Raw genomic sequence first — 54,399 nt, forward strand, 5'->3', positions numbered from 1 at the left:
TCGTCGACCATGTCGCACTTGTTCAGGAACACGATGATGTAGCCCACGCCCACCTGGCGAGCCAGCAGGATGTGCTCACGGGTCTGGGGCATCGGGCCGTCAGCGGCCGAGCACACCAGGATGGCGCCGTCCATCTGGGCGGCGCCGGTGATCATGTTCTTCACGTAGTCGGCGTGGCCGGGGCAGTCGACGTGTGCGTAGTGGCGGTTGGCCGTTTCGTACTCGACGTGCGCGGTGTTGATCGTGATGCCGCGCGCCTTTTCTTCGGGCGCAGCATCGATCTGGTCGTAGGCCTTGGCTTCGCCGCCGAACTTGGCCGACAGCACCGTGGCGATCGCCGCCGTCAGCGTGGTCTTGCCGTGGTCGACGTGACCGATCGTGCCCACGTTCACGTGCGGCTTGGTGCGGGTGAATTTACCTTTTGCCATTTTTCAATCCTTGAAAGAGCATGTCCCGTGTGTTGGTTTTATGTCTGCATCCGATTGCTGGTTCGCCTCGCACGGGAACGTGGCGGCACCGGATCGCAGACAACGAGGGCCACGCACTGCGCGGCCCTGCATTCTTGAAAACTTACTTTGCGCGAGCAGCCACGATGGCTTCGGCAACGTTGCGCGGAGCTTCAGCGTAGTGCTTGAACTCCATCGTGTACGTGGCACGGCCTTGTGACATCGAGCGCAGCGTGGTCGAGTAGCCGAACATTTCCGACAGCGGCACTTCGGCCTTGATGGACTTGCCGCCACCGATCATGTCGTCCATGCCCTGCACCATGCCGCGGCGTGAGGACAGGTCGCCCATCACGTTGCCGGCGTAGTCTTCGGGCGTTTCGACTTCCACGGCCATCATCGGCTCCAGGATCACGGGGCTGGCCTTGCGGGCGCCTTCCTTGAAACCGAAGATCGCGGCCATCTTGAACGCCATTTCGTTCGAGTCCACGTCGTGGTACGAACCGAAGTGCAGCGTGACCTTGACGTCGACGACGGGGTAGCCCGCCAGCACACCTTGCGTCAGCGCTTCGACAACGCCCTTTTCCACCGCGGGGATGTATTCGCGAGGAACCACACCGCCCTTGATGGCGTCGACGAACTCGAAGCCCTTGCCCGCCTCCTGCGGCTCGAGCTTCAGGATCACGTGACCGTACTGGCCCTTGCCGCCCGACTGGCGAACGAACTTGCCTTCGGCTTCTTCGACGGTCTTGCGGATCGTTTCGCGGTAGGCCACTTGCGGCTTGCCGACGTTCGCTTCCACGCCGAATTCGCGCTTCATGCGGTCCACGATGATTTCGAGGTGGAGCTCGCCCATGCCGGCGATGATGGTCTGGCCCGATTCTTCGTCGGTCTTGACGCGGAACGACGGGTCTTCCTGAGCCAGGCGCTGCAGGGCGATGCCCATCTTTTCCTGGTCGGCCTTGGTCTTGGGTTCGACGGCCTGCGAGATCACCGATTCCGGGAACACCATGCGCTCGAGCGTCACGACGGCTGCGGGATCGCACAGGGTTTCGCCCGTGGTCACTTCCTTCAGGCCCACGCAGGCGGCGATGTCGCCGGCGCGGATTTCATTGACTTCTTCGCGGTTGTTCGCGTGCATCTGCACGATACGGCCGATACGTTCCTTCTTGCCGCGCACCGGGTTGTAGACGCTGTCGCCCTTGGTCAGCACGCCGGAGTAGACGCGCACGAAGGTTAGCTGGCCCACGAACGGGTCGGTCATCAGCTTGAATGCCAGGGCCGAGAACTTCTCGTTGTCGTCGGCCTTGCGGGTGACGGGCGCTTCGTCTTCGTCGGTGCCGTTGACGGGCGGAATGTCGGTCGGTGCCGGCATGTATTCGACGACGGCGTCGAGCATCGCCTGCACGCCCTTGTTCTTGAAGGCCGAGCCGCAAAGCATCGGCTGGATTTCGCCGGCGATGGTGCGCTGGCGGATGGCCTTCTTGATTTCTTCCTCGGTCAGCTCGTTGCCTTCGAGGTACTTGTTCATCAGCTCTTCGCTGGCTTCGGCAGCCGCTTCGACGAGCTTTTCGCGGTATTCGTTGCAGACATCGGTCAGGTTCGCGGGGATGTCACCGTAGGTGAAGGTCACGCCCTTGTCTTCGTCCCAGATGATGGCCTTCATCTTCACGAGGTCGACGATGCCCTGGAAGTGCTCTTCGGCACCGATCGGGATCTGGATCACGACGGGGTTGGCCTTCAGGCGGTCGACCATCATCTGGCGCACGCGCAGGAAGTCGGCGCCGGTGCGGTCCATCTTGTTGACGAACGCGAGGCGGGGCACCTTGTACTTGTTGGCCTGGCGCCAGACGGTTTCCGACTGGGGCTGCACGCCGCCGACGGCGTCGTACACCATGACGGCGCCGTCCAGCACGCGCATCGAGCGCTCGACTTCAATGGTGAAGTCCACGTGGCCGGGGGTGTCGATGATGTTGATGCGGTGTTCTTCGAACTTGCCAGCCATGCCCTTCCAGAAGCAGGTGGTGGCAGCCGACGTGATCGTGATGCCACGCTCTTGCTCTTGCTCCATCCAGTCCATCGTGGCGGCACCGTCGTGCACTTCACCGATCTTGTGGTTCACACCGGTGTAGAACAGGATACGTTCGGTCGTCGTGGTCTTGCCAGCGTCAATGTGCGCGGAGATACCGATGTTGCGGTAGCGCTCGATGGGGGTCTTGCGGGACATGATTTACTTTCGGGTTAAATGCGTTGAGCGCTGGTTCTCGAGTACGGACGACATCGCCCGACACTCAAGATCCAACGCCCAAGCTGTGTCTGATTTTTAGAAGCGGAAGTGGCTGAATGCGCGGTTGGCTTCTGCCATGCGGTGCACTTCGTCGCGCTTCTTCATGGCACCGCCACGGCCTTCCGTGGCTTCCATCAGTTCGTTGGCCAGACGCAGGGCCATCGACTTCTCACCGCGCTTGCGGGCAGCTTCCTTGATCCAGCGCATCGACAGGGCGAGGCGACGGACGGGACGGACTTCGACCGGCACCTGGTAGTTCGCACCGCCAACGCGGCGCGACTTCACTTCGACCATCGGCTTCACATTGTTGATGGCAACGGTGAAAGCCTCGAGAGGGTCCTTGTCCGGGTTCTTCTTTTCGATGAAGTCGAGGGCACCGTAGATGATGCGCTCGGCAACAGCCTTCTTGCCGCCTTCCATGATCACGTTCATGAATTTGGACAGCTCGACATTGCCGTACTTGGGATCCGGCAGGATTTCACGTTTGGGGACTTCGCGACGACGTGGCATTTTTCTAACCTCTTTGCTTCAGTTGGCATCGTTTCCGATACCGCGAGAGCCAGTCAGGACTCTCACTTACTCGACCCGGGATTGGGTCACTTCGTTCGACAAGCCCGCCAAGGCCATCGAACACCGCTTGTTTTTTACAACAGGAAGGCTTAAGCCTTCTTGGGACGCTTCGCGCCGTACTTGGAACGCGACTGCTTGCGGTCTTTCACGCCTTGCAGGTCGAGCGAACCGCGCACGATGTGGTAACGCACACCGGGCAAGTCCTTGACACGGCCGCCGCGAACCAGCACGACGCTGTGTTCCTGCAGGTTGTGGCCTTCGCCGCCGATGTAGGAGATGACTTCGAAGCCATTGGTCAGACGGACCTTGGCAACTTTACGAAGCGCCGAGTTGGGCTTCTTTGGCGTCGTGGTGTAGACGCGGGTGCAGACACCGCGACGTTGCGGCGAGTTCTGCATGGCAGGGCTCTTCGAATTGATCTTTTCGACCGTTCGACCCTGACGCACCAGTTGATTGATGGTTGGCATGAATGAATTAGTCCCAAAACGCCCCGGCCTTGGCTGTGAAACCGTCCTTGTCCTTGTCGTGACGCAAGGCAGGGAAGCCGGGAATAACGAAAACGTGAAACCCTTCGGAAATTTCCGAAAAGCCCACGAGTATAGCAAACGAGCATGAAACGGCAAGGTCAGCCGCGGCGGCTGGCCGCCGACGGCCTTGCAATCCCACCGATTTACTTGATCCAGAGCCGCACGGCATCCCAGGCGCGGCCGAATATCCCTGCCTGCTCGACGGGCTCCAGGGCGACCAGCGGCACATCCGCGACCGGCTGGTCGTCCAGGGTGACCTTGAGCGAACCGACGGGCTGGTACTTGGCGAACGGAGCCACCAGCGGATCGGGGCGCGACACCTGGGTCTTGATCTTGGCGGCAGTGCCGGCCGGCACCGCGACCACGATGGCCTCCGGACGGCCCAGCTTCAGGATGTTGGCCTTGCCCTTCCAGACGGCCGGAGTGGCAGCCGGCTGGCCTGCGTCGAACAGGCGGACCGCGTCGTAGGCCGTGTAACCCCAGTTCAGCAGCTTCTGCGACTCGTTGGCGCGCACGGTCTCGCCGGTGGTGCCCAGCACGATCGACAGCAGGCGGCGCCCACCGGTCAGGTTCGGGAAGTCGCGCTTGGCGGTGGCGATCATGCAGTAGCCGGCCGCTTCGGTGTGGCCGGTCTTCAGGCCGTCGACGGTCGGGTCGCGGAACAGCAGCAGGTTTCGGTTGGTGTCGTTGGTCGACGGGGTGCCCGGATAGCGGTACTTCTTGATGGCGTAGTACTTGGCTTCCTCGGGGAAGTCGCGCACCAGGCGGGTCGCCAGGATGCTCAGGTCGCGGGCCGTCGTGGTGTGACCGGGGGCCGTCAGGCCTTCGGGGTTCTTGTAGCTGGTGTTCTTCATGCCCAGGGCCTTGGCCTGGGCGTTCATCATTTCGACGAAGTGCTCCACCGTGCCGCCGACGCCCTCGGCCAGCGCCACCGTGGCGTCGTTGCCGGACTGCACGATCAGGCCCTTGATCAGGTCTTCCACCGGCACCTGCATCTTGGGGTCGATGAACATGCGCGAGCCGGGCATCTTCCATGCGCGCGGGCTGACCGGCATCGTCTGGGTCAGCGTGATCTTCTTGGCGCGCAGCGCGTCGAACACCACGTAGGCCGACATCAGCTTGGTGAGCGAAGCCGGCTCGACCGGGCTGTCGATGTCCTTCTGCGCCAGGATCTGGTTCGCGGTCACGTCGAGCAGCAGGTAGCTGCGCGCGGCAATTTCGGGCGGCGTCGGCACCTGGGCGACGGCGATCAGGCTGACGGATGCAGCGGCGGTAAGGACCAGCGCGCGGAGCGCGCCAAGAAAACGATTCATGGGGAGTTCGGAAAGAGACGAAAACAAGCCTGCGAGGCTTTCACGCGATGTCCGCGCGCAGATGGCGGACCACGAGACTTTTGAGCAGCGGCAATTGTCCGTGAAAGAAATGGCCGCCCCCGGGAACGACTGTGACAGGAAGTGACTGGGGCCGCGCCCAGTCCATCACGGCGGAGAGCGCCACGGTGTCGTCGGCTTCGCCATGAACCACCAGCATGCGCTCGTGCGCCTCGGCCGGCAGCGTGGCCACGGTGTTGCGCGCGGCGGCCGTGCCCACCAGCACGATCTGCCGGATGTCGCGTTCGGCCCAGAGTCTTGCGGCGGCGCCGCTCGCGACGAAAGCACCGAAGGAAAAGCCGGCGATCGCCAACGGACCTTCGGACGCCAGCTGGCCCACGACATTCAGCATGTCGTCCAGCTCACCGCGTCCCTCGTCGTGCACGCCTTCGCTGGCACCCACGCCGCGGAAGTTGAAGCGCACCGTGGTCCAGCCGCAGGCGACGAAAGCGCGCGCCAGCGTCTGCACCACCTTGTTGTCCATCGTGCCGCCGAACAGCGGGTGCGGATGGGCGATCACGGCAATGCCGCGCGCAACACCGGCAGGCTGGTCGCGTTGAACCTCGATCGCGCCGGCGGCGCCCTGGAGGCTGATCTTTTCGGTCTGGGAGTTCATTGGCGCAGGGTACGAGCGGAGAGCCGGTGGAAAAGTTCAGCGTCCGACATCGGGAGGCAGCACCAGCCGCTCGACGACCTGGCCGTTCTTCAGGTGCGACTCGACGATTTCGTCGATGTCCTCGCTGTCGACGAAGGTGTACCAGACGGCTTCGGGGTACACCACGGCCACCGGCCCGCCCGCGCAGCGGTCGAGGCAGCCGGCCTTGTTGACGCGCACCTTGCCAGGCCCTGCGAGCCCCTGCTCCTTGACCTTCGCCTTGCAGCGATCGAAGCCCTCCTGCGCGTTGTGCATGGCGCAGGAGTCTTCGCCGTTCTTGCGCTCGTTGAGGCAGAAGAAGATGTGGCGACCGTAATAGCCGGACGGCTTGGCGGGAGAGGAACTGGGCATCGGCAGATTTTAGTGACCGCCTCCCGGCGTCGTGGCCCGGACGCTCAGACCGTCGCAACGGCGGCAGGCCGGCTCCGCCGCGACAAGGCGGCCACCACATACGCCAGCACGGCGAATGGCCAAGTCCAGCCGAGCCACTGCGCCAGTCCGTGGAAGCGGATGAAGCGCCCCTGCTCCCAAGTGGCCAAGGTCTGGGCGAAGTACGCGCTCTCGGGCGCCTGGTTCAGCAGGCTCAGCTGCAGCACGAGCCCCACCAGCAGCAGTGCCGCGCAGAGGCGGCGCGGCGCGAAAAGCAGCAACACGCCAGCGAACAAGGCCGCGGCGATGCCGACCTGCACCGGCAGGTCCAGCCATGCCCATGCGTGCTCGGGCCCGTAGCTCAATGCCGCCGACAGCGCCGAGGCCGCGACGCCGGTCAGCAGCGTCAGCGGCAGCAGGACCGCGCGCTGGGCCACGGAGCGCGCCACCAGGTAGCCCAGCAGGCACGGCACCAGCGCGCCGAGCATCACGCACAGCAGTTCCACCGCGGGCACCAGCGGTTCGAGCTCGAACTGCCGCAGCGGCAGCCAGTCGATGAAGGGCGTGTCGAGCAGCCATTCGGAGATCGCCACTTCGAGCCGCTCGAACACCTGCCCGAGCCCGAAGGTGACGGCGGCCGGAAACAGCAGCGCGAAAGGCCACAGCGCGAGCAGCACCAGCGCGCCGCGCGACTCCTCGACGAACCACTGCGAACGCGCGCGGCTCCAGTGCGCAACCGCGCCCAGCCGCTCCAGCCCCGCCGCCAGCACCGCGCCGAGAACGGTGCCGGTCGTGTTGAGCCCCAGGTCCACATTGGAAGGGATGCGCGCAGGCAGATAGCTCTGCAGCGTCTCCATGGCGAAGGCGATCGCCGCACCCGCTATGACGGCTCGCAGCACGGCATGCCAGACGGCAGCGGTCCGGCCCGTGCGCAGTGCCGCCAGGGCGCAGAGGAATCCGAAGGGCATGTAGCCCACCACGTTGACGGCGAAGTCGAAACCCGTCCAGTACTTGGGCCAGGGCGCCGACAGGTAGGCCCAGGGCGCGATCCCCTGGTCGCGCCAGTCGGCGAACGGATAAAGGCTGGCATAGACGATCAGCGCCGCATAGGCGAGCGCCAGGGGGAGCGCGGTTGACTTGTGCGGCCTCTCCACCATGTGCACCGGGCTTCAGAACGGCTTGACGACCACCAGGATCACGATACCCAGCAGCAGCAGCACCGGCAGTTCGTTGAACCAGCGGAACCAGCGGTCGTTACGCCGGTTCTCGCCCGCCACGAAGCGGCGCAGCAGCACGCCGCAGCCATGGTGGTAGCCGATGGCCACCAGCACCAGCGCCAGCTTGGCATGCATCCACCCGTTGCCCGGGCCGCGCCCGATGCCATAGCCCAGCCAGAGCCACAGGCCGAAGCCGAGCGCCGGGACTGCCAGAAACGTCGTGAACCGCATCAGCTTGCGCGCCATCAGCAGCAGCCGTTCACGCTCGGCCACCGACTCGGGCGGCACCATCGCCAGATTGACGAAGATCCGGGGCAGGTAGAACAACCCCGCGAACCAGCTCGCAATGAAGACGATGTGAAGAGATTTGACCCAGAGCATGGCGGCAGTTTAGTGGCGCCCTCTCGCCGGCCCCGGGGTTTTGCGGCAGTGCCTCCGCACGGCGGGCAAAAAAAAGCCCGACGTCTTCACGCCGGGCTGGGAAGCCCTTTTGCTGTCACACATCAAGGCACCCGCTCAGGGAGGAAAAGCGGGGAGCGGCAAGCCGCCCGCTTCAGAATTTAACAAAGACGAAACAAGGTTTCAAGCGACTGAGGCACTTTCTTTGACATTTAAGGCAAAAAATTTAGAACCTTGGTTCTACGATTTTCCGTAGTTGTCAGACAACCGCCTCCTTCGAACGGACGCGGCGAAATGTCGCTTCAGGCACAATTTTGGATATATGACGTCATCATCTTCCCCCTTGGCCATGTTCCCCGCCGGGCGGCCGCGGCGCCTGCGCCGCGATGCCTTCACCCGCAACCTCGTGCGGGAGCACGCGCTGACGGCCAACGACCTGATCTACCCGGTGTTCGTGCAGGAAGGCGAAAAACGCCGCGATGCCGTGCCTTCGATGCCCGGCGTGGACCGCCTGAGCCTCGACCTGCTCTTGCCCGTGGCCGAGCAGTGCGTCGCCGCCGGCATCCCGGCGATGGCGCTGTTCCCGGTGATCGACGCCAGCCTCAAGACACCCAACGGCGACGAGGCCTTCAATCCCGACGGGCTGATTCCCCGCGTGGTGGCCACCCTCAAGGCGCGCTTCCCCGAACTGGGCGTGATGACCGATGTCGCGCTCGACCCCTACACCAGCCACGGCCAGGACGGCCTGCTCGACGACACCGGCTACATCCTCAACGATGCGACCGTTGAAGTGCTGGTGAAGCAGGCGCTCACACAATCGCAAGCCGGCGTCGACATTGTGGCGCCCAGCGACATGATGGACGGCCGAATCGGCGCCATCCGCACCGCGCTCGAGGCCCGCGGCGACGTGCACACGCGCATCATGGCCTACAGCGCCAAGTACGCCAGCGCCTTCTACGGCCCCTTCCGCGACGCCGTGGGCTCGGCCGCCACGCTCGGCAAGAGCAACAAGAAGGTCTACCAGATGGACCCCGGCAACAGCGACGAGGCCCTGCGCGAAGTGGCCATCGACATCGCCGAGGGCGCCGACATGGTGATGGTGAAGCCCGGCATGCCCTACCTCGACATCGTGCGCCGCGTGAAGGACCAGTTCCACGTGCCGACCTTCGCCTACCAGGTGAGCGGCGAGTACGCGATGCTCAAGGCGGCCGCCCAGAACGGCTGGCTCGACCACGACGCCGTGGTGCTCGAAAGCCTGCTGGCCTTCAAGCGTGCCGGCGCCGACGGCGTGCTGACGTACTTCGCGCTCGACGCCGCGCGCCTGCTCCAGAAGTAGCGCGCACCGGCATGCGCATCTTCGAAATCAATCGCTCGCAGGTCAGCGAGCACTCCGCACTGACGCCGTTGACCGTGCCGGGCGCGTGCGGCGCAGGCGGCTACCTGTGGATCTCGCTCACGCGCGAGGAATTTCGGACTTCGCTGGCCGAGGTGCAGCAGATCCTGCAGACCTTGTGTCTCACGCAGCTGGTCGACCTGCACGTGGCCGACCTGCTCAACGATCAGCTGCCTTCACACTACGACTACACGTCCCAATACGACGTGCTGGTGTTCCGGCGCCTTGCCAACGGGAACGGGCAGGGCCAGGAGGCCCCGGCGGGTGGCGCGGCGCCGCGCCTGCCCCGCAGCGGCCCGCCCGTGCTGCGCCGCGTCGACACCCGTCCGGTCGGCTTCGCGGCGTTCGACCGCGTGCTGCTGTCGGTGCACCCGGAAGACGGCGCGGTGCGCGACGCCTTCGCCGCGCGGCTGCTGGCGGCCGGCTCGCCCGACGACCGCGGCGCGCCAGCACTCGACGTGCGCGCCACTTCGTCGCGCGTGCCGGCCAGCCCTTCGGACCTGATGCTGCGCGTGATCAACCAGATCGTCGACGGCTACCTCGACCTGCGGCGCGAACTCACCAAGCAGCTCGACCACTGGCAGACCGAGCTGATCGACCCGCGCAGCCGCTTCACCAACTGGGGGGCGCTGATGGAAGCGCGCCAGTCGCTGCACCACCTGGACGAGATCTGCGAGGACCAGCGCGCCGCCATGCAGGACTGGATCGACTCGCTCGAGACCCTGCCCGTGCCCAAGGGCGAGACCGAGCGGCGCGAGCGCGAACTCATCATGATCCGCAGCCGCGACGTGCTCGAGCACATCGAGCGCGTGGTGCACCACGTGCACCGGCTGGAGCAGAACGCCGAAACCGCGGTGCAGATGCACTTCAGCGTGCAGGGCCACCGTGCCAACGACATCATGCGGGTGCTGACGGTGCTCACTGCCGTGTTCCTGCCGCTCAACCTCATCGCGGGTATCTTCGGCATGAACTTCGAGTTCATCCCGCTGGTGCACAAGGCCGACGGTTTCTGGATCGCGATGACGTCGATGCTGGTCATCGCCGTGCTGCTGGTGCTGATCTTCTGGCGCAAGCGCTACCTCGCCCGCACGCGCTGACTCCCCTATATATCAGCGGCAAATGCAAAAGGGCCACGCTTTCGCGTGGCCCTTTTGCATTTGGGCAACCCCGAGGGGCCGCTTCGATTACTTGGCGATAGCGCCCGAACCTTGCTGCGCCTGGAGTGCGTCAGCCGGATTGGCCATCGTCGAGATGACCTTGCTGTTGACGCGCGAACCCGAAGTCACGTTCTGGTCGGGAGCGTAGGCGGTGCGAACGGCTTCGGCTTCGACGATCGCGCGGTCCTTCGACACGGCGACGGTTTCCGCACCGCGCGAACCGCGCACGACGTTCTGGTTCGGAGCCGACGCGGTGCGTGCGGCTTCGGCGTTGACGTCGTCGCGGCTCTTGGTCGAGACGGCAGTGTTCACGCCTTGGTAGGTTTCGGCTTGGGCGCCAACGGCGGCCAGCAGGGTCAGGGCGGCAGCGGCGAGGATTTGCGAGGTCTTCATGTTCAGTTCTCCTAGTGTGTTCGTCGGATGGTTCGTCCACCAGGCTTGCTGGTTCGCTTGCCTGTGCGGCGAGTTTCCGGGCGAACTGCACTGCCAGAACACTCGGATCAGAGACACCGTGTTTCCTCTATTGAAACAATGCGAGCATCAAGGCATGCCGGTAGAAGAAAGCGGCCGGTTCCGGAACGGCCCAGCCGTGGCTGGCAACGTCGACGTGAACCACAGTGTCGCGGGAGCCGGCTAAGAAAAACCCCGGAGAATCGAACCATCGCGTTCCCAAAACGGAAACAATGGGCTTATTCACATGGACAGTCTCGACCTGATCAGAACCTTTCGGGAAGTCGCCTCGCAAGGCAGTTTTTCCCAGGCAGCCAAGAGGCTCGACATGTCGAAGGCCACCGTCAGCAAGTACGTGGCCGAGCTGGAAACCCGCTTCGGCGTGCGTCTTCTCAACCGCTCCACGCGCTCCGTGAGCCTCACCGACGCCGGCCAGCTGCTGCTGGAGCGCAGCACGCCGGTGCTCGAGATGGTCGAGCTCACCCAGTCGGAACTGCAGGACCGCGCCAGCCAGCCCGGCGGCCGGCTGCGCATCTCGGCGCCGCACGGCATGGGCAACGGCGAGTTTCCGAACCTGCTGGCCGACTTCATGCGCTACTACCCCGACGTGACGATCAGCCTGCAGCTGACCAACCGCACCGTCGACCTCGCCGAGGAAGGCATCGACGTCGAACTGCGCAGCGGCCCGGTGGAAGACGCCAACCTCATCGTGCGCAAGCTGCGTCTGATGAACATGGTGGTCTGCGCCTCGCCGATCTACTGGAAGAAGCACGGCAAGCCCGAGCATCCGCGCGACCTGTCTGGCCACGACGCCCTCACCTTCTCGCTGCTGGGCCAGCAGCCGGTGTGGCGCTTCGACGAGAACGGCACGCCGCTCGACGTGCAGGTCAAGAGCCGCATGGACTGCACCGAGGCTGCGCCGCTGATCCGCGTGGCGATGCACGGCTTCGGCGTGATCTACCTGCCGTCGATCCTCGTGCAGTCGCACCTCGACCAGGGCGAACTCGTGCCCGTGCTGCAGGACTACGCGCGCAAGGACATGTGGCTGTCGGCCGCCTACCTGCAGCGGCGCCACAACAGCGCCGCGCTGCGCGCGCTGCTCGACTTCCTGCAGACGCGAGTGGGTCCTGAATCGGCGCAAAGAAGCAAGTAAGGGCGCCGAGGCGCTGCTTCAGCCGACGTGCTTCGCAAAGAACGCCAGCGTGCGTTCCCGCGCGAGCTTTGCCGCGTCGGCGTCGTAGGAGCCGCGCTGGTCGCAGTTGAAGCCGTGGCCGACCGGGTACACGTGCACTTCCACCTCCGGATGCGCCTTCTTGAACGACTCGACGGTGTCCAGCGGAATCCAGTGGTCCTGGTTGCCGAAATGCGCGAGCACCGGCACCTTGGGCTGGCGTGCCGTTTCCTCGGGCGTGGTCATGCCACCGCCGTAGTAGGGTGCCGCTGCCGCCAGGCCCGGCAGCAGCGCCGCTGCGCGCCACACCAGCAGGCCGCCCCAGCAGTAGCCGACGATGCCGACCTTGCCGGCCTTCGACGCGTAGGCGATGGACGCCTCGATGTCCTGCAGCACGCCCGGCGCCGGCAGCGCCTCGACCGCGGTTTTCAGGCCGAAGCCGTTCTTCATGTCGTCGTCCGAATAGCCCAGCTCCACGCCCGGCTTGACGCGGTGGAAGGTCGACGGCGCCACGGCGAGGTAACCCTCCGCCGCGTAGCCGTCAGCCACCGCGCGGATGTGCGAGTTGACGCCGAAGATTTCCTGCACCACGACCACCGCGCCGCGCGGCTTGCCCGCCGGCTCGGCCACGTAGGCGGGGAAGATGAAGCCGTCCTTGGCCTTGAGATCGATGAATTGACCCATGTTGTCTTGCTCCTTGATGGCAAATAGATGAATGAATGAATGAATGAATGAATGAATGAATGAATGCCGGGGGTCAAGGGCGCAGCGCTCGCTCGACAAAGTCGAGGCGGTCCTGGCCCCAGAAGATCTCGCCGTCGATCACGTAGCTCGGCGCGCCGAACACCTGGATGTCGATGGCCTCCTGCGTGTAGGCCTCGTAGCGCTCCTGCACCGCCTGGCTCTGAGACTGCTCGGCGCGCTTGGGCGACAGCCCGCATTCGATGACCAGCGAATCGAGCACCTTCGGATCGCCGATGTTGCGCTCCTGCACCCACACGGCCGCGAACACCGCCGCGCACATGCGCATGGCTGCCTCGGTGCCGTCGTGCATGTCGACCGCGATGATGAGCCGGGCCGCATCGTCGCTGGCCACGGGAAAGAACTTCGGCCTGGTGTTCAGCGGCAGGCCGAGGTGGCGCGAGAAGCGCGCCAGGTCGACCAGCCGGTACGCCTGGCGCTGCGGTGCGCGTTTGCCCAGCGGCAACCCGCCCGACACAGGGAACACGCTGCCCATGTCGATGGGCCGTACGCGCACCGCGGCACCGGCGGCCGCGGCAATCGCCGCGAAGCGGGAATGCCCCAGATAAGTCCATGGGCTCTGTGGCGCAAAGTAGTAGTCGATGGTTCTGTTGGTGCTCATGCGCGTGCCCCCGATGATGTAATCCAAGCCAACGGTTTTAACTGACACGCAGTTTCTCTGCAGGAGGTAGGTTTTGGACCAAGTGCTCTTGATCACGGGCGGCGGGCGCGGCATCGGCGCCGCCACCGCCGTGCTCGCCGCGCAGCGCGGCTACGCGGTGGCCGTCAACTACGCCAGCAACTCTCTGGCCGCCGACGAGGTGGTGCGCACCATCCGCGCGGGCGGCGGCACCGCCATGGCCGTGCAGGCCGACGTGGGCGACGAGGCGCAGGTACTCGCCATGTTCCAGAAGGTCGACGCGAGGTTCGGCCGGCTGACGGCGCTGGTCAACAACGCCGGCGTGGTCGACGTGCAGGCACGCGTCGACGAGATGAGCGTGGCCCGGCTGGAGCGCATGTTCCGCATCAACGTGATCGGCAGCTTCATCTGCGCGCGCGAGGCCGTGCGGCGCATGAGCACGCGCTACGGCGGCGCGGGCGGCGCCATCGTCAACATCTCCAGCGCCGCCGCGCGGCTGGGCTCGCCCGACCAGTACGTCGACTACGCCGCGAGCAAGGGCGCCATCGACACCTTCACCATCGGGCTGGCCAAGGAAGTGGCGGCCGAAGGCATCCGCGTGAACGCAGTGCGCCCCGGACTGATCGATACCGAGATCCACGCCTCGGGCGGCATGCCGGACCGCGCCTTCGATCTCGCGCCCACCGTGCCCATGCAGCGCACCGGCAGCGCAGAGGAAATCGCGGGCGCCATCCTGTGGCTGCTGTCCGCCGAGGCCAGCTACACCACCATGGCCCTGCTCGACGTCGCCGGAGGCCGCTGACCATGAGCACCTCGATGGACCTGATCAAGCCGCTGGTCACGCTGGTGGCCATCGTCAACCCGCTGGCCATCGTGCCGTTCTTCATCCACTACACGCAGGGCTACAGCGATGCGCAGCGCCGCCACACGGTGCGCATGTCGGCCTTCAGCGCTTTCGTGGTGATCGCGGTGAGCGCGCTGCTCGGGCTGCAACTGCTGTCCTTCTTCGGCATCTCGATCGCGAGCTTCCAGGTCGGCGGCGGCCTGCTGCTGCTCATGAGCTCGCTGTCGATGCTGAATGCCAAGCCGGCCGAGAGCAAGACCAACGTCGAGGAGCTGCGCGCCACCGAAGTGAAGGCCTCCATGGGCGCGTCCATCGCGGTGGTGCCGCTCACCATTCCGCTGCTCACCGGGCCGGCCACCATTTCCACCGTGGTCATCTACGCGGACAAGACGCAGCACCTGTGGGAACTCGCGGTGCTGGTCGGCTACGGCGTGGTGGTCGCGCTGGCCACCGCGGTGGCCTTCTCGCTCGCGCAACCCATTGCGCGCGTGCTCGGCAAGACGGGCATCAACATCATGACGCGGCTCATGGGGCTGATCCTCGCTGCGCTCGCGGTAGAGGTGATGGCCGATGGGCTGGGGAAGCTGTTTCCGATCCTGCAGCGCGTGGGCTGATTCATTCAGCCCAGCATCTTCTCGATGATCCGCCAGTGCGCGGGTTCGACCGGCGTGATCGACAGCCGGTTGCCCTTGCGCAGCACGACCAGGTCGGCCAGCTCGGGCCTGGCGCGCAGCTCGGGCAGCGAGAGCAGCCGCGTCTTGCGCAGCGCCTGCACATCCACCAGCAGCCAGCGCGGATCGTCCTTCTTCGAGGCCGCGTCGTAGTAGGGCGACTTCGGATCGAACTGCGTCGGGTCGGGCTTGATGCCCGAGGCCACGCGCGCAATGCCCGCGATGCCGGGCTCCGGGCAGCTCGAGTGATAGAACAACACGCCGTCGCCGACCTTCATGCCATCGCGCATGAAGTTGCGTGCCTGATAGTTGCGCACGCCGGTCCAGGCCACGGTGGCGCCGGGCGCGGCGAGCGCATCGTCGATCGAGACCTCGTCGGGCTCGGATTTCATCAACCAGTACTGTGGCATTGCGGGGTCTTCACCAGAGAAGTTCGCCGCGAATATAAACCCCGGCCAACCTGCGCACCTTCATCGCGGAACACCGCGGAACCGGCTTTGCCGGGCCGCAGGTGTTGCCCCCGGCGAGGGGGTGTGCGCAGCGACACGAAGTGCGCGAAGCATGGGGGAGCGCCGGGTCATGGTGTCACATAGTCGGACACGACCACCCACTTGCCATCCTTGATCTGCGACAGGCGCGACAGATCGTTGCCCAGGCGCTTGGTGGCGGTGTAGCTGCTCTTCGGGCTGCCGAACATGTCGGGCTCGAAGGTCATGCTGTCCATCGCCTTGATGAAGCTGTCGGTCGTGAGGTTCGGCCCGGCCTTGGTCGCCGCCTTGATGAACGAATCGATGATCACGTAGCCGTACACCGAGAACACGGTCGGGTCTTCGTTGAACTTGGTCTTGTACTTGTTGGCCCAGAAGCGCAGCGGCTGCGACTGCTCGTCGGTGTACGGGTTCTGCACCGTCATGGTGGCGTAGATGCCGTCCATCGCCTTGCCGCCCAGCTTGTGGATCAGGTCGGTGTAGGCCGCGCTCGAGCCCAGGAAGGTCGGGTTGAAACCCGTCTTGCGCGACTCGCCCACGGTGCCGATGGTCTCGCGGATGATGGTGCCGAGCACCACGAGGTCGCAGTTGGCGGCCTTCATCTTGGCGACCTGCGAGCTGAAGTCGGTGGCGCCGCGCTTGAACGAGGTCTTCTCGGCCAGCTCCATGCCGGCGGTCTTCAGGCCCGCCTCGGCGCCGCGCAGCACCTCGAGGCCGAACTCGTCGTCCTGGTAGATGGTGCAGACCTTCTTGGCGCCCTTCTCCTTGATCATCTTGGGCAGGGCCAGGCGGATCTGGTCGTAGTAGGTGGCTGCGAACGAATACTTCAGCCGATTGAGCGGCTCGTACATTTCGCGCGCTGCGGTGATCGGCATGAAGTTGACGATGTTCTTCTCGAACTGCACCGGCATCGCCGCCATGTTCTGCGCCGTGCCGATGTGGCCGGCCATGATGAATATCTTTTCCTGGTTCACCAGCTTCTGCGCCGCCAGCACGGCCTTCTTCGGGTCGTAACCCGAGTCTTCGACGAAGAGCTTGAGCTTGCGCCCATTGAGGCTGCCCTGCTCGTTGAGTTCGTCCACGCGCAGCTGCATGCCGTTGCGCGCCTGCTTGCCGAAGCCCGCGAGCGGACCCGACAGGTCCTGGATCGTGCCGATGCGGATCTCGTCCTTGCTCACGCCCTGCTGCTGAGCGGATGCGAGCGTCGCGACCAGGCCCAGCACGGCCAGCGTCGTCAGTGTCTTGAGCTTCGTCATAGCGGTGTCTCCTCGGGTTGGCAAAAAAAGAGGTCAGCGGTACATGGCGTCGATGCGGCCGGCGTACTTGGTCTGCACCAGCTTGCGCTTGAGCTTCATCGTGGGCGTGAGCTCCTCGTCCTCGGCGCTGAGCTGCGTTTCGAGCAGAAAGAACTTCTTGATCTGCTCGACGCGCGCGAACCTGGCGTTGACGCGATCGATCTCGCCCTGGATCAAATCCTGAACTTCCTTCGTGCGCGTCAGGCTCTCGTAGTTGCTGAACGGCACGTCGTGGTCCTGCGCAAACTTCTCGACGTTCTCCTGATCGATCATGACGATCACCGTGAGGTAGGGCCGCTTGTCGCCGATGACCACGGCATCGGTGATGTAGGGGCTGAACTTGAGCTCGTTCTCCAGCTCGCTGGGCGTCACGTTCTTCCCACCCGCCGTGATGATGATGTCTTTCATCCGGTCGGTGATGCGGAAATACCCGTCCTCGTCCATCGTGCCCACGTCGCCGGTGTGCAGCCAGCCGTCGGCGTCGATGGTCTCGGCCGTCTTCTCGGGCAGGTTGAGGTAACCCATGAAGACATTGGGGCCGCGCACCAGGATCTCGCCGGTGGCGGGGTCGAGGCGCACCTCGTTGTAGCCGGTGGCCGGGCCGATGGAGCCCGGCTTGATGCGCGTGGCCGGCACCGCGGTCGAGGCGCCGCACGACTCCGTCATGCCCCACACCTCCAGCATCGGCACGCCCAGCGCGAGATACCACTTGACCAGCTCGGGCGAGATGGGCGCCGCGCCCGTCACCAGGAAGCGCGCGCGGTGGATGCCGATGAGCTTGCGCGCGTTGTCCAGCGCGAGCATGCGCGCGAGCCTGAACCTGAACTTCAGCGGCGAGCTCACCGGCTCGCCCGCCAGCACGCGGTTGGCGATCTCCTCGCCCACGCCGATGCTCCACCTGTAGGCCGCCTGCTGCAGCGGGCTCGCCTCCTTCAGGGCGATCATCACGCCCGAATAGAACTTCTCCCACACGCGCGGCACGGCCGTGAACACCGTGGGTGCGATCTCGCGCACGTTCTCCGGCACGGTCTCGGGGTTCTCGACGAAGTTGAGGATAGCGCCGGTGTACATCGCGAAGTACTCGCCGCCCATGCGCTCGGCGATGTGGCACAGCGGCAGGAAGCACATGCGCTCGTCGGTCTGGTCCTGCGCGACGAGCGTGTTGTAGCCGCGCGCGGTGTACACGAGCCCGGCATGGCTGTGCATGGCGCCCTTGGGCTTGCCGGTGGTGCCCGAGGTGTAGACGAGGATGGCGAGGTCTTCAGGGCGGCAGGCGGCAACCGTACGTTCGACCGCCTGCGGATCGGTGGCCAGGTGCTGGCGCCCGAGCGCGCGCAGCGCGTCGAGGCTCATCACCGCTGCATCGTCGAGGTCGCGCAGGCCTTCCATGTCGAACACGACCAAGCAGCGCAGGCGCGGCAGGCCGGCGCGCACCTCGAGCGCCTTGTCGAGCTGCTCGTCGTCTTCCACGAAGAGCACGGTGGTGCCCGAGTCTTCGCAAAGGTAGTGCACCTGCGAGGCCGCGTCGGTCGGATAGATGCCATTGGAGACACCGCCGCAGCTCAGCACCGCGAGATCGGCGAGCACCCATTCGATGACGGTGTTGGACAGGATCGACGCGCACTCGCCCGGCGCAAAGCCGATGGACTGGAGGCCGGCCGCGATCTCGCGCACCGCGTCGGCGGTCTGGTGCCAGCTCCAGCTGCGCCAGATGCCCAGTTCCTTCTGCCGCATCCAGATGTTGTCGCCGCGCTGCTTCACGGCGCTCCAGAACATCGCGGGAATGGTGTCGCCGGGCACGACGACGTCGAGCCGGGGTGCGAAGGCGTCGAGGTCCCAGAGTCCTTGCATGGCGGCTATCTCCAGGTTTTCTTCTTTTTCCAGCGCCGCTCGCCGCGCACGCCGTCGTCCTTCACGCCGAGGTAGAACTCCTTGATGTCTTCCTTCTCGCGCAGGCGTTCACAGCTGTCTTCCATCACGATGCGGCCGTTCTCCAGCACGTAGCCGTGGTCGGCGGCGTTGAGCGCCATGTTGGCGTTCTGCTCGACCAGCAGGATGGTGGTGCCGCGCTCGCGGTTGATGCGCACGACGATCTCGAAGATCTCTTTCGTCAGCTTCGGACTCAGCCCGAGGCTCGGTTCGTCCAGAAGAATCAGATGCGGCGCGGCCATGATCGCGCGCGAGATGGCGAGCATCTGCTGCTGGCCGCCCGACAGCAGCCCCGCGTCCTGCGTGGCCCGCTCGCGCAGGATCGGGAAGTAGGTGTAGACCGTCTCCATGTCCCGCGCCACGCCGTCGCGGTCCTTGCGGGTGTAGGCGCCCATCAGCAGGTTGTCCTTCACCGACAGCAGCGGGAACACCTCGCGGCCTTCGGGCACGTGGCTCAGCCCCTGCTGGACGATGTGGGCCGGGTCCTTGGCAGTGATGTTCCTGCCCTGGAATTCGATGCTGCCCTTGCGGGGGTCGATGATTCCGGAGATGGTCTTGAGGATGGTCGTCTTGCCTGCGCCGTTCGAACCGAGCACGGTCACGATCTCGCCCTGCCTGACTTTCAGGCTGACGCCACGGATCGCCTTGATCGGACCGTAGGCGCTCTCTACGTTGAGAAGCTGAAGGACTGCGTCGCTCATGCCGCCGTCCTCCTCAAGCTGCTCACGTCGTCCACGGTCCCGAGATAGGCCTCGACAACCCGCGCATCGGCTTGCACCTCGCGAGGAGAGCCGGTAGCCAGCACCTCGCCCATGTTCATCGCCAGCACCCGGTCGGACACCTTGGAAACAAGCGACATGTCGTGCTCGACCATCAGCACAGACACACCCAGCTCATGCTGGATGTCCTGGATCCAGAACGCCATGTCCGCCGTCTCTTCCACATTGAGCCCCGAAGAAGGCTCATCGAGCAGCAGCAGCTTCGGCTCCGTGCACAGCGCACGCGCCAGCTCGACGACCTTGCGAACGCCATAGGGCAACCCCGCCACCATCGAATCGCGATGGTGCTGCAGGTCCAGCAGCTCGATCACCTGCTCCGCCTTCTCGCGCGCCTCGATCTCCGCGAGCCGCGTGGCGGGCGTGAAGAACACCTCGCTCCAGAACCCCGTCTGCCGGTGCCTGTGCCGGCCGATCAGCAGGTTGTGCAGCACCGTCGCGTGCTCGAACAGTTCGATGTTCTGGAAGGTGCGCGCAATGCCCAGCGCGGCAATCGCATGCGGGGCCTGCCGGGTCAGCGCAATGGCGCCGCCCTCCTCGCCATGCCACGTGATCTCCCCCATGGTCGGCGTGTAGATGCGGCTGATCAGGTTGAACACCGTCGTCTTGCCCGCCCCGTTCGGCCCGATCAGCGTGAACACCTCGCCACGCCGCACATCGAAGCTCACCTTGTTGACCGCCAGCACCCCGCCGAAGCGCACGCTCAGCTCCTTGGCCGAAAGAAGAATGTCGCCGCTCATCTCTGGGCTCCGTCACTCGCCGGCGCGCAGGACTGCCGCACCCCGTTCGCAGGACACCGCGGAACCGGCTTTGCCGGGCAGCAGGTGTCGCCCCCGGCGAGGGGGTTGGCGAAGCGACACGGAGTGCACGAAGCCTGGGGGAGTGTCATCTCAGCCGGTCCGACTTGGTGAACGACTTCTGCCGCTTGAACAATCCGCGGCGATAGAACGGAAAGAGCTGCAGCCATGTGCGCACCTTGAGCCATCGGCCGTACAGCCCCAGCGGCTCGAACAGCACGAAGGCGATCAGCACCAGGCCATACACCAGCCCCTGAAGCCCCGGCGCCTGCCCGATGACCGCGGGCAGCCAGTCCTTGCCGATGGAAATCAGCTGCGGCATCGCGATCAGGAAGATCGCGCCAAGGAACGCGCCGTGCACCGAGCCGAGCCCGCCGATCACCACCATCAGCAGCAGGTCGATCGACTGCAGGATGCTGAACTGGTCCGGCGAGATGAAGCTGAGCTTGTGCGCATACAAGGCCCCGCCCAGGCCCGCGAGTGCCGCCGAGATCGCGAACGACATCGTCTTGTAGCGTGCGAGGTGAATGCCCATGCTCTGCGCCGAGATCTCCGAATCGCGGATCGCGACAAAGGCGCGCCCCGTCGGCGAGCGCAGCAGGTTCAGGATGCCCAAGGTGGAAATCACCGCAACCACCAGGCACAGGAAGTAGAAGCCATCGCCCGAGCCCAGCGACCAGCCGAATATCTCCGGCGCCTTCACATGCAGGCCGGCATTGCCGCCCGTCACGCTCTCCCACCGCGCGAACACTTCCTCGACGATGAAGCCGAACGACAGCGTCGCGATGCCCAGGTAGATGCCCTTCACGCGCAGCGCCGGCAGCGCGACCACCACGCCCACGGCCGCCGACAGCGCCGCGGCCGCGATCAGCGCAACCGGAAACGGCACACCGGCGTTCGTCAGCACGCCCTGCGTGTAAGCGCCCGCGCCAAGAAACGCCGCATGCCCGATCGAGAACTGCCCCGTGAACCCGGCCAGCAGCATGAGCCCCAGGCCGACGATCCCGTAGATCAGCACGAAGGTCAGCTGCGCGAGCCAGTATTCGTCGATCACCCATGGTGCGACGACCAGGAACGCCACCAGCAGGCTGTACCAGAACACATGCCCGCCGTGCCGGGCAAGGCGGATGTCCTGGTCGTAGCTGGTCTTGAAGATGAAGCGCATGAACGATCAAACTTTCTTGCGCAGCTTCTCGCCGAACAGGCCGTTCGGCTTGATCATGAGCATCAGCAGCACCACGATGTACGGCGCCGTGTCCTTGAATCCATCGGGCAGATAGAAGCCCGCGAACGACTCGACGATGCCGATGACCAGCCCGCCGACGATGGCACCCGGCAGGCTGCCGAAACCGCCGACCACCGCCGCCGGAAACGCCTTGAGCCCGATGAAGCCCATGTTCGCGTGCACGAAGGTGATGGGCGCGAGCAGCATGCCCGCGATGGCCGCGACCGCCGCTGCCAGGCCCCACACCAGCCCGTTGAGCCGCTTCACCGGAATGCCCATGTAGTAGGCCGCCAGCTGGTTCTGCGACGAGGCCTGCATCGCGATGCCGAGCTTGCTGTAGCGGAACATCGCGAACAGCAGGGCGCAGAGGATGGCGGTGGCGACGATGATCGCGAGCTGCTCGAGGTTGACCACCAGCTCGCCCAGTTTCCAGATCTGGTCCTTGTAGGGCACGGGGAGCGTGTGGGTGTCGGTGCCGATGCCCGGCACCATGGTGATGAGCCCGCGCGCCACGTAGGCGATGCCGATCGTGAGCATCACGATGGAGAACTGCGGCTGCCCGAGGATCGGCCGGATCACCACCAGTTCGAGCAGCACGCCGAAAGCCGCCATCGCCACCACGGCAAGGATGGCCGCGAGCCAGAACGGCAGGCCGAACAGCGACATGCCCGCGAACGCACCGAAGGCCCCGAGCATCATCAGGTCGCCCTGCGCGAAGCTCACGGTTTCGGTGGCCTTGTAGATCAGCACGAAGCCCAGCGCGATCAGGCCGTAGATGCAACCTTGCGCAATGCCCGACAGCAGGAGTTGGAGGATCTGCATGGGGCCTCTTCGCGCCTACTGCCTGAAGCCGCCCGCCGCGTCGTGCAGCGCAAGCCGGCGCGATCCGGCCACGATGTCGCTGGGCTTGAGGCCGTAGACCTGGCGGATCGAATGGCTGAAGTGCGTCGAGTCGGGGTAGCCGGTGTCCAACGCGATATCGGTCAGCGTGCCGGCCTGGCGCACGTAGCGCAGCAGGCTGCGCGCGCGCTTCCAGGCCCGGAAGGCGCGAAACGCCATGCCGGTCTCCTGCTTGAACAGATGCAGGAAGCGCGAGAACGACAGGTGCACCGAGGCCGCGCAGTCTTCGGCCGAGGCGGGCGCCGCGGGGTCGGCGACGAGGGTGTCGATGACCTTGCGGATGCGCGCGTCGATCGGTCGCGGCGCAAGCACCTCGCCGAAGAACAGCGCATCGAAATCGAAGCCGTCGAATTCCGAGCCGCGGCCCGAGGCCGCGAGCAGGTGCGCATGGACCTCGCGCACACGCCGCGCGAAGGCGGGTGCATCGACCGGGCCGCAGTGCCGCATGAACGCCGGCAAGCGCGCGGGGTCGACCGATTCCGATTCGATCAACAGGTTGAAGATCAGCGGATGCTCGCTCTCGACATGGTGCGGCACCTGCGGCGGCACCACGATCAGCTCGCCCGCCTGCCAGGCGCCGCCGCCGATGCGGATGCGGATCGGCGGCACGCCCGCGGGCGACAGGTACACGCCGTGCCCGCCCATCGTGCGCTCGGCGGCCGCGCCGAGCAGCCCGGCGTAGAACACGCGTTGCGGCGTGAGCCACATGAGGCGTTCACCCTGTGGTGCGCCGCCGTTGTCCGACGGCGCAGTCCTCGTTCGCTGCATGGTGCCTGTCTCCTGCATCGGGGGTCGATTGCCAACGGTGGATGGTGTCGCGCTCGCTGGATCGTAGCGGCGCAGGCCGGCGGCGCGGCGTGCATTTGCGCGGGGACTTTCCCTAGGCCCGCGCGAACGCGCGGCGCAGCTCGGCGGCACAGAGCGCGACCGCGGTGCCGGCCTCGTCGAGCACCTTGCCCATGGTGATGAAGCCATGGATCTGGCGCTCGAAGCACACGTACGCGGCGCTGTTGCCGGCGGCCGTGAGCGCCTCGGCATACGCGGCGCCTTCGTCGCGCAGCGGGTCGTAGCCGGCCGTGACGACGAGCGCCGGCGGCAGGCCCGCGAGGTCGGTGTGCAGCAGCGGCGAAGCACGCCAGTCGAGGTCGTGCTCCGGGTCGGTGATGTAGTGGTCGTGGAAGTACGTCATCGTGTCGCTGGTCAGCAGGTAGCCTTGCCCGTTGGCCTGGTGCGATGGATGGCCGCGGCGCATGTCGGTGGCCGGGTAGATCAGCAGCTGGTAGGCGATGGGCAGGTCGCCGGCATCGCGTGCGGCGATCGACACCACGGCCGCGAGGTTGCCGCCCGCGCTGTCGCCGCCCACGGCGAGGCGGCTCGCATCGAGCCCCAGCGCGACGGCCTCGCGGCGCACCCAGCGGGTGGCGGCGAGCACGTCGTCCACCGCTGCGGGAAAGCGGTGCTCCGGGCCCATGCGGTAGTCGACCGCGACCACGGCGCAGCCGGCGCCGTTGGCCAGTTCGCGGCACAGCACGTCGTGCGTGTCGAGGTCGCCGATGACCCAGCCGCCGCCGTGGTAGTACACCAGCACCGGCAGCGGACCGGCGCCCGAACCCAGGGGCCTGTACAGACGCACCGGGATGGGGCCGTGCGGCCCTTGCGCGGCCAGGTCGCGCACCTCGGCCACCTCGGCCGGCAGCGGCTGCAAGGCGGCGCGGCGCTCGCGATAGAAGGCCCGCGCGTCGGCAGGCGAGAGGGTGTGAGTCGGCGGAATGCCGCGCGCCTCGATGAAGTCGAGCAAGGCGCGCGCCTGGGGATGCAGCATGGTGTCTCCGGGAGGTCGAGCGGGCGTCGCTCGATCCTCCCGCACCATGCCCGCGCCGCTGCGGCGCGGCTTGCGGAAACTGGCTATGCCTTGCGCGGCTTCACGCGCGAGGCGGCTTCCTTGGCGAGCCTGCGGGCGGTGCCGGTGTCGGCTGCATGCACCAGCGCCACGCCCATGCGGCGCTTGGTGAAGCTCTCGGGCTTGCCGAACAGGCGCACGTCGCTGCCGGGCACCTGCAAGGCCTCGGCCACGCCGTCGAAGGCGATGCCGGTGGCGTCCACGCCGCCGTAGATCACGGCGCTGGCGCCCGGGCTCTTGAGCGAGGTGTCGACCGGCAGGCCGAGGATGGCGCGCGCATGCAGCTCGAACTCGTTCTGCCACTGCGTGGCCATGGTGACCATGCCGGTGTCGTGCGGGCGGGGGCTGACTTCGCTGAACCAGACTTCGTCGCCCTTCACGAACAGCTCGACGCCGAACAGGCCCTGCCCGCCGAGGTCGGCCGTGACGGCCTGCGCGATCTGCTGCGCCTTCTGCAGCGCGGCGGGCGCCATGGGGTGCGGCTGCCAGCTTTCCACGTAGTCGCCGCTGACCTGCACGTGGCCGATGGGGTCGCAGAACCTGGTTTCCACCACACCCACAGCATCCTTGGCGCGCACGGTCAGCAGCGTGATCTCGTAGTCGAAGTCGATGAAGCCCTCGACGATCACGCGGCCGTGGCTCACGCGGCCGCCGGCCATGGCGTAGTCCCAGGCCTTCTGCACGTCGGCCGGGCCGTCGATCTTGCTCTGGCCCTTGCCGGAGCTGCTCATCACGGGCTTGACGATGCAGGGGTAGCCGATGCCTGCGTCGATGGCCACCTGCAGTTCGGCCAGCGAGTCGCAGAACTTGTAGGGGCTGGTGGGCACGCCCAGCGTCTCGGCGGCCAGGCGGCGGATGCCTTCGCGGTCCATGGTCAAGCGGGCGGCGCGGGCGGTGGGAATCACGCGCACCACACCCGCGTCTTCGAGCTGCTGGAGCATGGGCGTGGCGATGGCCTCGATCTCGGGCACCACCAGCGCGGGCTTCTCGGCCTCGATCAGCGCCTTGAGTTGCTCGGGGTCGCTCATGGTGATGGTGCGCGCGTGGTGCGCCACCTGCTGGCCGGGGGCGTTCTCGTAACGGTCGACCGCGATGGTCTCGACGCCGAGGCGCTGCAGGGCGATCAGCACCTCCTTGCCGAGTTCGCCGGAGCCGAGAAGCATCACGCGGGTTGCCGAGGGGGAAAGGGGGGTGCCGAGGGTGGTCATGGTCGGAGGTCGGAGAAAGCGGTGGAAAGCGGGGAAAAAGCAACCGCCGCACTGTAAGCCACCGGCGGGCCGACGGTGTCGCACGCGGCAACGGCGCGGCCCGGGGGCTGCTTCACAATCGAAGTTTTCGCCGCGGCGCCAGCCTCGCGCACCCTTCTTTTCGTTTTCTCTCAAGGAGTTTTCTCATGGCTATTCAGACTGTCGGCATCATCGGCGCCGGAACGATGGGCAACGGCATCGCGCAGGCCTGCGCGGTGGCCGGCGTGAAGGTGGTGATGGTCGACATCGCCCAGGCGGCGGTCGACAAGGGCCTGGCCACGGTGTCGGGCAGCCTCGACCGCCTGATCAAGAAAGAGAAGCTCACCGCCGAGCAGAAGACCGCCGCGCTGGCGCTCATCAAGGGCTCGACCAACTACGACGACCTGAAGAGCGCGCAGCTGGTCATCGAGGCGGCCACCGAGAACCACGCGCTCAAGCTGAAGATCCTCAAGCAGGTCGACGACATGCTGGCACCCGAGGTGATCATCGCCTCGAACACCTCGTCGATCTCGATCACGCAGCTGGCCGCCGCCACCTCGCGCCCCGACCGCTTCATCGGCATGCACTTCTTCAACCCGGTGCCGATGATGGCGCTGGTGGAGCTGATCCGCGGCTACCTCACGAGCGACGCCACGCACGACACGGTGAAGGAACTGGCCGAGCGCCTGGGCAAGTCGCCCATCACCGTGAAGAACGCGCCGGGCTTCGTGGTCAACCGCATCCTGGTGCCGATGATCAACGAGGCCTTCTTCGTGCTGGCCGAGGGCATCGCCACGGCGGAAGACATCGACGCCGGCATGAAGCTGGGCTGCAACCAGCCGATCGGCCCGCTGGCACTGGCCGACATGATCGGCCTGGACGTGTGCCTGGCCGTGATGGAGGTGTACCTGGAGCAGTTCGGCGACTCCAAGTACCGCCCCTGCCCGCTGCTGAAGGAAATGGTCGCCGCGGGCCAGCTGGGCCGCAAGACGGGCCGCGGCGTCTACACGTACTGACACTGGCTCGCCCCCAGTCTTCGCGCACTTCGTGTCGCTTCGCCAACCCCCTACCGGGGGCAACACCAGCGGCCCGGCAAAGCCGGTTCCGCAGTGTTCCTTGAAAAGATAAGAAAAGGAGACCGCTCACATGACCGCCACGCCCACCACCCCGCCCGCCGAAGGCTGCATCGACACCGAGGTGCTCGGCCACGTGCTGCTGATCGGCATCAACCGCCCTGCCAAGCGCAACGGCTGGACGCCGCCGATGTTCAGGCAGCTCGCCGAGGCCTACACCCGGCTCGACGACGACCCGAACCTGCGCGTGGGCGTGCTGCACGCCTTCGGCGACCACTTCACGGCAGGCCTCGACCTGCCGGCGGTGGCCGAGTACATGAAGCGTGGCGAGAAGGCGGTCCCGCAGGGCCTGGTGGAGCCGCATGACTTCGGGCTCGAAGGCTACCGCCGCCGCACCAAGCCGATGGTGGCTGCCGTGAAGGGCATCTGCTTCACGGTCGGCATCGAGCTGATGCTGGGCGCCGACATCGTGGTGGCCGCCGACGACTGCCGCTTCTCGCAGATGGAAGTGCAGCGCGGCATCATGGCCACGGGAGGCGCCACGCTGCGCATGGCCGAGCGTGCCGGCCTGGGCAACGCGATGCTGCACCTGCTCACGGCCGACGAGTTCGACAGCGCCGAAGCCTATCGCCTCAACTTCGTGCAGAAGGTGGTGCCGGCCGGCCAGGAGCTCGACGCGGCGCTGGCCATTGCGCAGCGCATCGCCGCCCAGGCGCCGCTGGCGGTGGTGGCCACGCGGCTCAACGTGCTGAAGGCCATCGAGCACGGGCCGCTGGCCGCGGTGTCGGAATTCATCGAGACGCAGAAACGCCTGTCGAACAGCGAGGACGCCGCCGAGGGCGTGCGCTCTTTCGTCGAACGCCGGCCAGCGCGCTTCAGCGGCCGTTGATCCTTTCACCGAGAACAACAACATGCCCTTTTTCGTTCGCACGGCGATCGCCGCCGCATTCACCCTGCTCGCCGTGAACACCACTTCCGCACAGACGCCCACGCCTCCCGCGCTGCCCGACCCCGCGGCCACCTCGGTCGACGCGCTGGGCTGGATGAAGGGCTTCCCGCCCGCACCGGACAAACTCATCACCTTCGACAACCCGGCCGGCGGCGTGTTTCCGCGCACGCGCTGGAGCTTCTCGCACGTGCGCGAGACCGTGCCCACCGCCAACGTGTGGCGCGGCAGCGGCGCGGCCAGCCCGCTGCCGGCGGCCACGTCACCCGTCCAGATCGAAGCCGTGACGTTCAAGCCTCTTGGAGGTGCAGGCAGCGACCAGACGCTGAACTTCGCCCAGATGATCTCCGGCACCTACACCGACGGCATCCTCGTGATGCACCGCGGCAAGGTGGTCTACGAGAAGTACTTCGGCGCACTCACGCCCGAGCGCCCGCACATCGCGATGTCGGTCACCAAGTCCTTCGTGGGCACGCTGGCTGCCATCCTCGCGGACGAAGGCAAGCTCGATCCGGCCGCACCGGTCACCAAGTACATCCCCGAGCTCAAGGACACGGCGTACGGCGACGCCACCGTGCGCCAGGTGATGGACATGACCGTCGGCGTGCACTACTCCGAGAACTACGCCGACCCGAAGGCCGAGATCTGGGACTACGCCCGTGCCGGCGGCATGCTCACGCAGGGCCAGAACTACATCGGACCCAAGTCGTTCTACGAATTCCTCGTCACGCTGAAGAAGGAAGGCGAGCACGGCGACGCCTTCGCCTACAAGACGGTCAACGCCGAGGTGCTGGCCTGGATCGTGCGCCGCGCCAGCAACCAGTCGCTGGCCGACCTGCTGAGCGAAAAGATCTGGCGCCGCATCGGCGCCGAGCAGGACGCCTACTTCATGGTCGACCGCATCGGCACCGAGTCGGGCGGCGGCGGCCTCAACACCGTGCTGCGCGACCTCGCGCGCTTCGGCGAGACCATGCGCAACGGCGGGCGCGCCTCCAACGGGCAGCAGGCCATTCCGAAGGCGGTGGTCGACGACATCCAGCGCGGCGGCGACCCGGCGAAGTTCGTGAAGGCCGGCTATGCGCTGCTCAAGGGCTGGTCGTACCGCGACATGTGGTGGGTGTCGCACAACCCGCACGGTGCCTACATGGCGCGCGGCATCCACGGCCAGAGCATCTACGTGGACCCGAAGGCCGAGATGGTGATCGTGCGCTACGCCGCGCATCCGGTGGCGGGCAATGCGGGCAACGACCCGCTGACGCTGCCGGCGTTCCATGCCGTGGCCGAGGCGCTGATGCGCCCCTGAGCCGCTTCTAGGCCGTCGCCCGCTCCCGGGCAATCACGAGCAGGCCGTCCATGATCAGGCTCTCGACCAGCTCGAAGTGCCCGTTCATGACCGGCGCCATCTTCCAGCCCGCGCCGCCGGTCATGTAGCAGGCCGGATCGGCGCCGCAGTGCGAGCGCACGTGCTGCACCATGCGCTCGACCGCGCCGGCGATGGCGTAGGTGCCGCCGCTGGTCAGCGCATCGCTGGTGTTGGTGGGGAATTCGCGCACCTCGCCGGTCGGCACGTGCAGCCCGGCCGTGCCCGACTCCAGCGCGCGCAGCATGATGCCGTGGCCCGGCAGGATCAGCCCGCCGAGGAACCTGCCGTCCGCGTCGATCGCCTCGACGGTCACGGCGGTGCCGATCATCACCACCACCATAGGCCGCGGCGGCTGTCCCGGCCTTGCGGCGAGCATGCGGTGGCGCGCGCCGATCATCGCCACGAAGCGGTCGGCGCCCAGGCGGGTGGGATGGTCGTAGCCGTTCACGATGCCGGCCTCGCCCGCGCTGGACATCACCCAGCGCGGCGCGCAGTCGAAACGCTCGACGATCTGTTCCTCGGCACGCCGGCGCACCGCGTCCCCGGCCACCACGCAGCCCAGCATGGAACCGGGCGCCGGCAGGTCGGCCCAGGGGCCGTCGGCCAGCCGTTCGATGTGGTCGAGGAATTCGGCGCCGTGCGCCTGCAACTCGGCGCCGGGGCGGGCCGAGTCGTAGAGCGCCCATTTGAGGCGGGTGTTGCCGATGTCGATGGCGAGGAAGGGGGATGGCATGCGCGGGATTATTGCGACTTTGTCGTTATTCCTGCTGGCACCTCGTCGACACGCGGCGTGGGCCTACGCGGCGCTGCCCCGTCGCGCCGGTAAATTGGCAGGTCCATCCACCAACTACGGCACAAGGAGAACACCATGGGTTTGCTCAGTTTCATCAAGGAGGCGGGTGAAAAACTGTTCGGCGGCTCGTCGGCGCAGGCCGCCACGCCAGACGCCAACCAGGCCGCCGCCGCGGCCATCAAGACCTACATCGAAACGCAGAACCTCGGCCTCACGGGGCTCCAGGTGACCTATGCGGCGAGCAGCGGCGTGGTCACCCTCGCGGGCCAGGCGCCATCGCAGGAGGCCAGCGAGAAAGCCTCGCTGGCAGCAGGCAACGTGGCGAACGTGACGAGCGTCGAGAACAACCTCATCGCACCGGCCGCGCCGCCCGCGCAGTACCACGACGTGGTGAAGGGCGACACGCTCTCGGCCATCTCGAAGAAGTACTACGGCGATGCGAACAAGTACAACGCGATCTTCGAGGCGAACAAGCCGATGCTGAGCAGCCCCGACAAGATCTATCCGGGGCAGAAGCTGCGCATTCCGCCGCTCTGAACTGGCGCTCGAAGAGGGCAGTCTCGAGGCCTGCCGAGGAATCGGTGGGCCTTTTTGCTTCTTTCGGGGTGCGTGCGAATGGCACCGGGTGCTCCCCTGCGCGAATGCCCCCCGCCTTCGGCTCCTCCTTTATTTCGCTGCGGGGAGCCCCGTCGGCGTGAGCACACCCCGAACGACTCAGTTCTGCTTCCAGGGCAACCCACGCTTGCGCCAGCCGCCGATGAGTCCGCGATGCCCCTGGTCGTCCGGATTCCCCTCGAAGCCTTCGAGGATGTTGTAAGCCTCTGCGCCCAGTTCGGTCGCGCGCTTGGCGGCCGCGATGGAGCGCACGCCGCTGCGGCACAGCAGCACCAGTTTCTTCCTGCCTTCGGCGGCGGCACGGATGCCGTCGTCGAACGCGGGGTTCATCGCCATGCCCGGCCACTGCTTCCAGGCCAGCGGCACGGCGCCGGGTACGTAGCCGACCCATTCACGCTCGGCGTCGGTGCGCACGTCGACCATCACGGCCTCGCCGCTGGCCATCCATTGCGCCGCCTGCTCGGGCGTCACGTCGCCAGCGTAGCCTTTGTTCTCCACGGATTCGGTCATTTCCTTGCTTCCTTCCTTTTCTGCGACGCGGTATTCAATCACTGGGATTCTTCATCTGTTCGATCAGTTCGAACAGGCCCATGCCCAGCAGCATGGCGCCCACGAAGACCGCGGCCTTGAGCTCGCCCGAGCCGAGCGAGACCAGCGCGGGGCCGGGACAAAAGCCCGCCACACCCCAGCCAACGCCGAACAGCAGGCTGCCGCCGACGAGGCGACGGTCGATCCGGCGCGCGGTGGGCAGCATGATCGGCGCGCCGAGCAGCGACAGCTTGCGCCGGCGCGCGAATAGGAAGGCGGCGGCGCTCACGATCACCGCCCCGCCCATCACAAATGCGAGCGAGGGGTCCCAGGCGCCGGCAAGGTCGAGAAAACCGAGCACCTTGGCCGGATTGGCCATGCCGGAGACGATGAGGCCGAGCCCGAAGACCAGGCCGGCGAGCAGGGAGGCGATGACGGTCGGCATGAGGGCGAATCGCTCCTTCATCACAGGTTCAACAGATGACGCGCCACGAACACCGTGGCGAATCCGGTGGCCATGAAAGCCCCGGTGGCGGCCAGCGAACGCGGCGACAGCCTCGCCACGCCGCACACGCCGTGGCCGCTGGTGCAACCCGCACCGTAACGCGTGCCCACGCCCACCAGCAGGCCGGCCAGTGCGAGCGCGCCATAGCCGGCATCGATCCGTGCCGCGGGCAGCACGGCAAACAGCCCGCAGGCGGCGGGTGCACCGATCAGTCCGAGCACGAAGGCCGCGCGCCAGGCCACGTCGCCCTTCACGGGGCGCAGCAAACCGCCCAGCACGCCGCTGATGCCCGCAATGCGCCCGTTGAGCAGCACGAACATCGCCGCGGCGATGCCGATGAGAACGCCGCCGGCCAGCGCGGTCCATGGCGTGAAATGCGGCCAGTCGATGGCGGCCATCTTCAGTCCTCCTTCGGGCAGTAGAGACGGTAGAGCACCGCGAGGATGTCGAGCAGCGCGGCATCGGCGACGCTGTAGTAGATGTTCTTTCCCTCGCGGCGGGTGCTGACCACGCCTTCCGCGCGCAGCACCGAGAGTTGCTGCGACAAGGTGGGCTGGCGGATGCCCAGCGCGCTTTCGAGGTCGCTCACGCACATCTCGCCCTGCGAGAGCTGGCACAGCAGCAGCAGCCGGTCTTCGTTGGCCAGCAGCTTGAGCACCGCGATCGCCTGGCGGGCACCGCCGCGCAGCACTTCGGGATCGATGACGAGGGTGGAAGCCTTCATGGAGGGCAATGTCGGTTAGTTCACTAATATTATATCGATTCATATAATATCAACGGCTTGACTGAAGGAGTGCCCATGACGACGACCGCAGCGCCCCGCCGCACCACCACCCAGGCATTCTTCGATCCCGTGACGGGCACGGTGTCCTACGTGATCTGGGACCACGCCACGAAGCACGCCGCGATCATCGATCCAGTGCTGGAGTACGACTTCAGGTCTGGCCACACCAGCACCGCCTCCGCCGACCGCCTGCTGGCCTATGTGCGTGAGCAGGCGCTGCAGGTCGACTGGATCCTGGAAACCCACGCGCACGCCGACCACCTCTCGGGCGCGCGCCATGTGCAGTCGCAGGCCGGCGGGCGCATCGCCATCGGCGAGCACATCCGCACGGTGCAGGCCACCTTCCGCGCGCTCTACAACCTGGAGCGCGACTTCCTGCCCGACGGCAGCCAGTTCGACCATCTCTTCAAGGACGGCGAATCCTTCCGCATCGGCGACGCAGAGGCGGTCGCGCTCCTGGTGCCCGGCCACACGCCGGCCGACATGGCGTACCTCGTGGACGGCGCGGTCTTCGTCGGCGACACGCTCTTCATGCCCGACCTGGGCAGCGCGCGCGCAGACTTCCCCGGCGGCGACGCACGCCAGCTCTATCGCTCGATGCACCGGCTGCTCGCCCTGCCGCCCGGGACGACCATCTATGTCTGCCACGACTATCCGCCCGCCACGCGCGAGCCCCGCTGGCAGAGCAGCGTGGCGGAACAGCGCGCCCACAACATCCATGTGCGCGACGGCATCGGCGAAGAAGAATTCGTGCGCATGCGCACCGCGCGCGACGCCACGCTCGACGTGCCGACGCTGATCCTGCCGTCGATGCAGGTCAACGTGCGCGCCGGGCGATTTCCGCCGCCCGATGACAACGGGGTGGCCTACCTGCGCATTCCGCTGAATGCCCTTCCGGTCCATCGAGGCGCGGCCGCCCCGCAGTGATGGCTCAGCGCCGCCGCTCCACGTATGGCCGCGCCTGCAGCAGCACGATGCGGTCGCCCACGGTGGCCCACTCGATGTCCTGGTCCACCGCGTTGAAGGTGCGCTTCACAGCCGCGCCCACGTTGGCGAGGCGCACCACCAGCTCGTCGGTCAGCACATTGCGGCCCACCTCCACCGGCACTTCCTTCACGCCGCCTTCCTTGTCGAGCTGCAGCGACGTTTCTTCGGCCGAACGGCTCAGCACCTGGATCGCCTTCGACCAGCTCGAATACATCACCTGCTCCGCCACCCGCTGCCCCTCGACCACGCGGATGCCGATGCCGCGCTTGGCCGAGATGTAGGTGACGTGCGGATGCCCCGCATCGAACGGGTCGCGGGTGATCATGACGCCAGCGTTGGTCGAGTCGATGGCGGTCTGCACGAACACCCCCATCAGCACCGACTCGGCGCCGAAGCCCGCGGCGCTGCGTGCCTCCCAGGCCTCGGGGTTGAAGACCGAGGCCCAGACCTTCTTCACTGCGACCTCGAGCGCATCGCCGGTCTTGACGTTGGGCACCGTGGTGTAGAGCCCCGCGCCGCTGAAGCCGGGCAGGTCTTCGGAGTTGGACGAGCTGCGCACGAACACGCCGCCGCCGCCCAGTTGCGACTGCCACGCGGCGCGCCATGCGGCGGCGGTGGCCGCGTCGACCGGCCATTGCACGATCTCGTCGCGCAGTTGCGCCAGCGCCTTCTGCCGGGCGTTCGGATCGCTCGCGAAGCCTGGCTGCTGCTGCATGCGCGCGATGCGCTCGGCCAGGCCGTTGGCGCGCATGAAGCGGTCGTAGTGCGCGAACGGAATGCAGAAGCCGTCGGGCACCGAAGTACCCGGAATGTGCGCGGCCAGCATGGCGCCGAGGTTCGCGGCCTTGGTGCCGCACTGCGCGTTGTTGCGCGCGCGCAGCGAGACCAACGGCAGCAGACGGGTTTCGTGCAGGTCGGGCCTGATGGCGCGCGCGCTGCCGGGCGTCGCGCCGGTGGCGGCGGTGCGCACGGCGCGCGGCGGCAGGGCGGCGATCTCTTCGGGCGCGAGGCGGCGCACCTGGTAGCCCGAGGCCGCGACCTTCAATGCCACCCACTGGCCCGCATGCGCCTTCAGCACCGTGGCGGCGTCGCGCACGTAGGCGTTCGGAATGCCCCATCCCTTGGCCAGCAGGTTGACGTGCGACAGCGCGGTCGACGGCCGCTCGGTCAGCACGCCCGCCACCGGCGGCAGGCTGATCGGCACCTGCCGCAGCACGGCGATGTCGTCGGGCAAAAGTGCGAGCTGGGCGTTGATGCCCGATTCGTCGTCCACGATGCGCACGCGGCCGGTGGCGGTGCCGAGGTTCATCGGCAGAAATGGCTGCTCGCGGATCAGCGCCTCCTGGCTCACGAAGTCGATGCCGGCTTCCTTCGCCACGCGTTCGTGCAGCGTGGAGTTGGTCTTGAACTTCACGGGCGCGAAGAAGCTGGCCTTGACCTGCGCGTCGGCCTGCCGCAGCAGCGGTGCAGTGAGCCGGTCGCCCTCCCAGAACTCGTAGGTGAAGGTGCCGATGTTCTGCTGCCAGCTCAGCGTGCCGAACAGGAAGCGGCGGTCGGGCACGAGGTAGTTGCGGTCGATCTCGCGCTTGATCGTGTTCGGCGTGAGCCGGGTGTCGCGCAGGAAGCGTACGTGCAGCTGGTAGCGCGGCGTGTCGATGTAGTACATGCGCGCCGGCTTCGCCTGCCGGTCGACGGCGAACAGCACGTGCGCGAGCTGCATCGGCGTGCCGGCGTCGTAGACGCGCGCCAGCTGGTCGAAGTCCCCCTGGCTGCGCAGCGCGGGCAATGACGACGGCACCGCGGGGCGCGGCGCGAGCTGCGCGGCCGGGCCGTCGGGCAGAGGCTGGTTTTGCTGCTGGTAATACGAGGGCTTGCGCGCCAGCTGGGCCGCGGCGGGCATGGCCGCCAGAACCATGGCGAGCGCTGCGCAAAGCGCGATCAAGCTATCGGTTTCGGAGCGCATGGCGCCCGTGGGGCGTGCGCGATCCTGGTTTTTCATGGAGATTTCTTCCTTACAGCCGGTTGCCGAATGCACGCGCGCTTCACCAAGCAGCGGGTTGGCGATGACAGCGGCAGCGGATTCTCGCGCGTTACACATTCAGCGCTTTCGCATTGTCCCAACGACCGGGGAGAACAACGCCATGAGCCCATCCGCCATTTCCATGCATTCCGCCACGCTGCGCCGCTGGCTGCTCGGCCTGGCCATGCTGTGCGTCGGCCTCGCGGCCAGCGCCCAGCAGGACCCGCCGGGCCGCGTGGCCCGTCTCAACTTCCACCAGGGCACCATCAGCTTCGCGCCGGCCGGCGACGACAGCTGGTACGACGCGCAGCCCAACCGCCCCATCACCACCGGCGACCGCCTCTGGACCGACCGCAACGCCCGCGCCGAGGTGTACATCGGCTCGGCAGCCCTGCGGCTCGACGGGCAGACGCACGTGGAGTTCTCCGAGCTCGACGACGACACGGCGCGCATCACCTCGAACCAGGGCAACCTGCAGCTGCGCGTGCGCGACGAGCTGGCAGGCCAGCGCTTCGAGGTCAACACCGGCAACCTCGCGGTGGTGATCGACGCGCCGGGCGAATACCGCATCGCCTCCGATCCGGCCGCCGGCACCACCTGGGTGGCCGTGGCCTCGGGCCGCGCCACGCTCTATGGCGAGAACGGCCAATCGCAGTCGCTGGTCGCGCGCCAGCAGCTCACCGTGTCGGGCCGCGACCTCGCGGCCGTGGGCGGTGCGCCGCCGCAGGCTGGCGGCTTCGACGCCTGGGTGGCCGAGCGCAACCGCATCGAGGACCAGTCGGTCTCGGCGCGCTACGTGTCGCGCGAAGTGGTCGGCTACCTGCAGCTCGACAACTACGGCGACTGGCAGAACGACGCCACGTACGGCGACGTCTGGTTCCCGCGCAACGTCGATGCCGACTGGGCGCCGTACCGCGACGGCCAGTGGGTCAACGTCGCGCCGTGGGGCCTGACCTGGGTCGATGCCGCGCCTTGGGGTTTCGCACCCTTCCATTACGGCCGCTGGGCGCGCGTGGGTTCGCGCTGGGGCTGGGTGCCGGGGCGGACAAGCGGCCGGCCGGTGTATTCGCCGGCGCTGGTCGGCTTCGTGGGCGGCGGTGCGAACGCGGGCGTCCAGATCGGCAACGGCCGCAGCGGCGTGGGCTGGTTCCCGCTGGCCCCGGGCGAGCAATGGCGCCCCGGCTACCACGCGAGCCAGCGCTATGTGGACCAGGTGAACCGCATGGCCATCTACAACCGTCAGGCCGGGCCGCGCAACGACTTCTATGCCAACCAGCAGATGCCGGGCGCCGTGACCGTGCTGCCCGCCGACCGCTTCGGCCGCGGCCCCTTCGGCCGTCGTGACCTCGTGCGGCTGCCGGACGACCGCTTTGCGCGCGTGCCGGTGGCACCCACGCCGGGCGTCGCGATCAACGGCTTCGGCGGTGGCTTCGGCCGGCCCGCCGCCGTGGTCCCGCCGGCGGCGGCGCTGATGGAGAGGCAGCAGCAGATACAGCTCCAGCAGGCGCAGCAGCAACAGTTGCAGCAACGACAGCAGATGGAATGGCAGCGCCAGCAGGGCGGGCGTCCGCAACAGGACTGGCGCCAGCAGCAGGACTGGCGGGCCCAACAGGACGGGCGCCAGCGCGGCGAACAGGAACGCTGGCAGCAGCAACAGCAACAACAGCAGGCGCTGCGCCAGCAACAGGAAATGCAGCAGCGCGCGGCGCAGGCGCAGGCGCAAGCCCAGCAGCAGCAGCAGCAGCAGCAGCAGCAGCAGATGCTTCAACAACAGCAACAGATGCAGCTGCAGCTGCAGCAGCAACGCGCGACCCAGCAGCAGGCCCAGCAACAGCAACAGCAGCTTCGCCAGCAGCAGGAAATGCAATTGCGCGCCGCACAGGCGCAGCAGCAGGCACAAGCCCAGCTTCAGGCCCAGCAGAACGCGATGCGGCAGGCGCAGGAGGCCCAGTTGCGCGCGATCCAGCAGCAGCGCGGCATCGCGCCAGCGCCGCAGCAGCCGCAGCAGCAGCCGCAAGGCCAGCGCAGCGACGATCCGCGCAGGCTCTGGACCTCGCCCGACTCGCGCTGAACGCCAGCCGCCGCGCAAGTCCCGCCGAAAGCGCTTCCTTCGGCCCGCCGCTACAGTCGGCGGCCAAGGAGCCTTTCATGCCCACATTCGACTTCGATCTCTTCGTCATCGGCGGCGGCAGCGGCGGCGTCCGCGCCGCGCGCATGGCCGCGCAAACCGGCGCGCGTGTCGCCATCGCCGAGGCCGCCGAACTCGGCGGTACCTGCGTCAACGTGGGCTGCATACCGAAGAAGCTCTACAGCTACGCCGCCGGCTATGCCGAATCGTTCGAGGAAGCCGCCGGCTACGGCTGGAAGCTGCCGCAGGCGCCGCAGTTCGACTGGGCGCACCTGAAGTCGCAGCGCGCAAAAGAGATCACGCGGCTCAACGGCATCTATGCCTCGCTGCTGAAGAACGCGGGCGTCACGCTCGTCACCGGCTGGGCGCAGCTGGCCGACGCCCACACGGTGGAAGTCGACGGCAAGCGCCACACCGCGCGTCACCTCCTGGTGGCCACCGGCGGCACGCCCTACGTGCCCGACATTCCGGGCCGCGAACACATCGTGAGCTCCGATGCGATGTTCGACCTCGACCCCTTCCCCAAGCGCCTGCTGGTGGTGGGCGGCGGCTACATCGCCTGCGAATTCGCATCCATCTTCAACGGCCTCGGCGCCCAGGTCACGCAGCTGCACCGCCGCGCGCACCTGCTCACCGGCTTCGACGACGACGTGCGGCAGTTCCTTGCGAACGAGATGGGCAAGGCCGGCGTCGACGTGCGGCTGAACTGCGAAGCCACCTCGGTCACGCGCGGGCCGCACGGGCTTGCCGTCACGCTGGCGCGCGGCCAGCAGATCGAGGCCGACACGGTGCTCTTCGCCACCGGCCGGGTGCCCAACACACAGGGGCTCGGCCTCGAGGCGGCGGGCGTGAAGCTCGACGAGCGCGGCGCCATCGCGGTCGATGCGCACTACCGCAGCTCGGTGCCGTCGATCCATGCGGTGGGCGACGTGTCCACGCGCGTGCAGCTCACGCCGGTGGCGCTGGCCGAGGCGATGGTGGTGGTCGACGAACTCTTCGGCAAGGGCAAGCGCCGGCTCGACTACGAGTTCATTCCCACAGCCGTGTTCACGCACCCGAACATCGGTACCTGCGGCTACACCGAACTCGAAGCGCGCGCGAAGTTCGGCGAGGTCACGGTGTTCTCGAGCGAGTTCAAGTCGCTGCGCCACACGCTGTCGGGCCGCAGCGAGCGCACCTTCATGAAGCTGGTGGTCGAGAAGGCCACCGACCGCGTGGTGGGCCTGCACATGGTGGGCGCGGACGCGGGCGAAGTGGTGCAGGGCTTTGCGGTGGCGATGCGCGCGGGTGCGACGAAAGCGCTGTTCGACAGCACCATCGGCATACACCCGACTGCGGCCGAGGAGTTCGTGACGATGCGCGAGCCGATGCCAGGCTAGCGCTGCTTGCCTTCGAGCAGCTTCACCATCACGAACAGCACGCGGTTCGCCGGCGTGGGAACGCCGCGCGCCTGGCCGCGCCGCACGACCAGGCCGTTGAGGTGGTCGATCTCGCTGAGCTTGCCGCGCGCGAGGTCCTGCGCGGTGGACGAGTATTGCGAAGGCATGGTCTGCGCGATGCCGCGCACGGCGGCGTCGGTGTCGCCGGGCACCACAACGCCCTCTGCTTTTGCGACGGCGAGGCATTCGGCCACCACGTCGCGGATCACCTCGGCCACGCCCTCGCCTTTGACGAGCACACCGTAGGGCAGCTGCGTAACGGCGGACAGTGCGTTGTAGGCGCAGTTGAGGATCAGCTTGGCCCACAGCGAGCCACGCACGTTGTCGGAGATTTGCGTGGGCACGCCCGCGGCGGCCAGATGCCGAGCGACCTGTTCGCTCACGCGCGAAGGCGCAATCACCAGTTCGCCGCGCCCGTGGTGCTTCACATGGCCCGGCCCCGCCATCTCGGTGGCGACGTAGACCACGGCCGCTGCAACCTCATTCGACGGCAGCACCGGGCGCACGCGCTCGTCGTTGTCCACGCCGTTCTGCAATGTGAGCACCAGCGCGCCGGGAGAGAGGTGCGGCTTGATCTGCGCGGCGGCCGATTCGCTGTCGGTGGACTTCACGCAGAACAGAACGAGGTCGGCGCCGTGCACTGCGCTGGCTTCGGTGCTGGCTGCCACCTTCACGAATTCGTCGAAGGCCTTGGTCTCCAGCCGAAGCCCGCTGGCGTTGACGGCCTCCACATGCGAGGGCCGCCCGATCAGCACCACCTCGTGTCCGGCGCGCGCCAGCATGGCGCCGTAGTAGCAGCCGACTGCGCCGGCGCCCATGACTGCGACTTTCATCGATCGTGTCCTTCGTTGTCTGTTCGGACCACGAGGTTACTCAACACGGCCGTTTCATGCTTCGGCCTCCACGCCGCGCGAGGCCGCGCCCTCTTGCAGCAGCCATTCGCGGAACGCCACGAACGCCGGCAGGTCGAGCCGGTCCGGCCGATAGCAGAGATAGTGCCCCTGGTTCACGCTCACCGGCGTGCCGCAGGGACTCAGCAGCGAGCCTTCCGCCAGTTCTTCCTGCACCAGCAGCCTGGGCACGAGGCCGATGCCCAGGCCGTTGAGCGCTGCCTGGATCAACGCGGAGTACTGCGCGAAGCGCGGGCCGGCCACGGTCTGCACCTCCGGCACGCCGTGTTGCGCGGCCCACTGGCGCCACGCGGTCGGCGCGCCCTCGTGGTGCAGCAGCGTGTGGCCGAGGATGTCGGCGGGCTGCGCGATGCGGTGCCGCCCTTCGACCAGCGAGCGCGCCACGATCAGCACGAACTCGCGCCCCGCGATGTATTCGGACACCACGCCGGGCCAGCCGTCGGGGCCGTAGCGGATCGCGGCGTCCACGCCGGCCGGAATGCCGTCGCTCGGCTCCAGGTGGCGGCTGAAGCTCAGCATCACGTGGCGGCTCTTCTGGCTGAAGGCGGGCAGGCGCGGAATCAGCCACTTGGTGAGGAAGGTGGGCACGCTCGCCAGCGTGAGAAGTCCGGCGCCCGCATCGCCCGAGCGCGCCTCGAAGGTCGCCGTTTCAATCGCTCGCAGCCCACCCGAAATCTTCTGCCAGTACACGCGCCCCTGGGGGGTCAGCTGCACGCCGCGTCCGTTCTTCTGCAGCAGTTCGCGGCCGAGGAAAGCTTCGAGCCCCGCAATCTGCTTGCTGACCGCGCTCACGGTGATGCACAGGGCGCCGGCCGCGAGCGTGATGCTGTCGTGGCGCGCCACGGCGTCGAAGGCCAGCAGCTCCTGGATGGTGGGGCAGTCACGCTTCATGCTGCATGGCTCCGGTTGATGAAAGCTGAATGAAAAACGCTTTCCGATTGCTCAAGTGTCGTCATCCAACTTTCACCCATAAGTTCGCATGCGCTTCCTAGAATTCGAAGCATCGCGGCGGCATGGCCGGCGCAGACAGTAGCGCATCCGGAAAGTATGCCGGGTGCCAATGACACTGGAGACAACCTTGGTTCGCGGCATCTCGCTCATCTACGGCCTGTACCTGCTGCTGCCCATCGCCCTGCTGCTCGTCGGCAGCGTGGGCGGCAACTGGACCAACACGCTGCTGCCCACGGGCATCACCGGGCAGTGGTATCTCGACCTCTGGCTCGACACCTCCTTCCGCAAGGCCTTCGTGAGCAGCCTCGTGGTCGCCATGGCGGCCTGCGCCATCAACACCGTGCTGGCGCTTCCGCTGGCCTATGCGCTGTACCACGGCGCGCGGCGCGGCGGCAGCCTCGCCGCGCGGATCGTGAGCGCCACGCCGGTGGCGGTGCCGGCCATCACGCTGGCCTTCGGCTACATGATCGTGTTCAACACCGACCTCGCGCCCTGGCTGGGCTCGATGCCGCTGCTGATCGCGGCGCACGCGATCCTCACGCTGCCCTATCTCACCAACACGCTGCTGACCGACCTGCGCCACCTCGACCTGGGCCGGCTCGAGCAGGCCGCGGCCACGCTCGGCGCCTCGGGCTGGCAGCAGTTCACCGGCATCGTGCTGCCGAGCCTGCGCCAGAGCCTGATCAGCGGGCTGGTGATGGTGGCCGCGATATCGGTGGGCGAGTTCGGCGTGTCGAACCTGCTCACGAGTTTCCAGAACCGCACCTACCCAGTCGTGCTGCTGCAGGCCTTCTACGGCGCCACCGGCTTTGCCTGCGCGGCCACGGTGATCCTTCTTGTGCTGGCCAGCGCGTCGGCGCTTCTTTCTTCTTCCCTTGTAAAGCAGCGCGCATGAGCCTCTTGTTCGACAACGTCAGCTACAACTACCCCGGCAGCACGCACGGCCTGCACGACGTGTCGCTCGACGTGCGTACCGGCGAACTGGTCGCGGTGATCGGGCCCAGCGGATCGGGCAAGTCGACGCTGCTCAAGCTGGTGGCGGGCCTGGAGACGGGCCACACCGGTCGCATCATGCTCGGCGGCGAAGACATGTCGCGCACGCCGGTGCACCAGCGCCACATCGGCATGGTGTTCCAGAGCTATGCGCTGTTTCCGCATTTGAGCGTGCTCGACAACGTGGCCTACGGGCTCAAGCTGCGCAAGGTGGCAACGGCCGAGCGGCGCAAGCGCGCGCAGGAGTTGCTCGACATCGTGGGGCTGGGCGAGTTCTCGCAGCGCGCCGTGGCGCGACTCTCGGGTGGGCAGCAGCAGCGCGTGGCCCTTGCCCGCGCGCTGGCCATCGACCCGCGTGCGCTGCTGCTCGACGAGCCGCTGTCGGCGCTCGACGCCAGCGTGCGCGGCCACCTTCGCGACCAGATCCGCTCGATCCAGCAGCGCTTCAACGCGACCACGCTGCTGGTCACGCACGACCAGGAAGAAGCGCTGGTGATGGCCGACCGCGTGGCCATGCTGAAAGACGGCCGGCTGCTGCAGATCGCCACGCCGCGCGACATCTACGAGAACCCCGCGAGCCGCGCGGTGGCCGAGTTCGTGGGGCTCTCGACGATCCTGCCCGCGAAGGTGGCCTCGCCGGGCCGGCTGGACCTGGGCTTTGCCGAGCTCTTCGCCGAGACGGGCAGCCGCTCCTTCGGCACCCCGGTGCATGTGCTGGTGCGCCCCGAGCACATCCAGCCCGACCCGGCGCCCAACGCCATGAACCGCCTCGCGGGCCGCACCGGCGCACAGCGCTACCTGGGCGCGCTCACGCGCTACGACTTCGAAGTGCAGGGAGCGCCCAAGCCCTTCCTCGCCGAGTCGCCCGCGCCGGCCAACGAAGCCATTGCCATCGCGCCCGAACACCTCCGTTTACTCGACCACTGACCTTTTCCTTCAAGGAGCCACCATGCAACGCAGACATCTGATCCAGGCCGCCGGCGCACTGCCGCTGGCCACGCTCGCGGCACGCACCGCCTTCGCCTTCGACGGCCCCGAGCTCTACGCGGGCGAGAAGGCGCTGTACGCCGAGGCGCAGAAGGAAGGCCTGTGCGTCTCCTTCGACACCGGCCCCGAGTGGGCCAACTGGAAGTCGCTGTTCCGTGACTTCAAGAAGCGCTACCCCGAGATCGAGCTGACCTACAACGACATCGGCTCCGCCGCCACTGTGGTCGCACTCGAAAAGACCAAGCGCCGCCCGCAGGCCGACACCGCCTATTACTTCGCGGCCTCGGCCGTCGATGCCGCGAAGAAGGACGTGGTCGCGCCCTTCAAGCCTGTCAACTTCGACAAGCTGCCGCCCGTGTTCCGCGAGGCCGAGGGCCGCTGGTTCACCATCCACACGCTCAACATCGCCTTCCTGGTCAACAAGAAACTGGTGAAGACCGTGCCCACCGGCTGGGCCGACCTGCTCAAGCCCGAGTTCAAGAGCACGGTGGTCTACCTCGACCCGCGCTCCACCGGCATCGGCCAGGTGCTGACCTTCGCGGCGGCGTATGCCAACGGCGGCAGCGTCGACAACGTGCAACCCGGCACCGACTACCTCGGCAAGCTGCATGCGGCCGGCAACGTGCTGCGCGTGGAAGGCACCACGCCGTATGCCAAGTTCCTGAAGGGCGAGATCCCCGTGTGGATCAGCTACGAGAACGACGGCCTGAAGGCCAAGCACGTCGACGGCATGGGCGACGCGGTGGAGGTCGTGATCCCGAAGGAAGCCAGCGTGGCCGCGCCCTACGCCATCAGCCTCGTGAAGAACGGCCCGAACCCGAACGCCGGCAAGCTGTGGCTCAACTTCATCATGAGCGAGGCCGGCCAGTCGCTGTTCGCGCAGGGCTTCGTGCGGCCCGCCGTGCCGGGTACGCCGCTGTCGGCCGAGGTCGCGGCCAAGATGCCGGCCGCGCCGCAGATCCGCCCGCTCGACGTGGTGAAGGCGTCGGAGCGCAAGGCCGAGGTCGACAAGCTCTGGGCCCAGGCTGCATTGGGGAAGTAATCAGCATGCGACGCTTTGGCGCCTGGCCCGCATGGGCCTTCATGGCGCTGTTCTTCGCGGTGCCGCTCGCGGCGCTGCTGCCCGAGGCCTTCGGCGAGGGCGGCAGCGCCTTCGGCCGGCTGTTCGGCAACCCGCTGTTCTTCGGCGCGCTGCGCAACACGCTGGCGCTCGGGCTCGCGGCGGGTCTCATGTCGGCGCTGGTGGGCACTTGCATCGCGATCGAACTCGCTCGCCAGCCCGAGGGCCGGCGCCAATGGATGATGACGCTGCTGGGCCTGCCGCTGGCTTTCTCGGGGCTGGTGATCGCCTACGGCTTCATCCTGGCCTTCGGTCGCGCCGGCTTCGTGACGCAGCTGCTCGCGGGCCTGGGCGCAGACCCGGCGGCCATCGGCAGCTGGATCTACAGCGTGTCGGGCCTGGGCTTTGCATACGCCTACTACCTGATTCCGCGCGTGGCGCTGTCGCTGTACCCGGTGTTCGCGAACCTCGACCTGCGCCCGGCGCAGGCGGCGCGCACGCTGGGCGCTTCGCGCTCGCGCGCCTTCCGGGACACGGTGGTGCCCGAGGTGCTGCCCTCGGTGTTGTCGAACGCCTGCATGGTGGCCGCGATAGCGATGGGCACCTACGGCACGGCGCTGGCGCTGGTGGGCACGCAGCTCAACATCCTGCCGCTGATGCTGCTCGCGCAGGTGGGCGACGGCGGTTCCGATTTCGCGGTGGCGGCGGCCTTGTCGCTGGTGCTGATGGTGGTGTGTGTGATCGTGATGGGAGTGGGCGATGTCTTTACGCGAAGGCGCGAGCGCGGTGCTGTCGGCGCCGGTCACTGAGGCGCTGACGCGCCTGGCGCAGAAGCAGTGGGGGCCGGCGCGCCACCGCCAGCCGGTGGCCATCATCGGTCCCGGCGACGGCGGCCCGGCAGAGTGCGAGGCGGCCTATGCCGTGGCGCACGCGCTGGCCGGCGCGGGCATGGCAGTGGTCTGCGGCGGGCGCGGCGGCGTGATGGCCGCAGCCTCGCGCGGTGCGGTGGAAGCCGGCGGCATCGCCGTGGGCATCCTGCCCGAGGACGACGACCGCAATGCCAACGAATGGCTCAGCGTGGCGATCCCGACCGGTATGGGCGAGATGCGCAACGGCATCGTCGCGCGCAGCGGCGTGTGCCTGGTCGCCATCGGCGGCAACATGGGCACGCTGTCGGAGATGGCGATGGGGCTCAAGTGGGGCAAGCCGGTGTTCGTGATGCACGGCGATATCGAGCTGCCGGGCGCGGTGCAGGCTGCGGATGTGAACGACATGCTGGGCAAGGTGCTGGGCTGCCTGCTGGCTTGAGAGGCCGTGCAGGGGACATTCGCGGAGCAAGGCACCCCGTCGGCGTGAGCGCGCCCTGAACAACGCACCCCAACGCGGTCCCAAGGCAAACACCGCAGGCATTGCACAATGACAGGCATGCCCTACATGCCCACCTTCGTCGCCCCCGCCCGCTTCACCGACGCCGCCGCCGCACTCGAACAGGTCAAGACCATCTACCAGGGCGGCCTCGCCCACCTGCGCGAATCGATGCTGCGCTTCGTTGCCGGCGAGGCGCTGCCGGGCCGGGTGCGGGCCTGCTACCCCTTCGTGCGGGTGCACACCCACACCGTCTCGCGCCACACGCCGCCTGCCAACGCCGGCCTGAGCTACGGCTTCGTCGCCGGACCCGGCCGCTACGAGACCACGCTGACGCGGCCGGACCTGTTCTCGCGGTACTACCTCGACCAGTTCCGACTGCTGCTGGAGAACCACCAGGTCGAGCTCGAGGTGGGCACCAGCACGCAGCCCATTCCGATCCACTTCTCCTTTGCCGAGAACGACCACATCGAAGGCACCATGAGCGCCGAGCGCCGCGCCCTGATGCGCGACGTGTTCGACCTGCCCGACCTGGGCGTGATGGACGACGGCATCGCCAACGGCACCTACGAGGCGCGCGATGGCGAGGCGCAGCCGCTGTCGCTGTTCACGGCCGCGCGGGTGGACTACTCGCTGCACCGCCTGCGCCACTACACGGGCACCGCGCCCGAGTGGTTCCAGAACTTCGTGCTGTTCACCAACTACCAGTTCTACATCGACGAGTTCGTGCGCCTGGGCCACGAGGCGATGGCCGACGAGAACAGCGAGTACGTCGCCTTCATCGAGCCCGGCAACGTGGTCACGCGCCGGCGCGGGCTGCCGGCCGGTTCGAGCAGCACCTACGGCCACCTGCTCGACGGCAGCCAAGGCACCGCGCCGCCGCGGCTGCCGCAGATGCCGGCCTACCACCTGGTGCGCGAGGACTGCAGCGGCACCACCATGGTCAACATCGGCGTCGGCCCGGCCAATGCCAAGACCATCACCGACCACATCGCGGTGCTGCGCCCGCATGCCTGGATGATGCTGGGCCACTGCGCCGGCCTGCGCAACACGCAGCAGCTTGGCGACTACGTGCTGGCCCACGCCTACGTGCGCGAAGACCACGTGCTCGACGAGGAGCTGCCGCTGTGGGTGCCGATTCCGGCACTGTCGGAAATCCAGCTCGCGCTGGAAAAAGCCGTGGCCGACATCACGCGCTACGAAGGCCCCGACCTCAAGAAGATCATGCGCACCGGCACCGTGGCCAGCACCGACAACCGCAACTGGGAGCTGCTGCCCGGCAACCAGCCGCAGCGCCGCTTCAGCCAGAGCCGCGCGGTGGCGCTCGACATGGAAAGCGCAACCATCGCGGCCAACGGCTTCCGCTTCCGTGTGCCCTACGGCACCCTGCTGTGCGTGAGCGACAAGCCGCTGCACGGCGAGATCAAGCTGCCCGGCATGGCCAACCACTTCTACCGCGAGCGCGTGGAGCAGCACCTGCGCATCGGCATGCGCGCCATCGACATCCTGCGCGCGGAAGGCTCGACACGGCTGCACAGCCGCAAGCTGCGCAGCTTCGACGAGGTGGCATTCCAGTAAGAAGAAGGGCTCCAGCAGGGCCCTGGGAGAGCGCGGGCCTCAGGGTTTGTCCTGCCCGCCGCGGCGCGGGATCGCCGCGTTTCGCGGACATCATCTGGCTGGCCCTACAGACAACCGGAAAAAAGATGCCCCAGTCGCCTTCCGCTCCCCTCTCCCGCCGCAGCTTCTCGGCATGGATCGCGGCCTCGGCCGCAGCAGCCGGCGGAGGGCATGCCGCCCTCTGGCCGCGCGCCGCGCACGCCGCCGACGCGCCCGTGAGCAGCAAGCTGCGCATCGTGATTCCCGCCAACGAAGGCGGCGGCTGGGACCAGACCGGCCGCGCGCTCGGTGCCGCGATGCTGGCCTCCGGCGCGGTCGGCAGCGTGGTGTACGAGAACGTCGGCGGCAAGGGCGGCACCATCGGCCTGGCGAAGTACGCCGAGAAATACGATGCCGACCCCGACACGATCCTGATGAGCGGCATGGTCATGGTCGGCGCGGTGGCGCTGCAGAAGCCCGCCGTCACCATGGCCCACGTGGCGCCCATCGCCCGCCTCACGAGCGACTACGAGGTGGTGGCGGTGAAGGCCGATTCACCCATCAGGACGCCCAAGGACCTGATCGCGCAGCTGCGCGCCGATGCGGCCAACACCGTCATCGCGGGCGGCTCGGCCGGCGGCGTGGACCACATGTACGCCGGCATGCTGGCGCGCGTGGCCGACGCCTCGCAGACGCTGGTCTATCAGGCGCACCCCGGCGGCGCCGAAGTGGTCGAGGCGCTGGAAAGCGGCAAGGCCGCGGCGGGCATCTCGGGCTACAGCGAGTTCAGCGAAGGCCTGGCCAGCGGCAAGCTGCGCGCCATCGGCGTGTCGTCGAAGCGGCCGTTCCAGGGCATTGCGTCGGTGCGCGAACAGGGCGTCGATGCCGATCTCGCCAACTGGCGTGGCGTGCTCACCGGCCGCAAGGTACCGCCCTACCGCAAGGCGGCACTGCTGACGGTGGTGCGGCGCGCCACCGCCACCGACCTGTGGCAGAAAACCATCAAGCAGAACAACTGGGACCCCTTCTGGATGGAGGGCAAGGACTTCGAGAACTTCCTCGAACTCGACACGGCGATGGCTGGTCCGCTGATCTATCTGCTCAAGCTGAAAGCCTGAGGGGCAACGGCCGCCACTCAACTCCAAGGGTTTTCCCTAGATGTAAAACCCGAGGAGGCTGCTCGTTTTTCGGACATCATCCAGTTACCTTTATAGACAACTGGAAACAAAATGCCGCATCCCGTGCCAGCAGGCTTTTCTCGCCGCAGCCTCGCTGCATGGTTGGCATCGGCCGTCGTCGCGGGCGTGGTGCCGGAAGCGTTCTGGCCCCGGTTGGCTGGCGCGGCCGAACCGCAGCTGATCCCCAAGCTGCGCATCGTGATTCCCGCCAACGAAGGCGGCGGCTGGGACCAGACCGGCCGCGCGCTTGGTGCCGCGATGGTGGCGTCGGGTGCGGTGGGCGATGTCGCCTACGAGAACATCGGCGGCAAGGGCGGCACCATCGGCCTGGCGAAGTACGTAGAAAAATACGACGCCGACCCCGACACCCTGCTGATGAGCGGCATGGTCATGGTCGGCGCGGTGGCGCTGCAGAAGCCCGCTGTCACCATGGCGCAGCTCGCGCCGGTGGCGCGGCTTACCAGCGACTACGAGGTGGTGGCGGTGAAGGCCGACTCGCCCATCAGGACGCCAAAGGACCTGATCGCGCAGCTGCGCGCCGATGCCGCCAAGACGGTCATCGCCGGTGGCTCGGCCGGCGGCGTGGACCACATGTACGCCGGCATGCTGGCGCGCGTGGCCGGCAATGCGGCCGCGCTGGTCTACCAGCCGTACCCCGGCGGTGCGCAGGTGGTCGAGGCGCTGGAAAGCGGCAAGGCGGCCGCCGGCATCTCGGGCTACAGCGAATTCAGCGAAGGCCTGGCCAGCGGCAAGCTGCGCGCCATCGGCGTATCGGCCAAGCGCTCGTTCATGGGCATTCCGGCAGTGCGCGAACAGGGCGTGGACGCCGACCTCGCCAACTGGCGCGGCGTGCTCACCGGCAAGAAGGTGCCGGCCGAGCGCCGCGCGGTGCTGCTCGAAGCCGTGCGCCGCGCCACCATGGCCGAACTCTGGCAGAAGACCATCAAGCGCAGCAATTGGGACGCGTACTGGATGGCGGGCAAGGACTTCGAGAGCTTCCTCGAACTCGACACGGCGATGGCCGGCCCGCTGATCTACCTGCTCAAGCTCAAAGCCTGATCGCCCGGCGCTTCAAGAAAAAAGCTCCGGCATCTCGCGCTGCGCCTTCGGCGTGAGCGTGAGCGCCCGCCCGTCCAGCTCCTGCCGTACCCATCCCCGGCGCAGCGACAGCTGCAGCCATGCGGCACCCAATGCGCCGCCCAGGTGCGGCCGGCGTTCACTCCAGTCCAGGCAGGCGCAGGCAAAGCGCCGGCGCGAGCGGCGCACCGCATCGACCTCGACACCCAGGCTCTCCAGCGCGATCGCGCCTTCGGGCGTGAGCTCGTACGAGCCGCTCTGCAGGCCGCTGAGCCAGCCCTGGGCATGCAGCCGGTCGTGCAGCGCAACGCCCGCCGTGCCCGCCATGTGGTCGTAGCAGGTGCGCGCACTGCGCAGGCGGCTCGGCGTGCTCGGCTCGAATCCGGGCGTGCGCGGCGTGCCGGCCACCACCATCAGGCTTTCGAGCGCGGCGGCGACGTCGTCGCTGGCGAGGCGGAAGTAGCGGTGCTTGCCCTGCACCAGCAGCTGGACCAGCCGCTCGTCCTTCAGGCGCGCGAGGTGCGCGCTGGCGGTCGACGCGGCCACCTCGGCGACGGTGGCCAGCTCGGTGGCGGTGCGTGCATGGCCGTCCATCAGGCAGCTCAGCATGCGGGCGCGCGCCGGTTCGGCGATGGCGCCGGCCAGGCGGGCCAGCTGGAAATCGGCGGAGGAGGAAATGGAGTCCATGCGCGCATCGTAGAACGGCGCTGCATCCGACACTTCGTTCGCGGGCGAAGTGCGATGGCGGCTTCGATCGCACACTGCGGCCATGAACGAAAGCAACCGCCCCGTCGATATCGGCATGCCCGCCGACCCGGTCGCAGCCGCCACGCATGCCGACCCCTATCCCTGCTACGCCACCCTGCGCGACGGCCCGCCGCTCGCGTGGAACGAGAAACTGCGCCTCTGGGTCGCAAGCCGCGCGGATGTCATCGAGCAGGTACTGCTCGCGCATGGCGCGCTGCGCGTGCGGCCGGCCGCCGAGCCGGTGCCGCGCGCCATCGCGGGCAGCGCGGCCGGCGAAGTGTTCGGACATCTGGTGCGCATGAACGACGGCGCGGCGCACCAGGCGCATCGGCCTGCGCTGCAACGAGCGCTGACCGGCCTCGACCTCAATGCCGTGCATGCAGCCGCCTTGCGGGTGGCGCAGCGCGTGCCCGGGCAGCAGCCGCTATCCGACACGCTGTTCTCGATGCCCGTGCAGGCCGTCGCGCACCTGCTGGGTTTTGCCGACGATGCGCTGGCGCAGGTGGACCGGTGGCTGCGCGACTTCGTGGCCTGCCTGTCGCCGCTGTCCACGCCCGAGCAGCTGGAGCGTGCGAGCGCCGCAGCGGGCGAACTGATGGCGCGCTTTGAAATGCTGGCAGCGGTCGCGCCGCCGCGGCACGGCACGTTGCTCGCGGCTGTGCTCGCCGAGAGCGCGGGCGATGCGCGCGTGTCGCGCTCTCTGCTCGCGAACCTCGCGGGCCTGCTCTCGCAGACCTGCGACGCCACGGCGGGCCTGGTCGGCAACAGCCTGATCGCGATGATGCGCGAGCCTTCCCTGCCGAGTGCGTCGACCCGCACGCGCGACGGCCTGCAAGCCATCGTCGAGGAGACCGCGCGCCACGACCCGTCGGTGCAGAACACGCGGCGCTTTGCCGCCGAGGCCGTCGAGATCGCCGGCACCCCGCTGGCGGCCGGCGATGCGGTGCTGGTGCTGCTGGCCTCGGCCAACCGCGACCCGGCACTCAACCCCGACCCCGATCGCTTCATGCCCGTGCGCGCCCGCCGCCGCATGCTCGGCTTCGGCCACGGCATGCACGCGTGTCCGGGGCAGGCGCTGGCCTGCACGCTGGCGGCGGCCAGCCTCGGTGCCCTGCTGCCGCGCCATGCAGCCGACCTCGATGCGCAGCGCGTGCGCGGCTGGAGCTATCGGCCGTCGGTCAATGGGCGCATCCCCGTGTTCCACTGACCCGTGCCCGCCAGGTGGGGCGACAGTTGTGCATCACCCCAGCGCAGCGGCAACGCCGCCGGACGACGCAGGGCGTGCGTGACCCGAAAGCGCATCAGCCGCTCCGCACCTTCGAACGCGGCCACTTCGGGACCGTCCCACACGATCTCTGCCGTGACCGCCACGTGCAGCAGGTCGCCGCTGTCGAAGTCGACGAACAGCAGCCCCGCGCGCGGATGCGCCGCCAGGTTGCCGAGCGTGTTGAAGAAGCGGTTGCCGTTGAAATCCGGCACGGTGAGCACGTCGCCTTCGTGGTCGTTGTCGATGCGCACGAAGCCCGGACGGCCGCCGCGGTGCGACACGTCGACGCCGTGCGAACTCGCATCGGCCTCATCGCCCGCCGCCGCTTCGTTCGGATAGGCGGTGGCGATGAACAGCGTGTCGGCGCTGCCGATCAGGCGATGCGCCGCCAGGTCGAGTTCGTCGAGCCACTGCACCTGCGGCGCCGCATCGCCGCGCGGCGATGCGAACACCGGCTCGCGCGCCTGGATGTAGCGCGGGCAATTGCCGAAGCTCTGCTGCACCGCGACCATGAAGCCCGAACCATCGAGCGCCTCGACCGTGCCGTTCATGCGGTTGCGCCGCCGCGTGTGCGGCTGCATGCCGAGCAGGCCCAGCGTGGCGCCCTGCTTCAGCTGCCCGGCGAGCGGATCGCCCGCCGCCGGCAGCGCATCGACGCGCAGGTGCGTGGCATCGGGTGAATGCACAAAGCCGGCGGACGCCGCGAGCACGCTGGCCCACGGCTGTAGTTCCGCATCGAGACTGCCGATCACGAGGAACGGCAGCAGCCCGAAGAATTCGCGGTGCTGGTCGGGCATGTAGTCGCGAATGACGCGCGGGCCCGCCACCTCCATCTGCTCGCGCGAGCCTGCCAGGGCCTGCATCGCGCGCTCGCCCGCATGGAACGGCGCGGCGATCATGCAACCGCCCCGAGCCCGACGGGCGTGCGCACCATCGGCACGAACCCCGGCAGGGCTTCCACGCGTTCGAGCCAGCCGCGCAGGTTCGGATAGGCGTCGATCGACACGCTGCCTTCGGGTGCATGCGCCACGTAGGCGTAGTTCGCGATATCGGCGAGCGTTGCGTCGTGGCCGGCGAGGAAGGGCTGCTGCTGCAAATGCATTTCCATTACCGAGAGCAGCGCATGCGAACGCGCGACGATCTCCGCCGGGTCGGTGTCGCGGCCGAACAGCGCAATGACCCGCGCCGCCGCCGGACCGTAGGCCAGCGGGCCGGCCGCCACCGAAAACCAGCGCTGCACGCGCGCAGCACCGACGGGATCGCGCGGCATCCAGCGTGCGGGGTCCGGCGCATAGCGTTCGTTGAGGTAAACGAGGATGGCGTTGGAATCGGCCAGCGCGAGTTCGCCGTCCTCGATCACCGGCACCTGGCCGAAGGGGTTGCGCGCCAGGAATTCGGGCGTGCGGTTCTCGCGCCTGCGCATGTCGATCTCGATGTTCTCGAATGGCAGGCCGAGCATCGCGAGGAACAGGCGCACGCGATGCACGTGGCCCGAGATGGCGGAACCGTAGAGCTTGATGGGCTGGGCGGGGCGGGCGGTGGTCATGGGAACTCCTTGTTTGAGGATGGCGGGGGCGTTGCCTGGATTGTTCTCTCTTGCATCAGATGAATGAATAGCCAATTCGGTATTTGACTGCTGCGTTTTCCGGTTTAATCGCGCCATGGATCGTTTCAAAGCCATGCAGACCTTCGTTCAGATTGCCGACCAGGGCAGCCTGACTCGCGCCGCCGAGGCGCTCGGCAGCTCACTGCCGGCAGTGGTGCGCTCGCTCGCCGCGCTGGAGGCGCACCTGGGCGTGCGACTGTTCCATCGCACCACGCGCCGGCTGTCGCTCACCGAGGAAGGCCGCCACTACCTGCCGAGCGCGCGCGAAGTGCTGCTCGCGGCCGACGCCGCCGACCTCGCGCTGAAGGCCGAGGCGCGCGAGCCGGCGGGCCAGCTCACGATCACCGCGCCGGTGCTCTTCGGCCACATGTACGTGGCGCCCGCCATCGTGCGCTTCATGCAGCGGCACGAAAAGGTGCGCTGTAGCGTGCGCCTGTACGACCGCGCCGTGAACCTGCTCGAGGAGGGCATCGACGTGGGCATCCGCATCAGCCCGCTGGAAGATTCGTCGCTGGTGGCGCAGACGCTCGGCACCATCCGCCGCGTGGTGGCTGCGAGCCCCGCGTACCTCGCCCAGCACGGCACGCCACGGCATCCGCGCGACCTGGCCGGTGCGCCCTGCGTGCGCGGCCGCATCGACGCACCGGCGCAGTGGCTGTTCCGCGACGGCGGCAAGACGATCAGCGTGACGCCGAACAACCGCCTGGAGTTCAACCACCTGGCCCCGGCCATCGAGTCGTGCGCGGCGGGCATGGGCTTCGGCACCTTCTTCTCGTACCAGGTGATGCCGCACGTGGCGCAGGGCCGGCTGAAGCTGGTGCTCGAAGACTTCGAGCCGCCGCCGCGGCCGGTGAGCGTGATCTATCCCAACGCGCGGCTGCTGCCCGCGCGCACGCGGGCGTTCATCGAGTGGATGAAGATGGAGTTCAGCGGCCTCAGGCTCTGAGCCCGGGCGGCGTCAAGCGGCGCTGCCCGGCCAGCCGTCGTCGAGCGATTCGCGGCTGTCGTGCAGGCAGATCTCGCTGTCCTGCTTCAGCGGCAGCCAGCCTTCGCGTTCCAGCTGGCCAGCCAGCGCCGCCACCCGGGCCTTGAACCCGGCCAGCGGCTCGCGGCTGCGCAGCGTGACGAAGCGCATGCCGGTCTCGCCCATGAGGCTGTTGCGCGACAGCCGCGCACCGTGCGTCTCGCACAGGTGCTGCAGCGCGGATGCGTTGTGCAGCAGCAGCTTGCCGCGCCACTCGAAATACTGGTCGGGCTGGCTCAGCCGCTCCCAGCCCTGGACCGACGCCTCGATCTTCACGCGCCGCACCGCCATGCCCGCGCGCGCCAGCCATTGCCCCAAGGCCATGGCCTCGGCCTTCGCTTCCTCGAGCGTGCCGCGAAGCCAGCCGGTGGCGATGGGCTGCTGCTTCTGCTCGCCGTGGGCGAGGTCGATCAGCATCGGCTTGAGCCCGACTTGCTCGCACACCACGACGAAGGCCGCCATTTGCGATTCCTGCAAAACGCAGCACGTCAGGTGCAGCTTCAGCGCGCGCTTCATGGCGCACCCACCGGCTCGGGCAGCGGCCTGCCGTCGCAGAGCGACGCGGCGTCGATCGCCATGCCGCGCACCGCTTCTTCAAGGCCGAGGTTCAGCACCGACATGAACTCGCCGTTGGCGCTGGTCCAGTTGGTGCGCGTGCCCATGCCGTGGTACTGGCGCGCGGCGGTCCCGCCGCCGGGCAGGCGGTAGCTCACCTTGAGCACGACATGCGAAACCAGGTTCAGGTTCACCGACCACGCATGGGCGAGGCGCAGCGCAACGTCGGCCACAGCCTGCCTGGCGCCACTGTCGCCTGCGGGCGGCGCCCCCGGCACCGCCTGGAGTCCATAGCGGCCCAGCGACTGCAGCGCACCGCGCGTCCACGCCGTCGCGTCGCCGCTGCGCAGCGACTGCACGGACCGGGGCGTGGCGTGCACCGTCGGCATCATCACCGTGAGGTTGCCGGCGTTGGCCTTGTTGCTGCGCGTGTCCTCGATCGCGGGCAGGTACAGCGTGCA

57 protein-coding genes (1 of these 57 only partly in view) are annotated in these 54,399 nt (G+C 67.6%); 22 read left to right on the forward strand and 35 right to left on the reverse strand.

Features of this window, described 5'->3' with window-relative positions; all coding sequences use genetic code 11:
- The 9 genes from ACCC97_RS04010 to ACCC97_RS04050 form a co-directional block, all read right to left on the reverse strand.
- Positions 1–428 (reverse strand): GTP-binding protein (locus ACCC97_RS04010; protein ID WP_413331662.1); only part of this gene is annotated, 428 nt, incomplete at its 3' end.
- A 142-nt stretch (positions 429–570) separates the two neighbouring features.
- On the reverse strand, positions 571–2,670 hold the full coding sequence (fusA, locus tag ACCC97_RS04015) for an elongation factor G (RefSeq protein ID WP_007829590.1): 2,100 nt from the start codon (positions 2,668–2,670) through the stop codon (positions 571–573).
- 96 nt (positions 2,671–2,766) lie between these two features.
- Complete coding sequence (rpsG, locus tag ACCC97_RS04020) at positions 2,767–3,240, reverse strand: 30S ribosomal protein S7 (protein WP_007829591.1); 474 nt, start codon at positions 3,238–3,240, stop codon at positions 2,767–2,769.
- 149 nt (positions 3,241–3,389) lie between these two features.
- Positions 3,390–3,767: a 30S ribosomal protein S12 gene (gene rpsL, locus ACCC97_RS04025; protein WP_013543948.1), complete on the reverse strand. Its 378-nt coding sequence runs from the start codon at positions 3,765–3,767 to the stop codon at positions 3,390–3,392.
- Between the two features lie 203 nt (positions 3,768–3,970).
- Complete coding sequence (locus tag ACCC97_RS04030) at positions 3,971–5,140, reverse strand: D-alanyl-D-alanine carboxypeptidase family protein (RefSeq protein ID WP_007829593.1); 1,170 nt, start codon at positions 5,138–5,140, stop codon at positions 3,971–3,973.
- Between the two features lie 40 nt (positions 5,141–5,180).
- Positions 5,181–5,813: an alpha/beta hydrolase gene (locus tag ACCC97_RS04035; protein ID WP_007829594.1), complete on the reverse strand. Its 633-nt coding sequence runs from the start codon at positions 5,811–5,813 to the stop codon at positions 5,181–5,183.
- A 36-nt stretch (positions 5,814–5,849) separates the two neighbouring features.
- Complete coding sequence (locus ACCC97_RS04040; RefSeq protein WP_007829595.1) at positions 5,850–6,203, reverse strand: (2Fe-2S) ferredoxin domain-containing protein; 354 nt, start codon at positions 6,201–6,203, stop codon at positions 5,850–5,852.
- Positions 6,204–6,247: 44 nt separating this feature from the next.
- Positions 6,248–7,378, reverse strand: coding sequence for a VanZ family protein (locus ACCC97_RS04045; RefSeq protein WP_413331663.1), 1,131 nt, complete (start codon positions 7,376–7,378; stop codon positions 6,248–6,250).
- 12 nt (positions 7,379–7,390) lie between these two features.
- Entirely contained in the window at positions 7,391–7,819 is a 429-nt protein-coding gene (locus ACCC97_RS04050; RefSeq protein WP_056522085.1) for a CopD family protein, read from the reverse strand.
- Between the two features lie 367 nt (positions 7,820–8,186).
- Here ACCC97_RS04050 and hemB point away from each other — a divergent pair, with 367 nt between their 5' ends.
- A complete protein-coding gene (hemB, locus tag ACCC97_RS04055) occupies positions 8,187–9,173 on the forward strand; it encodes a porphobilinogen synthase (protein ID WP_413331715.1) in 987 nt (328 codons plus the stop codon).
- A gap of 11 nt (positions 9,174–9,184) precedes the next feature.
- Positions 9,185–10,327, forward strand: a complete 1,143-nt coding sequence (locus ACCC97_RS04060) for a magnesium transporter CorA family protein (RefSeq protein ID WP_007829606.1) — start codon at positions 9,185–9,187, stop codon at positions 10,325–10,327.
- Between the two features lie 87 nt (positions 10,328–10,414).
- On the opposite strand, the gene ACCC97_RS04065 is transcribed toward ACCC97_RS04060, so the two are convergent.
- Positions 10,415–10,780, reverse strand: a complete 366-nt coding sequence (locus ACCC97_RS04065) for a hypothetical protein (RefSeq protein WP_007829608.1) — start codon at positions 10,778–10,780, stop codon at positions 10,415–10,417.
- A 304-nt stretch (positions 10,781–11,084) separates the two neighbouring features.
- On the opposite strand from ACCC97_RS04065, the gene ACCC97_RS04070 reads away from it, so the two are divergent.
- The gene (locus tag ACCC97_RS04070) at positions 11,085–11,990 is read left to right on the forward strand and encodes a LysR family transcriptional regulator (protein WP_007829610.1); all 906 of its coding nucleotides are present in this window, start codon (positions 11,085–11,087) and stop codon (positions 11,988–11,990) included.
- Between the two features lie 18 nt (positions 11,991–12,008).
- Here ACCC97_RS04070 and ACCC97_RS04075 read toward each other — a convergent pair whose 3' ends face one another.
- Entirely contained in the window at positions 12,009–12,692 is a 684-nt protein-coding gene (locus ACCC97_RS04075) for a dienelactone hydrolase family protein (protein ID WP_007829612.1), read from the reverse strand.
- Between the two features lie 73 nt (positions 12,693–12,765).
- Positions 12,766–13,371, reverse strand: a complete 606-nt coding sequence (locus ACCC97_RS04080; RefSeq protein ID WP_007829614.1) for a 2-hydroxychromene-2-carboxylate isomerase — start codon at positions 13,369–13,371, stop codon at positions 12,766–12,768.
- A 73-nt stretch (positions 13,372–13,444) separates the two neighbouring features.
- Between ACCC97_RS04080 and ACCC97_RS04085 the strand changes: the two genes are divergently transcribed.
- Entirely contained in the window at positions 13,445–14,191 is a 747-nt protein-coding gene (locus ACCC97_RS04085) for an SDR family oxidoreductase (protein ID WP_007829617.1), read from the forward strand.
- A gap of 2 nt (positions 14,192–14,193) precedes the next feature.
- A complete protein-coding gene (locus ACCC97_RS04090; protein WP_007829619.1) occupies positions 14,194–14,847 on the forward strand; it encodes a MarC family protein in 654 nt (217 codons plus the stop codon).
- A gap of 5 nt (positions 14,848–14,852) precedes the next feature.
- Here ACCC97_RS04090 and ACCC97_RS04095 read toward each other — a convergent pair whose 3' ends face one another.
- The 10 genes from ACCC97_RS04095 to purT form a co-directional block, all read right to left on the reverse strand.
- Positions 14,853–15,314: an EVE domain-containing protein gene (locus ACCC97_RS04095; RefSeq protein ID WP_413331664.1), complete on the reverse strand. Its 462-nt coding sequence runs from the start codon at positions 15,312–15,314 to the stop codon at positions 14,853–14,855.
- Between the two features lie 167 nt (positions 15,315–15,481).
- A complete protein-coding gene (locus tag ACCC97_RS04100; protein ID WP_413331665.1) occupies positions 15,482–16,648 on the reverse strand; it encodes an ABC transporter substrate-binding protein in 1,167 nt (388 codons plus the stop codon).
- 33 nt (positions 16,649–16,681) lie between these two features.
- Positions 16,682–18,538 carry an AMP-dependent synthetase/ligase gene (locus ACCC97_RS04105; RefSeq protein WP_413331666.1) on the reverse strand — a complete coding sequence of 619 codons (1,857 nt, stop codon included), beginning with the start codon at positions 18,536–18,538 and terminating at the stop codon, positions 16,682–16,684.
- A gap of 5 nt (positions 18,539–18,543) precedes the next feature.
- Entirely contained in the window at positions 18,544–19,317 is a 774-nt protein-coding gene (locus ACCC97_RS04110) for an ABC transporter ATP-binding protein (RefSeq protein WP_413331667.1), read from the reverse strand.
- Positions 19,314–20,132, reverse strand: a complete 819-nt coding sequence (locus ACCC97_RS04115; protein WP_413331668.1) for an ABC transporter ATP-binding protein — start codon at positions 20,130–20,132, stop codon at positions 19,314–19,316. Before ACCC97_RS04115 ends, ACCC97_RS04110 begins: the two co-directional genes overlap by 4 nt.
- 145 nt (positions 20,133–20,277) lie before the next feature.
- Positions 20,278–21,354: a branched-chain amino acid ABC transporter permease gene (locus ACCC97_RS04120; RefSeq protein ID WP_413331669.1), complete on the reverse strand. Its 1,077-nt coding sequence runs from the start codon at positions 21,352–21,354 to the stop codon at positions 20,278–20,280.
- A gap of 6 nt (positions 21,355–21,360) precedes the next feature.
- Positions 21,361–22,236 carry a branched-chain amino acid ABC transporter permease gene (locus ACCC97_RS04125; RefSeq protein WP_007829636.1) on the reverse strand — a complete coding sequence of 292 codons (876 nt, stop codon included), beginning with the start codon at positions 22,234–22,236 and terminating at the stop codon, positions 21,361–21,363.
- A 15-nt stretch (positions 22,237–22,251) separates the two neighbouring features.
- Complete coding sequence (locus ACCC97_RS04130; RefSeq protein ID WP_413331670.1) at positions 22,252–23,082, reverse strand: helix-turn-helix domain-containing protein; 831 nt, start codon at positions 23,080–23,082, stop codon at positions 22,252–22,254.
- Between the two features lie 112 nt (positions 23,083–23,194).
- Entirely contained in the window at positions 23,195–24,136 is a 942-nt protein-coding gene (locus ACCC97_RS04135) for an alpha/beta hydrolase (RefSeq protein WP_413331671.1), read from the reverse strand.
- 83 nt (positions 24,137–24,219) lie between these two features.
- Positions 24,220–25,422: a formate-dependent phosphoribosylglycinamide formyltransferase gene (purT, locus tag ACCC97_RS04140; RefSeq protein ID WP_413331672.1), complete on the reverse strand. Its 1,203-nt coding sequence runs from the start codon at positions 25,420–25,422 to the stop codon at positions 24,220–24,222.
- A 185-nt stretch (positions 25,423–25,607) separates the two neighbouring features.
- On the opposite strand from purT, the gene ACCC97_RS04145 reads away from it, so the two are divergent.
- From ACCC97_RS04145 to ACCC97_RS04155, 3 genes are all read left to right on the forward strand, one after another.
- Entirely contained in the window at positions 25,608–26,456 is an 849-nt protein-coding gene (locus tag ACCC97_RS04145; RefSeq protein ID WP_007829644.1) for a 3-hydroxybutyryl-CoA dehydrogenase, read from the forward strand.
- 130 nt (positions 26,457–26,586) lie between these two features.
- Complete coding sequence (locus ACCC97_RS04150; RefSeq protein WP_413331673.1) at positions 26,587–27,402, forward strand: crotonase/enoyl-CoA hydratase family protein; 816 nt, start codon at positions 26,587–26,589, stop codon at positions 27,400–27,402.
- Positions 27,403–27,424: 22 nt separating this feature from the next.
- On the forward strand, positions 27,425–28,762 hold the full coding sequence (locus tag ACCC97_RS04155; RefSeq protein ID WP_413331674.1) for a serine hydrolase domain-containing protein: 1,338 nt from the start codon (positions 27,425–27,427) through the stop codon (positions 28,760–28,762).
- Positions 28,763–28,769: 7 nt separating this feature from the next.
- Here ACCC97_RS04155 and ACCC97_RS04160 read toward each other — a convergent pair whose 3' ends face one another.
- Positions 28,770–29,555 carry a type III pantothenate kinase gene (locus ACCC97_RS04160; protein ID WP_007829648.1) on the reverse strand — a complete coding sequence of 262 codons (786 nt, stop codon included), beginning with the start codon at positions 29,553–29,555 and terminating at the stop codon, positions 28,770–28,772.
- 135 nt (positions 29,556–29,690) lie between these two features.
- Between ACCC97_RS04160 and lysM the strand changes: the two genes are divergently transcribed.
- Positions 29,691–30,152: a peptidoglycan-binding protein LysM gene (lysM, locus tag ACCC97_RS04165; protein WP_413331675.1), complete on the forward strand. Its 462-nt coding sequence runs from the start codon at positions 29,691–29,693 to the stop codon at positions 30,150–30,152.
- 177 nt (positions 30,153–30,329) lie between these two features.
- Here the strand turns inward: lysM and ACCC97_RS04170 are convergent, their stop codons facing one another.
- Genes ACCC97_RS04170 through ACCC97_RS04185 form a run of 4 tightly spaced genes read right to left on the reverse strand, consistent with a single transcriptional unit; the run spans position 30,330 to position 31,987 of the window.
- A complete protein-coding gene (locus ACCC97_RS04170; protein ID WP_007829650.1) occupies positions 30,330–30,740 on the reverse strand; it encodes a rhodanese-like domain-containing protein in 411 nt (136 codons plus the stop codon).
- A gap of 34 nt (positions 30,741–30,774) precedes the next feature.
- Positions 30,775–31,203 (reverse strand): YeeE/YedE family protein, encoded by a 429-nt coding sequence (locus tag ACCC97_RS04175; protein WP_007829651.1) that lies wholly within the window; start codon positions 31,201–31,203, stop codon positions 30,775–30,777.
- A gap of 20 nt (positions 31,204–31,223) precedes the next feature.
- The gene (locus ACCC97_RS04180; protein WP_007829652.1) at positions 31,224–31,661 is read right to left on the reverse strand and encodes a YeeE/YedE family protein; all 438 of its coding nucleotides are present in this window, start codon (positions 31,659–31,661) and stop codon (positions 31,224–31,226) included.
- A 2-nt stretch (positions 31,662–31,663) separates the two neighbouring features.
- Complete coding sequence (locus ACCC97_RS04185) at positions 31,664–31,987, reverse strand: ArsR/SmtB family transcription factor (RefSeq protein WP_007829653.1); 324 nt, start codon at positions 31,985–31,987, stop codon at positions 31,664–31,666.
- A 75-nt stretch (positions 31,988–32,062) separates the two neighbouring features.
- Here ACCC97_RS04185 and ACCC97_RS04190 point away from each other — a divergent pair, with 75 nt between their 5' ends.
- Positions 32,063–32,974 (forward strand): MBL fold metallo-hydrolase, encoded by a 912-nt coding sequence (locus ACCC97_RS04190; protein ID WP_007829654.1) that lies wholly within the window; start codon positions 32,063–32,065, stop codon positions 32,972–32,974.
- A 4-nt stretch (positions 32,975–32,978) separates the two neighbouring features.
- Here ACCC97_RS04190 and ACCC97_RS04195 read toward each other — a convergent pair whose 3' ends face one another.
- The gene (locus ACCC97_RS04195; RefSeq protein ID WP_007829655.1) at positions 32,979–35,033 is read right to left on the reverse strand and encodes a PEP/pyruvate-binding domain-containing protein; all 2,055 of its coding nucleotides are present in this window, start codon (positions 35,031–35,033) and stop codon (positions 32,979–32,981) included.
- A 142-nt stretch (positions 35,034–35,175) separates the two neighbouring features.
- On the opposite strand from ACCC97_RS04195, the gene ACCC97_RS04200 reads away from it, so the two are divergent.
- On the forward strand, positions 35,176–37,125 hold the full coding sequence (locus ACCC97_RS04200; RefSeq protein ID WP_413331676.1) for a DUF6600 domain-containing protein: 1,950 nt from the start codon (positions 35,176–35,178) through the stop codon (positions 37,123–37,125).
- A gap of 77 nt (positions 37,126–37,202) precedes the next feature.
- Positions 37,203–38,561: a glutathione-disulfide reductase gene (gene gorA / locus ACCC97_RS04205; RefSeq protein WP_413315636.1), complete on the forward strand. Its 1,359-nt coding sequence runs from the start codon at positions 37,203–37,205 to the stop codon at positions 38,559–38,561.
- On the opposite strand, the gene ACCC97_RS04210 is transcribed toward gorA, so the two are convergent.
- Both ACCC97_RS04210 and ACCC97_RS04215 read right to left on the reverse strand, forming a co-directional pair.
- Positions 38,558–39,454, reverse strand: coding sequence for a ketopantoate reductase family protein (locus ACCC97_RS04210; RefSeq protein ID WP_413331677.1), 897 nt, complete (start codon positions 39,452–39,454; stop codon positions 38,558–38,560). The genes gorA and ACCC97_RS04210 overlap by 4 nt on opposite strands.
- A gap of 54 nt (positions 39,455–39,508) precedes the next feature.
- The gene (locus tag ACCC97_RS04215) at positions 39,509–40,423 is read right to left on the reverse strand and encodes a LysR substrate-binding domain-containing protein (RefSeq protein ID WP_413331678.1); all 915 of its coding nucleotides are present in this window, start codon (positions 40,421–40,423) and stop codon (positions 39,509–39,511) included.
- 169 nt (positions 40,424–40,592) lie between these two features.
- On the opposite strand from ACCC97_RS04215, the gene ACCC97_RS04220 reads away from it, so the two are divergent.
- The 8 genes from ACCC97_RS04220 (at position 40,593) to ACCC97_RS04255 (ending at position 48,721) form a co-directional block, all read left to right on the forward strand.
- Complete coding sequence (locus ACCC97_RS04220) at positions 40,593–41,378, forward strand: ABC transporter permease (protein ID WP_413315633.1); 786 nt, start codon at positions 40,593–40,595, stop codon at positions 41,376–41,378.
- Positions 41,375–42,403: an ABC transporter ATP-binding protein gene (locus ACCC97_RS04225; protein ID WP_413331679.1), complete on the forward strand. Its 1,029-nt coding sequence runs from the start codon at positions 41,375–41,377 to the stop codon at positions 42,401–42,403. Before ACCC97_RS04220 ends, ACCC97_RS04225 begins: the two co-directional genes overlap by 4 nt.
- 22 nt (positions 42,404–42,425) lie before the next feature.
- Complete coding sequence (locus tag ACCC97_RS04230; RefSeq protein ID WP_413331680.1) at positions 42,426–43,505, forward strand: extracellular solute-binding protein; 1,080 nt, start codon at positions 42,426–42,428, stop codon at positions 43,503–43,505.
- 5 nt (positions 43,506–43,510) lie between these two features.
- Positions 43,511–44,332, forward strand: a complete 822-nt coding sequence (locus ACCC97_RS04235) for an ABC transporter permease (protein ID WP_413315630.1) — start codon at positions 43,511–43,513, stop codon at positions 44,330–44,332.
- Positions 44,283–44,831, forward strand: a complete 549-nt coding sequence (locus ACCC97_RS04240) for a TIGR00725 family protein (RefSeq protein ID WP_056597806.1) — start codon at positions 44,283–44,285, stop codon at positions 44,829–44,831. The genes ACCC97_RS04235 and ACCC97_RS04240 overlap by 50 nt, the downstream gene beginning before the upstream one ends.
- Positions 44,832–44,948: 117 nt before the next feature.
- Positions 44,949–46,466, forward strand: coding sequence for an AMP nucleosidase (locus ACCC97_RS04245; RefSeq protein WP_042672838.1), 1,518 nt, complete (start codon positions 44,949–44,951; stop codon positions 46,464–46,466).
- 125 nt (positions 46,467–46,591) lie between these two features.
- A complete protein-coding gene (locus tag ACCC97_RS04250) occupies positions 46,592–47,602 on the forward strand; it encodes a Bug family tripartite tricarboxylate transporter substrate binding protein (protein WP_007829678.1) in 1,011 nt (336 codons plus the stop codon).
- A 111-nt stretch (positions 47,603–47,713) separates the two neighbouring features.
- Positions 47,714–48,721: a Bug family tripartite tricarboxylate transporter substrate binding protein gene (locus ACCC97_RS04255; RefSeq protein ID WP_007829680.1), complete on the forward strand. Its 1,008-nt coding sequence runs from the start codon at positions 47,714–47,716 to the stop codon at positions 48,719–48,721.
- 12 nt (positions 48,722–48,733) lie between these two features.
- Here ACCC97_RS04255 and ACCC97_RS04260 read toward each other — a convergent pair whose 3' ends face one another.
- Positions 48,734–49,426: an ArsR/SmtB family transcription factor gene (locus tag ACCC97_RS04260; RefSeq protein ID WP_007829681.1), complete on the reverse strand. Its 693-nt coding sequence runs from the start codon at positions 49,424–49,426 to the stop codon at positions 48,734–48,736.
- Between the two features lie 82 nt (positions 49,427–49,508).
- On the opposite strand from ACCC97_RS04260, the gene ACCC97_RS04265 reads away from it, so the two are divergent.
- Positions 49,509–50,693 carry a cytochrome P450 gene (locus ACCC97_RS04265; RefSeq protein WP_007829683.1) on the forward strand — a complete coding sequence of 395 codons (1,185 nt, stop codon included), beginning with the start codon at positions 49,509–49,511 and terminating at the stop codon, positions 50,691–50,693.
- Here the strand turns inward: ACCC97_RS04265 and ACCC97_RS04270 are convergent.
- Together ACCC97_RS04270 and ACCC97_RS04275 are read right to left on the reverse strand one after the other, a co-directional pair.
- Complete coding sequence (locus ACCC97_RS04270; protein WP_007829685.1) at positions 50,651–51,652, reverse strand: pyridoxamine 5'-phosphate oxidase family protein; 1,002 nt, start codon at positions 51,650–51,652, stop codon at positions 50,651–50,653. The genes ACCC97_RS04265 and ACCC97_RS04270 overlap by 43 nt on opposite strands.
- The gene (locus tag ACCC97_RS04275) at positions 51,649–52,299 is read right to left on the reverse strand and encodes a glutathione S-transferase family protein (protein ID WP_007829687.1); all 651 of its coding nucleotides are present in this window, start codon (positions 52,297–52,299) and stop codon (positions 51,649–51,651) included. The genes ACCC97_RS04270 and ACCC97_RS04275 overlap by 4 nt, the downstream gene beginning before the upstream one ends.
- Positions 52,300–52,414: 115 nt before the next feature.
- On the opposite strand from ACCC97_RS04275, the gene ACCC97_RS04280 reads away from it, so the two are divergent.
- Positions 52,415–53,305 (forward strand): LysR family transcriptional regulator, encoded by an 891-nt coding sequence (locus ACCC97_RS04280; RefSeq protein WP_413331681.1) that lies wholly within the window; start codon positions 52,415–52,417, stop codon positions 53,303–53,305.
- A gap of 12 nt (positions 53,306–53,317) precedes the next feature.
- Here the strand turns inward: ACCC97_RS04280 and ACCC97_RS04285 are convergent, their stop codons facing one another.
- Entirely contained in the window at positions 53,318–53,845 is a 528-nt protein-coding gene (locus ACCC97_RS04285) for a hypothetical protein (protein WP_007829689.1), read from the reverse strand.
- 50 nt (positions 53,846–53,895) lie between these two features.
- On the reverse strand, positions 53,896–54,399 hold the 3' portion of the coding sequence (locus ACCC97_RS04290) for a hypothetical protein (RefSeq protein WP_007829690.1). 177 nt of this gene lie beyond the right edge of the window; 504 of the gene's 681 nt are visible here — the last part of the coding sequence; the start codon falls outside the window, past its right edge — the gene reads right to left on this strand; it ends in the stop codon at positions 53,896–53,898.

It is taken from the genome of Variovorax sp. Varisp85 (assembly GCF_047304045.1).
Lineage (GTDB): Bacteria > Pseudomonadota > Gammaproteobacteria > Burkholderiales > Burkholderiaceae_C > Variovorax.

Coding starts and splice junctions, on each gene's coding strand:
- lysM (WP_413331675.1), top strand. CDS start 29,691: ATGGGTTTGCTCAGTTTCATCAAGGAGGCGGGTGAAAAACTGTTCGGC.
- ACCC97_RS04245 (WP_042672838.1), top strand. CDS start 44,949: ATGCCCTACATGCCCACCTTCGTCGCCCCCGCCCGCTTCACCGACGCC.
- purT (WP_413331672.1), bottom strand. CDS start 25,422: ATGACCACCCTCGGCACCCCCCTTTCCCCCTCGGCAACCCGCGTGATG.
- ACCC97_RS04145 (WP_007829644.1), top strand. CDS start 25,608: ATGGCTATTCAGACTGTCGGCATCATCGGCGCCGGAACGATGGGCAAC.
- fusA (WP_007829590.1), bottom strand. CDS start 2,670: ATGTCCCGCAAGACCCCCATCGAGCGCTACCGCAACATCGGTATCTCC.
- ACCC97_RS04105 (WP_413331666.1), bottom strand. CDS start 18,538: ATGCAAGGACTCTGGGACCTCGACGCCTTCGCACCCCGGCTCGACGTC.
- ACCC97_RS04150 (WP_413331673.1), top strand. CDS start 26,587: ATGACCGCCACGCCCACCACCCCGCCCGCCGAAGGCTGCATCGACACC.
- ACCC97_RS04260 (WP_007829681.1), bottom strand. CDS start 49,426: ATGGACTCCATTTCCTCCTCCGCCGATTTCCAGCTGGCCCGCCTGGCC.
- ACCC97_RS04080 (WP_007829614.1), bottom strand. CDS start 13,371: ATGAGCACCAACAGAACCATCGACTACTACTTTGCGCCACAGAGCCCA.
- ACCC97_RS04280 (WP_413331681.1), top strand. CDS start 52,415: ATGGATCGTTTCAAAGCCATGCAGACCTTCGTTCAGATTGCCGACCAG.
- ACCC97_RS04210 (WP_413331677.1), bottom strand. CDS start 39,454: ATGAAAGTCGCAGTCATGGGCGCCGGCGCAGTCGGCTGCTACTACGGC.
- rpsG (WP_007829591.1), bottom strand. CDS start 3,240: ATGCCACGTCGTCGCGAAGTCCCCAAACGTGAAATCCTGCCGGATCCC.
- rpsL (WP_013543948.1), bottom strand. CDS start 3,767: ATGCCAACCATCAATCAACTGGTGCGTCAGGGTCGAACGGTCGAAAAG.
- ACCC97_RS04090 (WP_007829619.1), top strand. CDS start 14,194: ATGAGCACCTCGATGGACCTGATCAAGCCGCTGGTCACGCTGGTGGCC.
- ACCC97_RS04065 (WP_007829608.1), bottom strand. CDS start 10,780: ATGAAGACCTCGCAAATCCTCGCCGCTGCCGCCCTGACCCTGCTGGCC.
- hemB (WP_413331715.1), top strand. CDS start 8,187: ATGTTCCCCGCCGGGCGGCCGCGGCGCCTGCGCCGCGATGCCTTCACC.
- ACCC97_RS04190 (WP_007829654.1), top strand. CDS start 32,063: ATGACGACGACCGCAGCGCCCCGCCGCACCACCACCCAGGCATTCTTC.
- ACCC97_RS04215 (WP_413331678.1), bottom strand. CDS start 40,423: ATGAAGCGTGACTGCCCCACCATCCAGGAGCTGCTGGCCTTCGACGCC.
- ACCC97_RS04285 (WP_007829689.1), bottom strand. CDS start 53,845: ATGGCGGCCTTCGTCGTGGTGTGCGAGCAAGTCGGGCTCAAGCCGATG.
- ACCC97_RS04110 (WP_413331667.1), bottom strand. CDS start 19,317: ATGAGCGACGCAGTCCTTCAGCTTCTCAACGTAGAGAGCGCCTACGGT.
- ACCC97_RS04155 (WP_413331674.1), top strand. CDS start 27,425: ATGCCCTTTTTCGTTCGCACGGCGATCGCCGCCGCATTCACCCTGCTC.
- ACCC97_RS04175 (WP_007829651.1), bottom strand. CDS start 31,203: ATGCCGACCGTCATCGCCTCCCTGCTCGCCGGCCTGGTCTTCGGGCTC.
- ACCC97_RS04170 (WP_007829650.1), bottom strand. CDS start 30,740: ATGACCGAATCCGTGGAGAACAAAGGCTACGCTGGCGACGTGACGCCC.
- ACCC97_RS04185 (WP_007829653.1), bottom strand. CDS start 31,987: ATGAAGGCTTCCACCCTCGTCATCGATCCCGAAGTGCTGCGCGGCGGT.
- ACCC97_RS04130 (WP_413331670.1), bottom strand. CDS start 23,082: ATGCAGCGAACGAGGACTGCGCCGTCGGACAACGGCGGCGCACCACAG.
- ACCC97_RS04060 (WP_007829606.1), top strand. CDS start 9,185: ATGCGCATCTTCGAAATCAATCGCTCGCAGGTCAGCGAGCACTCCGCA.
- ACCC97_RS04070 (WP_007829610.1), top strand. CDS start 11,085: ATGGACAGTCTCGACCTGATCAGAACCTTTCGGGAAGTCGCCTCGCAA.
- ACCC97_RS04255 (WP_007829680.1), top strand. CDS start 47,714: ATGCCGCATCCCGTGCCAGCAGGCTTTTCTCGCCGCAGCCTCGCTGCA.
- ACCC97_RS04220 (WP_413315633.1), top strand. CDS start 40,593: ATGACACTGGAGACAACCTTGGTTCGCGGCATCTCGCTCATCTACGGC.
- ACCC97_RS04120 (WP_413331669.1), bottom strand. CDS start 21,354: ATGCGCTTCATCTTCAAGACCAGCTACGACCAGGACATCCGCCTTGCC.
- ACCC97_RS04125 (WP_007829636.1), bottom strand. CDS start 22,236: ATGCAGATCCTCCAACTCCTGCTGTCGGGCATTGCGCAAGGTTGCATC.
- ACCC97_RS04050 (WP_056522085.1), bottom strand. CDS start 7,819: ATGCTCTGGGTCAAATCTCTTCACATCGTCTTCATTGCGAGCTGGTTC.
- gorA (WP_413315636.1), top strand. CDS start 37,203: ATGCCCACATTCGACTTCGATCTCTTCGTCATCGGCGGCGGCAGCGGC.
- ACCC97_RS04275 (WP_007829687.1), bottom strand. CDS start 52,299: ATGACCACCGCCCGCCCCGCCCAGCCCATCAAGCTCTACGGTTCCGCC.
- ACCC97_RS04240 (WP_056597806.1), top strand. CDS start 44,283: ATGTCTTTACGCGAAGGCGCGAGCGCGGTGCTGTCGGCGCCGGTCACT.
- ACCC97_RS04225 (WP_413331679.1), top strand. CDS start 41,375: ATGAGCCTCTTGTTCGACAACGTCAGCTACAACTACCCCGGCAGCACG.
- ACCC97_RS04030 (WP_007829593.1), bottom strand. CDS start 5,140: ATGAATCGTTTTCTTGGCGCGCTCCGCGCGCTGGTCCTTACCGCCGCT.
- ACCC97_RS04040 (WP_007829595.1), bottom strand. CDS start 6,203: ATGCCCAGTTCCTCTCCCGCCAAGCCGTCCGGCTATTACGGTCGCCAC.
- ACCC97_RS04160 (WP_007829648.1), bottom strand. CDS start 29,555: ATGCCATCCCCCTTCCTCGCCATCGACATCGGCAACACCCGCCTCAAA.
- ACCC97_RS04045 (WP_413331663.1), bottom strand. CDS start 7,378: ATGGTGGAGAGGCCGCACAAGTCAACCGCGCTCCCCCTGGCGCTCGCC.
- ACCC97_RS04270 (WP_007829685.1), bottom strand. CDS start 51,652: ATGATCGCCGCGCCGTTCCATGCGGGCGAGCGCGCGATGCAGGCCCTG.
- ACCC97_RS04095 (WP_413331664.1), bottom strand. CDS start 15,314: ATGCCACAGTACTGGTTGATGAAATCCGAGCCCGACGAGGTCTCGATC.
- ACCC97_RS04235 (WP_413315630.1), top strand. CDS start 43,511: ATGCGACGCTTTGGCGCCTGGCCCGCATGGGCCTTCATGGCGCTGTTC.
- ACCC97_RS04230 (WP_413331680.1), top strand. CDS start 42,426: ATGCAACGCAGACATCTGATCCAGGCCGCCGGCGCACTGCCGCTGGCC.
- ACCC97_RS04100 (WP_413331665.1), bottom strand. CDS start 16,648: ATGACGAAGCTCAAGACACTGACGACGCTGGCCGTGCTGGGCCTGGTC.
- ACCC97_RS04180 (WP_007829652.1), bottom strand. CDS start 31,661: ATGGCCGCCATCGACTGGCCGCATTTCACGCCATGGACCGCGCTGGCC.
- ACCC97_RS04115 (WP_413331668.1), bottom strand. CDS start 20,132: ATGAGCGGCGACATTCTTCTTTCGGCCAAGGAGCTGAGCGTGCGCTTC.
- ACCC97_RS04195 (WP_007829655.1), bottom strand. CDS start 35,033: ATGAAAAACCAGGATCGCGCACGCCCCACGGGCGCCATGCGCTCCGAA.
- ACCC97_RS04200 (WP_413331676.1), top strand. CDS start 35,176: ATGAGCCCATCCGCCATTTCCATGCATTCCGCCACGCTGCGCCGCTGG.
- ACCC97_RS04035 (WP_007829594.1), bottom strand. CDS start 5,813: ATGAACTCCCAGACCGAAAAGATCAGCCTCCAGGGCGCCGCCGGCGCG.
- ACCC97_RS04075 (WP_007829612.1), bottom strand. CDS start 12,692: ATGGGTCAATTCATCGATCTCAAGGCCAAGGACGGCTTCATCTTCCCC.
- ACCC97_RS04250 (WP_007829678.1), top strand. CDS start 46,592: ATGCCCCAGTCGCCTTCCGCTCCCCTCTCCCGCCGCAGCTTCTCGGCA.
- ACCC97_RS04135 (WP_413331671.1), bottom strand. CDS start 24,136: ATGCTGCATCCCCAGGCGCGCGCCTTGCTCGACTTCATCGAGGCGCGC.
- ACCC97_RS04265 (WP_007829683.1), top strand. CDS start 49,509: ATGAACGAAAGCAACCGCCCCGTCGATATCGGCATGCCCGCCGACCCG.